Genomic DNA, 57,671 nt, shown 5'->3' on the forward strand with positions numbered 1-57,671 from the left:
GTGATCGACGACCTGATCGTCTACTACTTCGCCGACGACGATTTCCGCACCGTCGTCAACGCGGGCACGGCCGGGAAGGACATCGCCTGGTTCGAGAAGCTCAATGCCGAAGGCGGCTACGGCCTCACGATCACGCCGCGCAACGATCTCGCGATCGTCGCCGTGCAGGGCCCGAACGCACGCGAGCGGGTCTGGTGCGTGGCGCCCTCCTCGCGCAGCTGCACCGAAACGCTCAAGCCCTTCAACGCCGCGAAGATCGAAGGCACGCCGTTCGGCGAGCTGATGATCGCGCGCACCGGCTACACCGGCGAAGACGGCTTCGAGGTGATCGTGCCCGTCGCCGCCGTCTGCGAACTGTGGGCCGCGCTACAGAACCAGGGCGTGAAGCCTTGCGGCCTCGGCGCGCGCGACACGCTGCGCCTCGAAGCGGGCATGAACCTGTACGGCCAGGACATGGACGACAACGTCTCGCCGCTCGACGCGGGCCTCGCCTGGACCGTCGACATGAAGGAGCCGCGCGACTTCGTCGGCCGCACCGTGCTCGAGAAGAACGGCGCGCGCATGGCCTTCGTCGGCCTGATCCTGCAGAAGGAAAACGGCAAGGCGGGCGGCGTGCTGCGCGCGCACCAGAAGGTGCTCACGCCGCACGGCGAAGGCGAGATCACGAGCGGCACGTTCTCGCCGACCATGCAGGAATCCATCGCCTTCGCGCGCGTGCCGCAGGGCGTGCAGCCGGGCGACGTCGTGCAGGTGCAGATCCGCGACAAAGCCCTTCCCGCAAGCGTGGTAAAACTGCCGTTCGTGCGCAACGGCAAGGTGCTGGCCGCCTGAACGCCGTGCGTCGGGTCGTCTGGCAGGTCGCCTGACCGGCGCGCACGCTCCCCTCTTCCGAAGCATTTGCAAGCAACCGCGAACCACGCACTGGAGCATCCTATGAGCATCCCGGCCGATCTGAAATACACCGAATCGCACGAATGGGTTCGCACCGAAGCCGACGGCACGCTGACCGTCGGCATCACCGACCACGCGCAGGAAGCGCTCGGCGACATCGTCTTTCTCGAACTGCCCGAAGCGGGCCGCACGGTCGGCGCAGGCGACGCCGTGGCCGTGATCGAGTCGGTCAAGGCCGCCTCGGACATCTACGCCCCGGTTGCGGGCGAGATCGTCGATTCGAACAGCACGCTCGTCGACACGCCCGACCAGGTGAACGGCTCGCCCTATGAATCGTGGCTCTTCAAGATCAAGCCGGCTGCGGACGCTTCGCTCGACCGCCTGATCGACGCCGCCGCCTACGAAAAGGCCATCGGCGCCTAACCCCAACGCCCAAACGCACCCGCGCGGCGGCACGAGCCCGGCCGCCGCGCCCGCAGGAACGCCCATGAAGCTCGAACACCCGGATCGTCTGATGAACACCTCCCTCACCCTCGCTGCGCTCGAGACGCACGAAGCCTTCGCCGGCCGCCATATCGGCCCCGATACGGCCGACCAGCAGGCGATGCTCGGCACGCTCGGCTTCGCCTCGCGCGCCGCGCTGATCGAAGCGGTGATTCCGGCCGCGATCCGCCGCCAGGAAACGCTGCCGCTCGGCCCGTTCAGCGCGCCGCGCACGGAAGCCGAAGCGCTCGCGGGCCTGCGCGCGCTCGCCGACAAGAACGAGGTGTTCCGCTCCTATATCGGGCAGGGCTACTACGACACGCACACGCCGGCCGTCATCCTGCGCAACGTGCTCGAAAACCCGGCGTGGTACACCGCGTACACGCCGTACCAGCCGGAAATCTCGCAGGGCCGCCTCGAAGCCCTGCTGAACTTCCAGCAGATGATCACCGACCTCACGGGCCTCGCGATCTCGAACGCGTCGCTGCTCGACGAAGCCACGGCCGCCGCCGAGGCGATGACGCTCGTGCAGCGCACCGGCAAGTCGAAGTCGAATGTGTTCTACGTGGCCGACGACGTGCTGCCGCAAACGCTCGAAGTCGTGAAGACGCGCGCGAAGCCGATCGGCATCGAAGTGAAGGTCGGCCCGGCCGCTGAAGCCGCCGGCGCGAATGCCTTCGGCGTGCTGCTGCAATACCCCGGCGTGAACGGCGACGTGCGCGACTACCGCGAACTCGCCGCCGCCATCCACGCAACGGGCGGCGCCGTGATCGCCGCCGCCGACCTGCTCGCGCTCACCGTGCTCGTGCCGCCGGGGGAATGGGGCGCGGACGTGGCCGTGGGCAACTCGCAGCGCTTCGGCGTGCCGATGGGCTTCGGCGGTCCGCACGCCGCGTATCTCGCGGTGAAGGACGACTTCAAGCGCCAGATGCCGGGCCGTCTCGTCGGCGTGACCGTCGACGCGAACGGCGACCCGGCGCTGCGCCTCGCGCTGCAAACGCGCGAACAGCATATCCGCCGCGAGAAGGCCACTTCGAACGTCTGCACGGCGCAGGCGCTGCTCGCGATCATGGCGAGCATGTACGCGGTCTATCACGGCCCGCAGGGCCTCAAGACGATCGCGCTGCGCGTGAACCGCGTCGCGGCCATTCTCGCCGCCGGTGCGAAGCAGCTGGGCTACGCGCTCGTGAACGAATCGTTCTTCGACACGCTCACGTTCGAAGCGGGCGCCCGCACCCAGGCGCTGCACGACGCGGCCCTCGCGCGCGGCATGAACCTGCGCCGCGTGAGCGAAACGCGCGTGGGCGTGTCGGTGGACGAAACCACCACGCGCGCCGACCTCGCCGACCTGCTGGCCGTGTTTGCGCAGGCCGCATTCGCAAGCGAAGCGCCCTTGGTCGATGCACTCGACGCCGAACTCGCCTCGAAGGCCGTGGCCACGTTCCCGGCCGCGCTCGTGCGCGAAAGCGCGTACCTCACGCACCCGGTATTCAACCGTCACCATTCGGAAACGGAAATGCTGCGCTACCTGCGCAGCCTCTCCGACAAGGATCTCGCGCTCGACCGTTCGATGATCCCGCTCGGCTCGTGCACGATGAAGCTCAACGCGACCTCGGAAATGCTGCCGGTCACGTGGCCCGAGTTCGGCCGCATCCACCCGTTCGCGCCGGCCGAGCAAACGGTCGGCTATCGCGAGATGGTCGATCAGCTCGAACAGATGCTCGTGGCCGCCACCGGCTACGCCGCCGTCTCGCTGCAGCCGAACGCGGGCTCGCAGGGCGAGTACGCGGGCCTGCTGATCATTCAGGCGTATCACGCCTCGCGCGGCGAAGCGCATCGCAACGTCTGCCTGATTCCGGCTTCGGCGCACGGCACGAACCCCGCGTCGGCGCAAATGGCCGGCCTGCAGGTGGTGGTCGTGGCCTGCGACGCGAAGGGCAACGTCGATCTCGCCGACCTGAAGGCCAAGGCCGGGCAGCACGCCGCGAAGCTCGCGGCGATCATGATCACCTACCCCTCGACGCACGGCGTGTTCGAAGAGAACGTGCGCGAAGTCTGCGAGATCGTGCACGCGCACGGCGGCCAGGTGTACGTGGACGGCGCAAACATGAACGCGATGGTCGGCCTCGCGGCGCCGGGCCAGTTCGGCGGCGACGTCTCGCACCTGAATCTGCACAAGACCTTCTGCATTCCGCACGGCGGCGGCGGCCCGGGCGTCGGTCCGGTCGCAGTGGGCGCGCACCTCGCGCAGTTCCTGCCGAACCAGCTTTCGACGGGCTACCGCCGCTCGGCAGACGAGGGACACGGCATCGGCGCGGTGAGCGCGGCGCCTTACGGCTCGGCCTCGATCCTGCCGATCTCGTGGATGTACATCGCCATGATGGGCGCGGCCAACCTCACGGCCGCCACGGAAACCGCGATCCTCAACGCGAACTACGTCGCGAACAAGCTCGCGCCACATTTCCCGGTGCTCTACAGCGGCCCGGGCGGGCTCGTCGCACACGAGTGCATTCTCGACCTGCGTCCCATCAAGGACGCGAGCGGCATCACCGTGGACGACGTCGCCAAGCGCCTGATGGACTACGGCTTCCACGCGCCCACCATGAGCTTCCCGGTGCCGGGCACGCTGATGGTCGAGCCGACGGAGTCGGAATCGAAAGAGGAACTCGACCGCTTCGTCGAGGCCATGATCGCCATCCGCGAGGAAATCCGCGCCGTGGAGGACGGTCGCGCGGACAAGGAAGACAACCCGCTGCGCCATGCGCCGCACACCGCGGCCGTGGTCGTCGCCGACGGCTGGAAGCACGCCTACTCGCGCGAACAGGCGGCCTACCCGGTGCGCTCGCTGGTGGCGCGCAAGTACTGGCCGCCGGTCGGCCGCGCGGACAACGTCTATGGCGACCGCAACCTGTTCTGCTCGTGCGTGCCGATCGCCGAGTACGGCGAGGAACAATCGGCGGAAGTAGCCAACAAGGCCTGAGCGCCGCATTGACGGCCGCCGCGCGTCGCAGGAAGTTGACGCCGGCGGCCGTCATCGCTCTCACATTTGGCGCCGCAAACCGTTACCATCACACACCTGTCAGCCTTGAACCAGGGAGTCCCGCATGGCGCGGAAGGTGCTAACGGTCTCAACCAGGATCTCAACCCGGGTCTATGCCCCAGTTCCAACCCGGGTCCCTGCCCAGCCGACGAGCATCGGCGCACCCGCGAGGCCGGCGAGGCTGGCCGCCATGCTGGCCGCGGCATGCTGCTGGCTTGCCGCCACCTCCACGGCGCACGCCGCGATGAACTTCTGCGCGGCCCCCGCGCTGCAAACGAGCGAGCGCACGAGCGCGGATCCCGGCGTCAAGGCGCTGGTGGCCGAAGTGCAGGCGCACGTGAACGACGCGCCCCATCCGCTCGCGAAGCTGCACACCGAAGGCACGCTGCCGCGCGAGGGTATCTACGACCAGAGCGTGGAGGCGGAGAAAGAGCTCGACCTCATGCGCGACGCCGCGCTCGCGTGGCGCGCCACGAGCAACGACCGCTATCTGAAGCTCGTCGACCGTTTCCTCGCCGCCTGGGTCGGCACCTACCAGCCGAGCTTCAATCCCATCGACGAAACGCACTTCGAAGCGCTGATCCTCGCCTACGACATGACCGCGAGCGCGCTCTCCGTGAAGACGCGCAACGCGACGATGGCGTTCCTGAACCGCATGGGCAGCGGCTATATCGCGCAGGTGGATGCGCAGCCGCGGCCGCTGAAAGGCACGTTCGCGAACAACTGGCAGAGTCACCGGGTCAAACTGATTGCGATGATCGCGTTCACGCTCGACAACCGCAAGATGATTGCGGCGGCGCAGCGGCTCTTTGTCGAGCATATCGGCGACAACGTCGCGCCCGACGGCTCGACGCTCGATTTCGGCGAGCGCGACGCGCTGCACTACGTGACCTACGACCTGCAGCCGCTCGTGACGGCCGCGCTCGCCGCGCGCCGCCACAACCGCAACTGGCTGCCGGAAAAGGCCGCCAACGGCGCGACGCTGGCGAAGGCGCTGGACTGGCTCACGCCCTATGCGCTCGGCGAGAAAACGCATGAGGAATTCGTGCACTCGACGGTGCCGTTCGACGCGCGGCGGCGCGAGGCGGGCCTGCCCGGCTACTCCGGCGCGTGGGACCCGCAGAACGCCGCCGAGCTGTACCACCTGGCCGCCCGACTGGACGGCCGCTATACGCCGATCGCGCTCAGGCTCGCGCCCACGCCACCCGCGTGGTTAGCCGTGTGCCTGCCGCTGCCCGCGCGTTGACCACGCCGGGCCTCGCGCACGGTTATTGCGCGATCGTTTGAAACAGTTTTTCAGCTTTTGAAGCAGGAGCAGTACTCATCATGGCAGTCAGCGTTTTCGATCTCTTCAAAATCGGCATCGGGCCGTCCAGTTCGCACACAGTCGGACCGATGCGCGCGGCGCTGATGTTCGCCGAGGGACTCGAGCGCGACGGCCTGCTCGCCTCCACGGCCTCGGTCAAGGTCGAGCTGTACGGCTCGCTCGGTGCGACCGGCAAGGGCCACGGCACCGACCGCGGCGTGATGCTGGGCCTGATGGGCGACGCGCCGGACACAGTCGACCCCGACACCATCGTCGAACGCCTCGAAGCCGTGCGCACCTCGCGCATGCTCGCGCTGCTCGGGCGCCACACGATCCCGTTCGTGCAGAAAGAGCACATTGCGTTCTACCGCCAGGCGCTGCCCGAGCACCCGAACGGCATGAAGCTGCGCGCGCTCGACGCCGACGGCGAGACGCTGCGCGAGAGCACGTATCTTTCCGTGGGCGGCGGTTTCGTCGTGACGGCCGGCGCACCCAACACGAAGGTGCTGGCCGCCGTCGAGCAACTGCCGCATATGTTCCGCACCGGCGCCGAAATGCTCGCGCTGTGTGCCTCGACCGGCAAGAGCATCGCGCAGCTGATGCTGGAAAACGAGCGCGTGTGGCGCAGCGACGAGGCAATCCGCGCGGGCCTCCTGCGCATCTGGGGCGTGATGCAGTCGTGCGTGTCGCGCGGCTGCGGCATCGGCAATCCGGATGCCGACGGCACGCTGCCGGGACCCTTCAACGTGAAGCGCCGCGCCGCGCAGCTGTACCGCGCGCTCACCGGCAACCCCGAGCGCGCGCTGCAGGACCCGCTCTCGATGATCGACTGGATCAATCTCTATGCGATCGCCGTGAACGAGGAAAACGCCGCGGGCGGCCGCGTCGTCACCGCGCCCACCAATGGCGCCGCGGGCATCATCCCCGCCGTGCTGCACTACTACGTGCGCTTCACGCCGGGCGCGAACGAGCAGGGCGTGATCGACTTCCTGCTCACCGCCGCCGCCATCGGCATTCTCTACAAGCTCAACGCCTCGATCTCGGGCGCCGAAGTGGGCTGCCAGGGCGAAGTGGGCGTGGCGTGCTCGATGGCCGCGGGCGCGCTCGCCGCCGTCCTGGGCGGCACGCCGCAGCAGGTGGAGAACGCCGCCGAAATCGGCATGGAACACAACCTCGGCCTCACCTGCGACCCCGTCGGCGGCATGGTGCAGATCCCCTGCATCGAGCGCAACGCCATGGCTTCGGTGAAGGCCGTGAACGCCGCGCGCATGGCGCTGCGCGGCGACGGCGCCCATTACGTCTCGCTCGACTCGGTCATCAAGACCATGCGCGAGACCGGCGCCGACATGAAGACCAAGTACAAGGAGACGTCGCGCGGCGGGCTCGCGGTGAACATCGTCGAGTGCTGATGCAGCGTGCGCGCGTCGTTCCTGGCTCCCGAAGCTTGAATACCAACGCAAACTGAGAGACATGACCGAGATGACGCAGCCGAACGAAACCGTTTCTTCCGCAACGACCACGGGCGCGCGCCTGCTCGTCGACGCGCTCGTCGCGAACGACGTGACGCACGTGTTCTGCGTGCCCGGCGAGAGCTATCTTGCCGTGCTCGACGCGCTGCACGATGTAACCGGCCAGATCGAGACGATCGTGTGCCGCCACGAAGCGGGCGCCGCGAACATGGCGGAGGCGGCGGGCAAGCTCACCGGCAAGCCGGGCATCGCGTTCGTCACGCGCGGGCCGGGCGCGACCCACGCGTCGATCGGCGTGCATACCGCGTTCCAGGACTCGACGCCGATGATCCTGCTGATCGGTCAGGTGGCGCGCGAGCAGATGGACCGCGAAGCGTTTCAGGAAATCGACTACCGGCGCATGTTCGGCCAGATGGCGAAATGGGTCGCGCAGATCGACGATCCGCGCCGCGTGCCCGAGTATCTGAGCCACGCGTTTCACGTTGCGACGTCGGGCCGCCCCGGTCCGGTCGTGCTCGCGCTGCCCGAAGACATGCTGAGCGAGCCGTTCCCGGCCTCGCAGGCACAAGCGGTCGCGCCGGCCGCGCAGCGCGTGCAGGCGTCGCCTTCGGCGGCGCAGATCGAGCGGCTGCGCACGCTGCTCGCGAACGCGAAGAAGCCCTTCGTGATCGCGGGCGGCCACGGCTGGACACCCGCCGCATGCGCCGATCTGCAACGCTTCGTCGAGAACTGGCGTCTACCCATCGGTCTCGCGTTCCGCTTCCAGGACACGCTGAACAACGATCACCCGAACTACGCGGGCGACGTGGGTCTCGGCATCAATCCGGCGCTCGCGCAGCGCATCCGTGAAGCGGACGTGCTGCTCGCCCTCGGGCCGCGCCTTGGCGAAGCAACCACGGGCGGCTACGCGCTGCTCGACATCCCGAAGACGAAGCAAACGCTGATCCACGTTCACCAGGGCGCCGAGGAACTGGGGCGTGTCTATGCCGCCGATCTGCCGATCGTCTCGGGCCTGCCCGAGATCGCGGCGATGCTCGCAGCGCTCGAAGCCCCCGCGAAGCCCGCATGGGACGGCGCCGCCGAAGAGGCCCATCGCGCCTATCTCGCGTGGCGCGAGCCGCGCCCGATGCCGGGCGATGTTCAGTTGGGCGAAGTCATGCAGCAGTTGCGCGCGCGCCTGCCCGACGACGCGATCATCACGAACGGCGCGGGCAATTACGCCACGTGGCTGCACCGGCACTACGCGTATCGCCACTTCCGCTCGCAGCTTGCGCCCACGAGCGGCGCGATGGGCTACGGCGTGCCCGCCGCCATTGCCGCGAAGTCGCTCTATCCTTCGCGTACCGTGGTCGCGCTCGCCGGCGACGGGTGCTTCATGATGTCCGCGCAAGAGCTTGCCACCGCAATGCAGTACGGGCTCGCCGTCGTGTTCATCGTCGTGAACAACGGACATTACGGCACGATCCGCATGCATCAGGAGCGCCACTATCCGGGGCGCGTGCACGGCACGCAGCTTACGAATCCCGATTTCGCGGCCTTCGCGAAATCGTTCGGCGCGCATGGCGAAACGGTCGAATCGACGGCCGCATTCTTGCCTGCGCTGGAGCGCGCGCTCGACGCGGGTGGCCCCGCTCTGATCGAAATTCGCACTCCAAAGGATGCGAGCACGCCTGCCGCGACGCTCGAGCAGATTCGCGAAACGGCCTTGAAGGCGCGCAGCTAGAAGCGCTTCTCCAAGGCAAAGGCCTGACAAAACAAAAGCCCTGCAGGATGCATCCCTGCAGGGCTTTTTCGTGACTTCCAGCAGCGCAACAACCGGCAGGCGGCGAACCGCCCGCGCGTCACGCCGCGAGGCGCATTACTTGCCGCCCACGCTTTGCAGCGTCGTCCACTTGCCGTCCACGACCTTGTACAGCGTGATGCCGCCGTTCTTCAGGTCGCCGTGCGAGTCATACGCGAGATCCTTCGTCGTCACGGCCGGCATGCTGGTCTTCGCGAGGTACGGCAGGTACTTCGCCGGATCCGTCGAGTTGGCCGCCTTCATCGCGGCGAACATCGCCATCGCGCCGTCGTAGGCATACGGCGAGTAGGTCTGGACGTCTTCGCCAAAGCGCTTCTTGTACTTCTCGACGTAGTCCTTGCCGCCCGGCATTTCGTCCAGCGGCAGGCCCGCAAGCGATGCCACCGTGCCGTTCGCGGAGTCGCCCGCGATCTGCAGGAAGGTCGGCGTGTGAACCATCTCGCCGCCCATCAGCGGGGCCTTGATGCCCAGCGACTTCATCTGCTTGACCATCGGCGCGGCTTGCGCGTCGGCGCCGCCGTAGTAGATCAGGTCCGGGTTCTCGGCCTTGATCTTGGTGAGGATCGACTTGAAGTCCACGGCCTTGTCGTTCGTGTACTCGCGGTCGATGATCGTGCCGCCCGACGCTTTCGCCGCCTTCGAGAACTGGTCGGCAAGACCCTGGCCGTAGGCCGTGCGGTCGTCAACCACGGCGATCTTCTTCATGCCGAGGCTCTTCACCGCGAACGCGCCGGCCACCGAACCCTGCTGCGTGTCCGAGGTCATCATGCGGAACGTGGTGTTGAAGCCTTGCTGCGTGTACTCTGGCGCCGTGGCCATGGCGATTTCGGGAATGCCGGCGTTCGCGTAGATGCGCGAAGCGGGAATCGTCGTGCCCGAGTTGAAGTGGCCGAGCATGCCCTTGATGCCGTCGTCGACGAGCTTCTGCGCGACGGTCGTGCCGGTGCGCGGGTCGGCCTGGTCATCCGCCGAGTCCAGCACGAAGTGGACCGGCTTGCCGCCGATCACGGGCTTCGTGGCGTTCATGTCTTCCACGGCGAGCACGATGCCGTTCTGGAAGTCCTTGCCGTAGTGGGCCTGGGCGCCCGTCATCGGGCCGGCAAAACCGATCTTCACGTCCTCGACTTGCTGCGCGTGCGCGGTCCCCGCCAGCGACATGCCCGCGACGATCGCGGCGCCTGCCAGCTGCTTCATGGTGTGTTGCATAGCTTCTCCTTGGTACCAGGTATGGATGGAGCGGCTTGGGCCCATGGCTTTGCCGCTTCCTTGTCCTGTGACGGCCGATGCAGAGTATAGCGATCTCTGCTTAACCGATCGTCATCAGATTTGCGTTGCCGCCCGCCGCGGCCGTGTTCACGCTCACCGAACGCTCCGTGAGGAGACGCTCGAGGGCGTAGTCTTCGTCGCCGTTCGCCAGCGCGTGGGCCGCGACGCCCTGCACCGAAACGATCGGCCCGCCACGCTTGGCCACTTCCTTCACGAGGGCAAGCAGCTCGTCGCTGTCGCCTTCGAAGAGGACGGCGTCGTACTGCGCGTCGGCACCCTTTTGTGCCGAATTTTGCACACTCGCATGCGCTCTGAGCGACGCCGGCAGCGCGCTCACGAGCGCCTCGCCCGCCGCACCGGCGAAGAGCGCCAGGTTGCCCGTGGCCAGCGCCACGGCGAGCTGCGCGCGCGCGCCGGTCGCCGTCGAGGGCACGCACAGCACCGTGCCGCGCGCGGACAGCGTATAGGTGTTGCGCTCGCCCGTCGGCCCCGGCAGCACGGCGGTCGCGCCCGCCAGCACGTATTCGAGGTAGCCGTCGCAGCGCGCGGCCAGTGCCGGCTCGCGCTCGGCGATCAGCCAGTCGCGCAGCGCGGTGAGCGCCGAATGTGCGGACTGCGGCGCCGACTGCGGACGCTCGCCGTTTTCGCTTGGCGGCGTATCGACCACGAGCGCGCGGGCGAGCGAACGCGGCAGACCGGCCGGACGCTTCGCGAGCAGACGCGACAGATAGAGCGCGCCGCCCGCCTTCGGCCCCGTGCCCGAAAGGCCTTCGCCGCCGAACGGCTGCACGCCCACCACGGCGCCGATCACGTTGCGGTTCACGTAGATGTTGCCCACGTGCGCGCGGCCGATCACGTGCGCGATGGTTTCGTCGATGCGCGTATGGATCCCGAGCGTGAGGCCGTAACCGGTGGCGCGAATCTGTTCGAGCAGACGGTCGAGCTGGCTGCGGCGATAGCGGATCACGTGCAGGACCGGGCCGAACACTTCGCGCTTGAGCTCGTCCAGGCTGTCGATCTCGATCAGCGTCGGCGGCACGAAGGTGCCCGCGGCGCAGCCTTCGGGCAGCGGCAATTGCGTGACCTTGCGGCCCTTTTCGCGCATCGCGGCGACATGCGCGTCGATGCCGCGCCGCGCCTCCACGTCGATCACGGGGCCGACGTCGGCCGAAAGACGATCAGGATTGCCAATCGACAGCTCCTTCATCGCGCCCGTGAGCATTTCGAGCGTGCGTTCCGCCACGTCGTCCTGCAGGCACAGCACGCGCAGCGCCGAGCAGCGCTGGCCCGCCGAATCGAACGCGCTTTGCAGCACGTCGGCCACCACCTGCTCCGCGAGCGCCGACGAATCGACGATCATCGCGTTCTGGCCGCCGGTTTCGGCGATCAGCGGGATCGGGCGGCCGTCGGAATCGAGGCGCTCCGCGAGCTTCTTGTTGATGAGGCGCGCGACTTCGGTCGAGCCCGTGAACATCACGGCGCTCGTGCGCGCATCGGCGACTAGCGCCGCGCCCACGGTTTCGCCGTCGCCCGGCAGCAGCTGCACGGCGCCGGCTGGCACGCCGGCTTCGCGCAGAATGCGCACGGCCTGGGCGGCGATCAGCGGCGTCTGCTCGGCGGGCTTGGCGAGCACCGTGTTGCCGGCGGCCAGCGCCGCGGCCACCTGGCCCATGAAGATCGCGAGCGGGAAGTTCCACGGGCTGATGCAGACCACGGGGCCGAGCGGGCGATGCGTGTCGTTCGAGAACTCCTCGCGAATCTGCGTGGAGTAGTAGCGCAGGAAATCGACGGCCTCGCGGATTTCCGACACGGCGTTCGGCAGCGACTTGCCCGCCTCGCGCACGATCAGGCCCATGAGCGTGTGCATCTGCGCTTCGAGCAGGTCGGCGGCGCGCGCGAGACAGTCGGCGCGCTCCTCCACGGGCGTTGCCTGCCAGATCGGCGCGGCGGCCACGGCGTGCGCGAGCGCGGCGCTCACGTGCGCCGGCGTCGCCTCGACCACGGTGCCCACGAGGTCGCGGTGATCGGCCGGATTGCGCACTTCGCGCGCCTCGCCCACGGCAATCTCGTTGTCCTGGAGCATGGGCACCGCGCGCCAGTGGTGATGCGCGCTCGCGAGCAGCGCCGAAGAGAGCGACGCGAGACGATGCTCGTTCGAAAGATCGAGGCCCATCGAGTTGAGGCGCTCGCCGCCGTACAGATCGCGCGGCAGCGGGATTTTCGTATGCGGCGCGCCGGGCGGCACCACCTTGGCGGCGTCATCCACGGGGTTCGTAACGAGCTCGCTCACCGGAATGGTTTCGTCGGCAATGCGGTTCACGAACGACGTGTTCGCGCCGTTCTCCAGCAGGCGGCGCACGAGATACGCGAGCAGCGTTTCGTGCGTGCCGACCGGCGCATAGACGCGGCACGGACGGTTGAGCTTGCCGGCAGCGAGCGGGCCCGTGACCTCTTCGTAGAGCGGCTCGCCCATGCCGTGCAGGCACTGGAACTCGTACTGGCCGGGATAGTAGTTCTGGCCGGCGAGGTGATAGATCGCGGCAAGCGTGTACGCATTATGCGTGGCGAACTGCGGATACACGGCGTCCGGCGCGCCGAGCAGCTTCTTCGCGCACGCCAGGTACGAAACGTCGGTGTAGATCTTGCGCGTGTAGACTGGATAACCTTCGAGGCCGTCCACCTGGGCACGCTTGATTTCCGTGTCCCAGTACGCGCCCTTCACGAGGCGCACCATGATGCGGTGACGGCTGCGGCGCGCGAGATCGACGATGTAGTCGATCACGAACGGGCAGCGCTTCTGGTAGGCCTGCACCACGAAGCCGATGCCGTTCCAGCCCGCCAGTTCGGGATCGAAGCACAGCGCTTCGAGCAGGTCGAGCGAAATTTCGAGGCGGTCGGCTTCTTCGGCGTCGATGTTCAGGCCGATGTCGTAGCGGCGCGCCAGCACGGCGAGCGCGCGCACGCGCGGCAGCAGCTCGCTCATCGTGCGCTCCTGCTGCGCGCGCGAGTAGCGGGCATGCAGCGCCGAGAGCTTGATCGAAATGCCCGGGCCTTCGTAGATGCCGCGGCCGCCGGCCGCCTTGCCGATCGCGTGGATCGCCTGCTCATAGGAGGCGTAGTAGCGCTGCGCGTCGGCTTCGGTCGTGGCCGCTTCGCCAAGCATGTCGTACGAGTAGCGAAAGCCGCGCGCTTCGTACTTGCGGCTGTTCGCGAGCGCCTCGGAAATGTTCTCGCCCGTGACGAACTGCTCGCCCATCAGGCGCATCGCCATGTCCACGCCCTTGCGGATGAGCGGCTCGCCGCCCTTGCCGATCATGCGCGTGAGCGCGGAGGAAAGACCCGTCTCGCTGTTCGTCGTAACGAGCTTGCCGGTGATCATGAGGCCCCAGGTGGCCGCGTTCACGAACAGCGACGGCGCGTGGCCCACGTGGGATTTCCAGTCGCCCTTGCTGATCTTGTCGCGGATCAGCGCGTCGCGCGTGGCGCGGTCGGGAATGCGCAGGAGCGCTTCGGCGAGACACATGAGCGCGACGCCTTCCTGGCTGGACAGCGAAAATTCGTGGATCAGCCCTTCCACGCCGCCGCCCGTGCGCTTCGCGCGCAGTGTCTCGACGAGACGCGTGGCGAGCTTCGTCACGTCGCCCGTGAGATTCGCCGGCAGGCGCGCTTCGCCGATCAGGAACGGCACGCATTCCGGCTCGGGACGGCGGTACGCGGCCGTGATCGCCGCGCGCAGCACCGACTGCGGTTGCACGTTTTGCGCAAATTCGAGGAACGGGTGCGACGCCGTCTCGTCTTCGGCGTCCGTGGTGGCGCCATCCGCCAGATCGGTGGCGCCGACGTGCCCGCTCAGCTCGGGCGGCAGCTGGCCGTGCTCGATCTTTTCGAGGTAAGCGAAGATGGCTTGCTTGATGAGCCAGTGGGGCGTGCGCTCGAGGCGCGTGGCGGCGTCTTTCAGACGGGAGCGCAGGAGGTCGTCGACTTTGACGCCGAGAGTGGTGCTAGCCATGATTCCTTCGTTTGCCGGCTGACCCGCACCGGCCAATGACCAAAAAGTTGGCGCATCGTAACCTTCCAAATAAAAAGGTGCAACCATCTCTAAAGTTGGTTGCACCGCTCGCGATCCCTTGTAGCGCCTGGGTTTGCGGCAAATGCCCGCCAGCCGGGGCGCACCACGAATACTCAGTATTTTCCCTGAGTCAAACTTTTTTTGATGCCCTTCACGAAACGCACGCCGCGCCGTTATACAGGTAGCAACACGGGGGAAAGCAACAAGGACTGGAAGCGTTGAGGCCTGGAATGGAAAAGTTCATGGTGGTGGCGGGAATCTGGATCATGTGCGCGTTTTGCGCGGTGCTGTTCATTCGAGGCGCGTCGGCGCCCGAAATGCGGCGGGTGCGGGCGGAAGACGGCCCGGCCGAAGACGAGGAAACGGCGCAATTTGCTTACGAACGGAAGCGATAGGCGCGCGCTCGCCGGGCGTCACGGCTAGATATCGAGCGGATCGACTTCCAGATTCCAGCGCAGCACGCCGCGCAGCGATCTCAGCATCGGCAGCCACGCGCGCAGCGTAGCCTGCAGCACGGCTCGCGACTGACTCTCGACGAGCAGTTGCGCACGGTGGACGTTCATCACCTTCACGATGGTCATCGGCACGGCGTCGTAAATCGTCACGCGTTCCGCTCCCGGGATGCCGGACAGCGCGCCGGCGGCCTCGGCGAGAAACGCCAGAGCCGCCTCCAGCGTGCGGCCCTCGGCGCGCAGCAGCGCCTGGTAGACGAACGGCGGCAGGTGCGCGTCGCGCCGTTCCGCGAGTTGCGCATTCGCGAATCCCACATAGTCGTGGCGCGCCAGCGCGTGATAGAGCGCATGGCGCGGATAGCGCGTCTGCACCAGCACCTCGCCGGGCAGCCCCGCCCGGCCGGCCCGGCCGCTCACCTGCATTAGCTGGGCGAAAAGGCGCTCGCTCGCGCGAAAGTCGTGCGAAAAGAGCGCATTGTCGGCGTTCAGCACGCCCACCAGCGAGACGCGCTGGAAGTCGTGCCCCTTCGCGATCATCTGCGTGCCGACGAGAATGTCGACGTCGCCCGCGTGCACGTCCGAAAAGAGCGCCTGCGCGCTGCCCTTGCGGCGCGTGCTGTCGGCGTCGATACGCAGCACCCGCGCGCCCGGCACCGCGCTCGCCAGCGCCTCCTCGATGCGTTGCGTGCCGCGCCCCATCGGCGCGATGTCGACGTTGCCGCACTCCGGGCACGAGCGCGGGATGCGCGACTCCCAGCCGCAGTGGTGACAGCGCAGCGCGTGCTCGGGCTTGTGCAGCACGACGTAGGCGCTGCAGCGCGGGCAGCCCGCGACCCAGCCGCAGGCGTCGCACGAGAGCACCGGGGCATAACCGCGCCGGTTCAGGAACACGAGGCTCTGCTCGCCACGTTCGAGCCGTGCCTTCATGGCCGCGACGAGCGGCCCCGAGAGCCCTTCGAACGACGCTCTCCCGCGGCGCCGCTCCTCTTCCAGATCGATCAGGCGCACGGCGGGCAGCGCGGCGTCGGCCACCGCGCGCCGCGCGAGCGTGAGGCGCGTATAGCGGCCGCGGTCCGCCTGCCACCAGCTTTCCAGCGACGGGGTCGCCGAGCCGAGCACCACGGGCACGCCAAGCTGCTTCGCGCGCCACACGGCGAGGTCGCGCGCCGAGTAGCGCAAGCCCTCCTGCTGCTTGTAGGCGGGCTCGTGCTCCTCGTCCACGACCACCATCGCGAGGCGCGGCAGCGAGGCCAGCACCGCGAGGCGCGTGCCGAGCACGATGCGCGCGCGGCCCGTATGCGCGGCGAGCCAGTTGCGCGCGCGCTCGCCTTCGGCAAGACCGCTGTGGAGCGTGACGATGGCGTCGTCGGTGAGCGTGGCCGCGAAGCGCGTGCGAAAGGCCGCCTCGAACTGCGGCGTGAGATTAATTTCGGGGACGAGCACGAGCGCCTGGGCATCGGGCTCGCGTTCGAGCAGCGCCGCGAGCGCGCGCAGGTAGACCTCGGTCTTGCCGCTGCCCGTCACGCCGAACAGCAGGAACGGCGCGAAGCCGCGCGCCGCCGCGATCGCTTCAACGGCCTCGGCCTGCTCGTCGCTGAGCGTCGGAACCGATACGGCCCGTTCGGCGGCGACACCGGCCATGTCGGCCCCGGCGGGTCGCGCGCCGAACTCGATGCGCTCGTATTCCGCCCATCCCGCCTCGCGCCAGCTTTCCAGCGTCGCCGCCGCCTTCGGGTGCAGCGCACGCGCATCGGCAAGGTCGAGCTCGCCGCGGTCGGCAAGCGCCTGCGCCAGCCGCCGCAGCACCTGCGCGCGCGCCGGCAGCGCATCGGGCAGCGCCTCGCGGCCCGCCGGCAGCAGCCGGTAGCGCTCCTGCGGCGCAAGCAGGCGCTCCCAGCGCGACGGATCGCGCAGCGCCTGGGGCAGCGCCGGCAGCGCGACTTCGCCCAGTCCGCGCTGATAGTAGTCGGCAGCAAACTCCGCCAACGCAAGCCACGACGCGGAAAGCGGCGGACAGGCCGCACACACGGCGCTGACGTCGCGGAGCTTTTCGGGCGTGATTTCGCTGTGAGCGCTCACTTCGCAGACAAGACCCACGACGTCGCGGCGGCCGAACGGCACGCGCACCAGCATCCCCGGCTGCGGTTCGGGGGCATGGTCCGGGTAGCGGTAGTCGTAGAGCGCCTGCTGCGGATGGTCGAGCGCCACGCGCACGAAGCGGGTGGTCACGGGTTTCTCCCAAGGGCTGTCTGTGCGCCACCGCATAGTCGGCCGCACTTAAAGTAAAACTTCACATTCAGCGCTAAGTTTTGGATTCCGCAGAACAATCGTGCCCTCGCCCCCGCGCCTGTGGATAACTTTGTTGAGAACTCGCCGCGCGCCCACCGGAAAGGCCGTCACGAGGCGATTACGTGGGACAGCGCACAAATCGCCGTGGAGCGGTGAAAGCCTTGTCTGTCAAGGGTCTGATTGTCCAGATGCTGGTCGGGATGCACGACTGCGGCAATTTCTTCCTCTTGCGCGCCGCAACGAGACAAGTGTGCATAAGTCAAGTCTTGACTTCGGCGGAAGCGCTTCCCGCTGGCCGTTTAAGCCCGTCCGCACCCTGACGCCCAGAGCCCAGCACATTGCGCTGCATCAAATCCGGCGCATCGAATTCGTGGCAGCAAATCGGCCAATCCATGGTCAATGCGTGGTCAATACACGGTCAATGCGCGCCAGTGTGAATCGCCCGGCTATGGCGATGCACCTCGTCCACCAGTTCGGCGACATGCTCGGGCGGCGTGAACTGCGAGATGCCGTGGCCGAGATTGAAGACGTGGCCCGGATGGGGGCCAAAGCTGTCGAGGACCGCGCGCGCCTGCTCGCGTATCGCCGCCGGCGAGGCGAACAGCACCGTGGGATCGAGATTGCCCTGCAGCGCGACGCGCCCGCCCACGCGCTCGCGCGCGCGGCCAAGATTCACCGTCCAGTCCACGCCGACGGCGTCGACGCCGGTCGCCGCAATTTCGTCCAGCCAGAGACCGCCGCCTTTCGTGAAGGTGACGACGGGCACGCGTTCGCCGTCATGCTCGCGCTTGAGCGCCGCCACGACCTGCGCGATGTACTGCAGCGAGAAGCGCTGGTAGGCGCCGTCCGCGAGCGCGCCGCCCCAGGTGTCGAAGATCATGACGGCCTGCGCGCCCGCCTCGATCTGCGCATTCAGATAGGCGGCGACTGCCTGCGCGTTCACCTCGAGAATGCGCTGCATCAGATCGGGCCTCGCGTACAGCATCGACTTGACCGTGCGGAAGTCGTCCGAACCGCCGCCTTCGACCATGTAGCACGCGAGCGTCCACGGGCTGCCCGAAAAGCCGATCAGCGGCACACGCTGGCGCCCCTGCGCGTCGGTGAGCGCGCGGCGGATCTCGCGCACGGCGTCCGTGACATAGCCGAGCGTCGCGCCGATGTCCGGCACCGCGAGCTTCGCGACATCGGCTTCCGTGCGCACCGGATGCGCGAACTTCGGTCCTTCGCCCGCCTGGAAGTCGAGGCCGAGGCCCATCGCGTCGGGAATCGTCAGGATGTCGGAGAACAGGATGGCCGCGTCGAGCGGAAAGCGTTCGAGCGGCTGCAACGTGACTTCGGTTGCGTAGTCCGGGTTCTTGGCGAGACCCAGAAAACTGCCTGCGCGGCTGCGCGTGGCGTTGTACTCCGGCAGATAACGGCCCGCCTGGCGCATCAGCCAGATCGGCGTGTACTCGGTCGACTGCCGCAGCAGCGCGCGCAGAAAGGTGTCGTTCAGAAGGGTATGAGCCACGGGCGGGGGCGCTGGTGCGCTTCAGGATTCAGGAGCAAGCGGTTATTTTACCGGAGCGGCCGTGTCGGGATGACGGTGATGGGCTGCATAAGCAGGACGCCGGCGCATGCGGATCGGCCGGCGCTTAACCGCAGCGCACGCGCGGGCTATCATCGAGCGGCTTTCCGAATCCATCAGGCATCAGCCATTAGCCATCAGCCAGATTGCTCTCCAGGAGACTCCGTGAAGAAGAAAGGAGCCGTTATCCGCACACTCGCAACGTTCGCCCTCCTTTGCGCCAACCTCTACGCCTTGCCGGCATGGGCGCAAAGCGCTAACGCTCCCTCGCGCTCCCGGCTCGACGAAGTGGTCGCGCGCGGCACGCTGCGCGCCTGCACGACCGGCGACTACAAGCCTTACTCGTACTATCGGCCGGACGGCACGTTCGAAGGCATCGACATCGACATGACGGAGTCGCTCGCGAAATCGCTGGGCGTGAAGACCGAGTTCGTGAAGACGACGTGGTCTAACCTGATGGCCGACTTCCTCGCGAAATGCGACGTGGCGGTGGGCGGCGTTTCGACCTCGCTCGAGCGCCAGAAGCGCGCGTTCTTCACCGATCCGTATCAGGTGGATGGCAAGACGCCGATTGTGCGCTGCGACGACGTTGCCAAATATCAGACGGTGGCGCAGATCGACCAGGCTTCGACGCGCGTGATCGTGAACCCTGGCGGCACCAACGAGCGCTTTGCGCGGCAGTTCTTCCCGCATGCGACGCTGACGGTCTACCCGGACAACGTGACGATCTTCAAGCAGATCCTGGCGGGTAAGGCCGATGTGATGGTCACCGACGCTTCGGAGACACTGCTCCAGCAAAAGCTGAATCCGGGCCTGTGCGCCGTGCATCCCGACCGGCCGTTCCAGTATGGCGAAAAGGCGTGGATGGTGCCGCGCGGCGACGTGGTCTTCCAGCAGTACGTCGATCAGTGGCTGCATCTGCTGCGCGCGAGCGGCGAATACCAGGTGATCTACGACAAGTGGCTCAAATGATTGCACTGCTGCCCGAAGCGCGACTCACCGGGCATTAAATCGCACGAAGAGTTGCAACGGCCTATTGCAGAGCACGGTGCGTGCCGAACCGATGGAAAGTTGGCGAAAGACGGCGATGCGGTTCGCATCTGTGCATGAGATGCGCGCTTTGCTTAGATCAATGCACCCAAATGCCCACGGGGCGGATGTTTGTCTATGCATCGTGAATTCGGGAGATCGGCGGCTCAATTGGGCGTCTGTGCGCCATGATACATGGTGGTAAAAATGACTTCAAAAAAACGTTCAGGATGGCAAAAAATCCCGCGAAGCCTTATCTGACGGGCGTTACAACCTGAAACACTTTGTTACCGCGAACCCCAATCAATTCGCCCACAATGCCTTCAACGGTTTCAACACGGATGTGGCTTGGTGTCAGTGTGAGCGGACATGAACCACCGGCCGGTCGGCAGCTTGCCGAAGCCCTTCCAAGGGGCATCCTTGTTGGAGCCGTACCGGCGTTACACAGCGGTACGTAGCTATCCGGCTCCTTCTTTGGTCTCCTCGCGCTAACCCCGTAGCGTGTGGTTTTTAGCGGGCTCCAGGCCCGCTTTTTTTTCGCCCGCACCTTTTTCATTCATCTTGGGTTGCCACGCGCGGCAAGCCGCGGCTTCCCCTTCGGTACGAATCCTTCGGTTTCCCGATCATTGCCGCACGATGGCACGATGGCCCACGGCGGCACGCCTGGCCAGCTTATCGCGGGCCATGCAGCATTCAACGCAAAGTGACATGACGGGCGCTCACGCCGTCTTCTGTTCGTTAAGCTTCAGCTCTTCGACCATGCGCGCGCGCATCACGAACTTCTGCACCTTGCCCGTCACGGTCATCGGCAGTTCGTCCACGAAGCGGATGTACTTCGGGATCTTGTAGTGCGCAATCTGCCCCTGGCAGAACGCCTGAATCTCTTCGGCGCTCGCCGCTTCGCCCGGACGCAGCACGATCCAGGCGCACACTTCCTCGCCGTATTTCGCGTCGGGCACGCCGAACACCTGCACGGTCTGCACCTTCGGATGCCGAAACAAAAATTCTTCGATCTCGCGTGGATAGATGTTCTCCCCACCGCGGATCAGCATGTCTTTCAGCCGCCCGACAATGTTGCAGTAGCCGTCGGCATCGAGCGTCGCCAGATCCCCCGTGTGCATCCAGCCGTCGACGATCGCTTCGGCCGTCCTCGCTTCGTCGCCCCAGTAGCCGAGCATCACCGAATAGCCCTTCGTGCACAGCTCGCCCGTCTCGCCAACAGGCACGATGTTGCCGAACGGGTCGACGATCTTCACCTCGAGATGAGGCTGAATCTGCCCCACCGTCGTCGTGCGCTTGTCGAGCGGATCCGCGGTCGAGCTCTGGAACGACACCGGGCTCGTCTCCGTCATGCCATAGGCGATCGTGATTTCCGCCAGATGCATATGCGAAACCACGCGCTTCATCGTTTCGATCGGGCAAGGCGATCCGGCCATGATGCCGGTGCGCAGGCGCGAGAGATCGAAGCGCGCGAAGTCCGGGTGATCGAGCTCGGCAATGAACATCGTGGGGACGCCATGCAGAGCCGTGCATTGCTCCTCCGAGACGGCTTCGAGCGTCGCCCGCGGATCGAACGCTTCGCCGGGGAACACCATGTTCGCCCCCACCGAAACGCAGGCAAGCACCGCGAGCACCATACCGAAGCAGTGATAGAGCGGCACCGGGATGCAAAGCGAATCCGTCTCGCCAAGACGCATCGCCATGGCAATGAAGCGGCCGTTGTTCACGACGTTGCGATGCGTGAGCGTGGCGCCCTTCGGATTGCCGGTCGTGCCGCTCGTGAACTGGATGTTGATGGGATCGTCGGCATTCAGCGTGGCGCCGATCGCGTCGAGTTCGGCCTTGCCTGCCCGTTCGAGCCGCTCGCGGCCGTCCTCGATCACCTCGCTGAAATTCAGCATGCCCGGCGTTTCGGTATCGCACAGGCGGATCACGGCGCGCAGTTCCGGCAGCTTCGCCGCGCGCAGATCCCCCGGGGTCGCGTTTGCGAGCTCGGGCGCGAGCGCCTGCAGCATGTCGAGGTACTTCGACGTCTTGAAGCTTTCGGCGGCGACAATCGCCTTGCAGCCCACCTTGTTCAGCGCGTAATCGAGCTCGGCCAGGCGGTAAGCCGGATTGATGTTGACGAGCACGGCGCCAATGCGCGCGCTGGCGAACTGGGTGAGCAGCCACTCGACGCGATTGGGCGACCAGATGCCGATACGGTCGCCCTTGCCGACACCGATCGCGAGCAGGCCCGCAGCGAGCACGTCGACCTCTTCGGCGAATTCGCGCCAGTTCCAGCGGATGCCCTGCTCGCGAAACACGACGGCGGGCCGCTCCGGCACCCGCGCCGCGGTGTCCCGCAGGAAGGCGCCGATGGTGGCATCGGAAAGCGGGACGCCGGTCGTGCCGCGCACGTAAGAAAGCCCGTCTTTCGGCGCGATGAGCGCTTCGCGCGCGCCTGCTGCGTCGATTGCCATGATGGCCGTCTCCCCGGGAGTCTCGATCCCGATTGAAATGCGTTTGAAAAGCATTGTGCGCCGGCCCCCAAGGCGTCGGCATCAAGTTTTACCCGCAGCGCATACGCCGCGTCGGAGCCCGAGGCATGCACCCTCGACTCTCCCGAAGGCATGATTTCGCATTACCTTTCCGTAAACGTCAAGTAGGGAGAGTCAGCAGAAAAAAATGGGCTCCCATAGGGAGCCCATTTCAATTCGCACTGCGTCGCGCGGTACACGGTGGTACCGGCCGCGCGTGTACCAGCTCAATGCTGGTTCATCTTGCGCAGACGCTGGATCGCCGCGAGCTGCGCCACCGCGTAGGCCAGTTCAGCCTGCGCCGTTGCGTACTCGAGGTTCGAGCCGGCGTTCTGCAGCACCTCTTCAGCGCGCTTGCGCGCTTCGTCGGCCTTCGCTTCGTCGAGATCCGCGCCGCGAATCGCCGTGTCGGCCAGCACCGTAACGACACCCGGCTGGATTTCGAGAATGCCGCCGGCAACGAACACGAACTCTTCCTCGTCGTTTTCCGCGACGATGCGCACGGCACCCGGACGGATGCGCGTGATGAGCGGCGTATGACCCGGCAGGATGCCGAGCTCGCCCGCCTCGCCCGGTAGCGCGATGAACTTCGCCCGGCCCGCGAAAATGCTCTCTTCGGCGCTGACGACGTCTACCTTGATGGTTGCTGCCATATGTGTCGACTCCTGATCCTGATTAGGTTGCGTGGGCGTGGCGCCTCGCGAACGAAGCGCCTCGCCCGTTTTTCAGCAACTCAACCTTTACTGGATCTTCTTGGCCTTTTCGAAGGCTTCGTCGATCGTGCCGACCATGTAGAACGCTTGCTCCGGCAGGTGATCGCACTCGCCGTCGACGATCATCTTGAAGCCGCGGATGGTTTCCTTGAGCGGCACGTACTTGCCCGGCGAGCCCGTGAACACTTCCGCGACGTGGAACGGCTGCGAGAGGAAACGCTGGATCTTGCGCGCGCGGGCAACGGCCAGCTTGTCTTCCGGCGACAGTTCGTCCATGCCCAGAATCGCGATGATGTCGCGCAGTTCCTTGTAGCGCTGGAGCGTCTGCTGCACGCGGCGCGTGATCGAGTAGTGCTCTTCGCCGATCACGTTCGGGTCGATCTGGCGCGAGGTCGAATCGAGCGGGTCCACCGCGGGGTAGATACCGAGCGAAGCGATGTCACGCGAGAGAACAACCGTTGCGTCCAGGTGGCCGAAGGTCGTAGCCGGCGACGGGTCCGTCAAGTCGTCCGCAGGAACGTACACGGCCTGAACCGAGGTAATCGAGCCCTTCTTGGTCGACGTGATGCGCTCTTGCAGCTTGCCCATTTCTTCTGCCAGCGTCGGCTGGTAACCCACAGCCGACGGCATACGGCCGAGCAGTGCCGACACTTCGGTGCCAGCCAGCGTGAAACGGTAGATGTTGTCGACGAAGAACAGCACGTCGAGGCCTTCGTCACGGAAGTACTCGGCCATCGTGAGGCCCGTCAGCGCGACGCGCAGACGGTTGCCCGGCGGCTCGTTCATCTGGCCGTACACCAGCGCGACCTTGTCGAGAACGTTCGAGTCCTTCATTTCGTGGTAGAAGTCGTTGCCCTCACGGGTACGCTCGCCCACGCCCGCGAACACGGAATAACCGCCGTGCTCCTTCGCGATGTTGTTGATGAGCTCCATCATGTTGACGGTCTTGCCCACGCCCGCACCGCCGAACAGACCCACCTTGCCGCCCTTGGCGAACGGGCAGATCAGGTCGATCACCTTGATGCCGGTTTCGAGCAGTTCGGCCGAAGGCGACAGCTCGTCGAACGCCGGGGCGTTCTGGTGGATCGCGCGCGTCGTTTCGCTGACGATCGGGCCCGCTTCGTCGATCGGGCGGCCGAGCACGTCCATGATGCGGCCGAGCGTCGGCTTGCCGACCGGCACGCTGATGGGCTTGCCCGTATTCTTCACCACGGTGCCGCGGCGCAGACCGTCCGACGCACCCAGACAGATGGTGCGCACGACGCCGTCGCCAAGCTGCTGCTGCACTTCGAGGGTCAGTTCCGTGCCTTCGAGAATCAGTGCGTCGTAGATCTTCGGCATGTGCTCACGCGGGAACTCCACGTCGATCACGGCGCCGATGCACTGTACGATCTTGCCTTCCGGCAAAGCAGTTGTACTCATCGATTTTCCTTTCAATACCTGAATTCTTCAGTCGCGCAAAGGCGCACTCTCGAGCCAAGTTCCGGTCCGCTTACACAGCGGCGGCGCCGCTGACGATCTCCGACAATTCCTTCGTGATCGCGGCCTGCCGGCTCTTGTTGTACGACAGCTGCAGTTCGCTGATCACCGTCTTCGCGTTGTCCGAGGCGGCCTTCATCGCCACCATGCGCGCCGACTGTTCCGACGCCATGTTTTCCGCGACTGCCTGGTACACCAGCGCTTCAACGTAACGCACGAGCAGCTCGTCCACGACCAGCTGCGCATCCGGCTCGTAGATGTAATCCCACGACGCTTTCGGCGTGCCGTCGTCGGCGCTGGCGTCGAAGTCCTCCGCCGACAGCGGCAGCAGTTGCTCGATCACCGCCTCCTGCTTCATCGTGTTGACGAAGCGCGTGTAAGCGAGATAGACCGCCGACAGCTTGCCTTCCGAATACAGATCGAGCTGCGCCTTCACGGCGCCGATCAGCTTCTCGAGGTGCGGCGTATCGCCGAGCTGCACCGACTGCGACACCACCTTCGCGCCGAAACGATTCAGGAAACCGAGGCCCTTGCTACCGATTGCGGTGGCTTCGACCTTCGTGCCCTTCTCGTCCAGCTCCTTGAACTTCTGCAGCGTCGCGCGCAGCACGTTGGTATTCATGCCGCCGCACAGACCCTTGTCGGTCGTGACGAGGATGAGACCGGCAGTCCCGGCGCCTTCGTTCAGCATCATGAACGGATGGCGGTACTCCAGGTTTGCACGGCTCATGTGCGCGGCGATGGCGCGGACCTTGTCGGCATACGGACGAGCCGCGCGCATGCGTTCCTGGGCGCGGCGCATCTTCGACGCGGCCACCATCTCCATCGCCTTGGTGATCTTGCGCGTGTTCTGCACGCTCTTGATCTTGCCGCGAATTTCCTTCATTCCAGCCATAACTTGCTCCTTTGTCGACCCGAGTTAGCGCTTTAGCGCTTACTCGGATCCCAGTCCGTTTATCGTCGTCGATTCCCGGACGGATCAGTATGCGCCGGACTTCTTGAAGTCCTTGATCGCCGCATGCAGCGCGTTCTCGTCGTCCTTCGACAGATCCTTCGTGTCCTCGATGCGCTTCACGAGGTCAGCGTGGCTCGCCTTCAGGTACTCGCGCAGACCCTTTTCGAACGGCAGCACGTCCTTCACATCGAGGTCGTCGAGGTAGCCGTTGTTCGCCGAGAAGAGCGCCACAGCCAGCTCCCACACCTGCAGCGGCTGGTATTGCGGCTGCTTGAGCAGTTCCGTCACGCGGCGGCCGCGCTCGAGCTGCTTGCGGGTGGCTTCGTCGAGATCCGAGGCGAACTGGGCGAATGCGGCCAGCTCGCGATACTGCGCGAGGTCGGTACGGATACCGCCCGACAGCTTCTTGACGATCTTCGTCTGGGCCGCGCCACCGACGCGCGACACCGACACGCCGGCGTTGATAGCCGGGCGGATACCCGCGTTGAAGAGGTCGGTTTCGAGGAAGATCTGGCCGTCGGTAATCGAGATCACGTTCGTCGGAACGAACGCGGTCACGTCGCCAGCCTGCGTTTCGATGATCGGCAGCGCGGTGAGCGAACCCGTCTTGCCCTTCACTTCGCCGTTCGTGAACTTCTCGACGTAGTCGGCCGAAACGCGCGCAGCGCGCTCGAGCAGACGCGAGTGCAGATAGAACACGTCGCCGGGGTAAGCTTCACGGCCCGGCGGGCGGCGCAGCAGCAGCGAGATCTGGCGATACGCCCAGGCTTGCTTGGTCAGATCGTCATAAATGATCAGCGCGTCCTGGCCGCGGTCACGGAAGTATTCGCCCATCGTGCAGCCCGAGTACGGCGCGAGATACTGCAGCGCGGCCGATTCCGAAGCCGAAGCGGCCACGACGATCGTGTACTCCATCGCGCCGGTTTCTTCGAGCTTGCGCACCACGTTCTGGATCGACGAAGCCTTCTGGCCGATCGCGACGTAGATACAGATGAGGTTCTTGCCCTTCTGGTTGATGATCGTGTCGACGGCCACCGCGGTCTTGCCGCACTGACGGTCGCCGATGATCAGCTCGCGCTGGCCACGGCCGATCGGCACCATCGAGTCGATCGACTTGAGGCCCGTCTGCACCGGCTGCGACACGCCCTCGCGCCAGATCACGCCCGGGGCGATCTTTTCGACCGCGTCGGTCAGCTTCGCGTTGACCGGGCCCTTGCCGTCGATCGGGTTGCCGAGCGGATCGACCACGCGGCCGATCAGTTCCGGGCCCACCGGCACTTCCAGAATGCGACCCGTCGTCTTGACGATGTTGCCTTCCGAAATGTGCTCCCACTCGCCCAGAATCACCGCGCCGACCGAGTCGCGCTCGAGGTTCAGCGCGAGGCCGAAGGTGTTGCCCGGGAATTCGAGCATTTCACCCTGCATCACGTCCGAGAGGCCGTGGATGCGCACGATACCGTCGGTCACGGAGATCACGGTGCCCTGGTTGCGAACGTCTGCGCTCGCTTCAAGGCCCTGGATCCGGCTCTTGATCAGCTCGCTGATCTCAGAGGGATTGAGTTGCATTATTCGCTCCTGATGTTCAATTCTGTTGCGTGCCAGCCGCTGCTGCGTGCAATCGATGCTCAGGCGGCCAGTGCCGCTTGCATCCTGGCGAGCCGCGCGCGGACCGAGGTGTCGAGCACTTCGTCGCCGACCGTGACGCGCACGCCACCGATGAGCGACTTGTCGACCTCGACGGAAGGCTTCAGCTTGCGTTTGAACTTGTGTTCGAGACTGGCGACGAGGTCGCTCAACTGTGCGCCTTCAAGCGGAAACGCGCTGACGATCAATGCGTCGGCTGCGCCCTCTTTGGCGTTCTTGAGCGATTCGAACTGCTCGTGAATCTGCGGCAGCAGCTCCAGGCGATGGCCTGCGACCAGCATCTGCACGAGGTTCTTCGCCTCGGCGCTGTCCTTCAGCGGCGACTTCACCGCCGACAGCAGCAGATCGACGACCTGGGCGTGGCTCACCTTCGGGCTCGACGCGATCGACAGCACCTCGGGCAAAGCCGCAACCTGCGCCAGCTCGCCGACGAGCGAGGACCAGGCTGCGACGTCACCCGCTTCGGCCACACCGAACAGGGCTTCCGCGTACGGGCGGGCGATGGTTGCAAGTTCGGCCATGATCAGAGCTCGGCTTTGAGTTGATTCAGCAGGTCGGCATGGGCCGTCTGGTCGACTTCGCGCTTCAGGATCTGCTCGGCGCCCTGGACGGCGAGTGCGGCGACTTCCGCGCGCAGTCCTTCGCGCGCCTTGATGACCTGCTGCTCGGCGTCGGCCTTTGCCTGGGCGACGATACGCGACGCTTCCGCGTGCGCCTGGGCCTTGATTTCCTCGGCGATTGCCTGCGCGCGCTTTTCGGCTTCGGCGATCCGGTGCTGGCCTTCAACACGGGCCTGCGCGAGATCCTGCTCGACGCGCTTGTGCGCCGCCGCCAGTTCCTCTTGCCCCTTTTCGGCTGCCGACAGACCGTCGGCAATCTTCTTCGAGCGCTCGTCGAGTGCGTTGACCATCGGCGGCCACACGAACTTCATCGTGAACCACGCGAGGATCAGGAACACGATCAATTGCGCAAACAGGGTTGCGTTGAGATTCACGGTGTTTCCTTCCAAACGTTGCTATAGAGATGCCCGGCAATCGGTGGCCGGATCCAGCGGATCGCAACCCCGGGGCCGAGCATCCCGTCACTGGCCCCGCGCCGGGCCCGACTCAGTTGGCAAACTCCTCGCCGGAGTCGCTTGCACTATTCGCTGCCAATCTCAGTATGGGCGAGGCGCGGTCATCCAGGGAAACTTATCCCGCGATCTTCGACAACAGCGGGTTGGCGAACGCGAACAGCATGGCGATACCCACACCGATCAGGAATGCCGCGTCGATCAGGCCAACCAGCAGGAACATCTTCGTTTGCAGCGGGTTCATCAGTTCGGGCTGGCGCGCGCAAGCCTCGATGTACTTGCCGCCCATCATGCCGATACCGATACATGCGCCACAAGCGCCGAGACCGATGATGATGCCGATGCCGATGGCGGTCGGCCCCTGGATGAGAGCGGTCAGAGCGTGGATGTTGGCGAGCAAATCTTGCATGATTATTCCTCTGAAAAAGACTTGATTACTTGATTTAAAAAAACCGGAAAAACAATTTGAAACCGGTAAAGCGAGACCCTAAGCACAAATCTGGTGTTCCGGATGGCGCGAGCTCAGTGCTTGTCGTGCGCCTGACCCAGATAGACCAGCGTCAACATCATGAAGATGAACGCCTGCAGCAGCACGATCAGGATGTGGAAGATCGCCCAGACGCTGCCCGCGATCACATGTCCGATAAAGCCGAGCACACCGAAATCGAGGCCGAAACTCCACATGCCGCCGAGGAGTGCGATCAGCAGGAACAGCAGTTCGCCGGCGTACATGTTGCCGAACAGCCGCATGCCGAGCGAAACCGTCTTGGCCACGTATTCGATGATGTTCAGCGCGAGATTGGGAATCCAGAGCAGCGGATGGGCGCCGAACGGCGCCGTGATCAGCTCGTGCAGCCAGCCGCCCAGGCCCTTGATCTTGATGCTGTAGTAGAGCATCAGAATGAAGATGCCGAGCGCCATCCCGAAGGTCGCGTTGACGTCGGCGGTCGGCACGATCCGCTGGTGCGGAATCGCCGAAGAGAGGCCGAGCAGACCAATGACACGGCCGGCCAGGTCGACCGGCAAGAGGTCGAGCGAATTCATCAGGGCAACCCAGATGAAAACGGTCAGTGCCAGCGGTGCGATGAAGGTGCGGCTGCCGTGGATCATGCTCTTGGCCTGATCCTCGACCATCTCGACCAGCCACTCGATCGCGCATTGAAAACGCGACGGCACGCCCGACGTTGCCTTGCGCGCGGCCAGCCACAGAATGAGAATGGTCAGGAGACCGGTCAGTATCGACCAGAACAGCGTGTCGTAATTGATGATGGAGAAGTCGACGACGCTCGATTGCGGCTTGCTCGAGAAGAACGTCAGGTGGTGCGTGATGTATTCCGCGGGTTCGAGCAGGTGCGATTCGCTTGCTGCCATTTTTTCAGACACCTTAGCAATATTAAAATACGTTTGGTCTGCCGCCCTCGGTCCATCGGCACGCCGGCCGCCAGGGCGCGCGCACGATTACCGAACTCGACAGACACTGATCAAAACGCCAGCGCGACCCAATACGCCTTGAGTCCCACCAGGTAGGCCGCCAACATCGGCAACCAGCGCACCTCATGATACGTCTCGCCGATAGCGACGAAGAGCGCCAGCGTGATGCCGGCCTTGAGCGCCTCGCCCGCCACCAGTGCCATCCTGGAACGGCCTCCTGAGCGCTTCAGGTACAGCGCGAACAGGCCGCCCGGAACCCAGCACGCGGCGCCGCCCAGCAAGGCCGACAATGCGGCATGCGTGGACCGGTCAAAAAACAGCCAGACGATGAGCGCCACCAACAACGACACAGCTATTTGTGCTGCCACGACCCGCAGCGGCGTTACACGCGACGGACGATCCACTTTCGGGCCGAACAACTTCCTGGCTTCATCCCGCGTAAGTGGCGTAATTGTATTTTCTTGCTCGATGTCCCAATCATCCCGAGGGGATGATGTCCGAACGTTGGAGCGCTGCTGCGCCCCCCGCGGAGCTGGCGCCTCGGACGGCGACAGGTCAGGCGATTTGCGCATCATGCAGATCCTTGGTCCGGCCTACGCCTTACACAAGGCCTTCAGGCGCATCAAACTGTCAATCCGGCCAGATTGTAAGCGATAGTGGCAGGTGATTCAAGATTTTAGGTCGCTCTGTAACGCCTGTGAAACAGCACATCATGATGCGAAAAAGCGGCTTTTTCGAGGGGAGAAAACGACGACTGTAAGGTTGTCGCATACGCCTGAAAATGCGGCGTAGATCAATCGATGTCGAGGCAAATGTTAAGGCAGGCGTCGAACCGGATATCGGCGCAGAGATCGGCACACATCGCGGCACACATCGGCCCGATGAAAAGGCGTCGTGCCAATGCGCCCGGACACCGGATCAAAGATGCAGCAGCAGCCAGCCGCCCGCTACGCCGCCGAGCAGCCAGAACGGTACGGAGTAAAGGTGAAACGGCAGCCACATGCCGCGCTCTTTGGCGAGCCGCACGGCAATCAGATTGGCGAGCGAGCCGATCGCGAATCCGAAGCCCCCCACGCTCACCCCGAAAGCCAGTGCGCGCCAGTCGTGGGTGAAGCCCGCGAGCACGATGGCGGCCGGAACATTACTGATGACCTGCGACAGCACGGCTCCTGCGACATATCCGCGCAGCGGCGTCTCCAATGCGAGGCCACCGAGCAAGCCGTGAATCCACGGCAATGCGGCAGCGCTGCGCAAGACGATGAACATCAGCACGAAGATGCAAAGCAGCAGCCAGTCGATCTTCAACAGGACGCGCGGGCGCCAGACCAGAAAGCCCGCGGCGACGCCCGCGAGTGCGATGCCGGCGTGGTGCGCATCGGCAAGCAGCACGAACGCGATGAAGAGCAATCCGGCAACGCTGGCGAGCGGGCGATCGACCGGATGCGGTTCGGTGTCGGTCGAAAGATCGAGCGGCCGGGATTTGAAGGAGAACGCGGCGAGCACGAGCAGCATCGCCATCAACATGACGCACAGCGGCGCCAGCGCAGCGACGAAGCGGCCGAACGAAACGCCGCTCACCTGCCAGAGAAACAGGTTCTGCGGATTGCCGAGCGGGGTCAGCACCGAGCCAGCGTTCACCGCGAGCGCGACCATGATCACGAGTTGTTTGAGCGGCAACGGGGTGAGCCGGTGCAGCGAGAGCATGAGCGGCACGACCACGAACAGCGCCACGTCGTTCGTCACGATGGTGGCAAGCGCCGCGGCCAGGGCGATCAGGAACAGGGCCAGCGCGCGCTCGGAATGAATGCGCCGCACGAGGCGATGGGCCATCCACGTCAGCAGTCCTGAATATTCGATCGCTTTCGTCAGAATCAGCAGGCCCGCGAGCGTCATGACCGTCTGCCAGTCGACCAGCGCGGGCAGCGAGGTCCAGGCGCGCGGCGCGAACACCTGGAGCAGCACGAAGGCGGCAACCAGGATCGTGAGCACCGGCTCCGAAGCGGCGAGCGTGCCGATACGGCGCAGGAAGCCGTGCGTGGCGTGTCGGGTTTCGGACAAGGGCTGGCCGTCGTGCACGTCTGCGGCAGACGGCTCAGGCTGCCGTTTCGCCGCGCAGACGCAGCAGAATGCCGTCGAGCGCGTCGAGGTCGCCGAAATCGACCGTCAACTGCCCGCGCCCTCGCCTGCCCAGCTTGATTTTCACCGTGGCGGACAGCAGGTCGGAGAGCTCCTCTTCGAGGCGCCGCGTATCGCGGCCGCCGTCGTGAGGCGCCTTCGCCTTCACCACGGGCGCGGCCTTCGTCGTGGCCGTAACGAGCTTCTCGGTCTCGCGCACCGACATCCGCTTGTTGACGACCTGGTTGGCGAGCGTGATCTGCGTCGCAGCGTCCACGGCCAGCAGCGCGCGCGCGTGGCCCATGTCGAGGTCGCCGGCGAGCAGCATGGTCTGCACCGGCGCGGCCAGATTCAGGAGCCGCAGCAGGTTGGACACGGCACTGCGCGAGCGGCCGACGGATTCCGCCGCCTGCTCGTGCGTGAAGCGAAACTCGTCGAGCAGGCGCTGAATGCCCTGCGCTTCTTCGAGCGGATTCAGGTCTTCGCGCTGGATATTCTCGATCAGCGCCATGGCGGCAGCGGCCTGATCCGGGACGTCCTTCACCAGCACCGGCACCTCGGTCAGCCCCGCGAGGTGCGCCGCGCGGAAGCGCCGCTCGCCGGCGATGATCTCGTAGCGGTCGGTATCGACCGGGCGCACGAGGATGGGCTGCATCAGGCCTTGCGCGCAAATGCTCGCGGCCAGTTCCTGCAAGGCGCCCTCGTCCATGCGCGTGCGCGGCTGGTACTTGCCCGCCTGCATCTTCGTGAGCGGCAGCGTGTGGGGCGCGCCGTCGATCTTCACCGCCTCGGTGATGTCCGCGCTGCCGCCAAGCAGCGCCTCCAGTCCGCGGCCCAATCCTTTCTTTCGTGCTACTGCATTCATCGTGCTTCCTCAGTCTGCATGGGTTGCCGCGCAGGTCAAAGCGCGCGCACCCGCTCGATCATTTCCGCGCCGAACTGCACGTAGGCTTGTGCGCCGCGCGACGCGCGATCGAACACCACGCCCGGCAAGCCATAGCTGGGCGCCTCCGCCAGGCGCACGTTGCGCGGGATCACCGCGTCGAACACCTTGTCGCCGAAGTGCTCTTTCAGTTGCTCGGACACCTGCTGCTGCAGCGTGATGCGCGGATCGAACATCACGCGCAAGAGGCCGATCACCTTCAGGTCGCGGTTCATGTTCGCGTGGACCTGCTTGATCGTGTTGACGAGATCGGACAGCCCTTCGAGCGCGAAGTACTCGCACTGCATCGGGATCACGACGCCATGCGCCGCGCACAGCCCGTTGAGGGTGAGCAGCGAGAGCGCCGGCGGGCAGTCGATCAGCACGAAGTCGTACTCCGCGCCGACGTGTTCGAGTGCGTTCCTCAAGCGGCGCTCGCGCTGCTCCATGGAGACGAGCTCGACTTCCGCGCCGGCCAGTTCGCGATTGGCCGGCAGCACGTCGTAGCCCACGGCTTCGGGACGCGTGCGCGCGTCGAGCACCGTCACGCCATCGACCAGCACTTCATAAACCGTGTTCTCGCAGGCGGCCTTGTCGACGCCGCTGCCCATCGTGGCGTTGCCTTGCGGGTCAAGATCGATGAGAAGGACACGCTGTCCCTGCGATGCGAGGCTCGCGGCGAGATTGACCGTTGTCGTCGTCTTGCCGACGCCGCCCTTCTGGTTCGCAACGCAGAAGATTTTTGCCATCTTTCGTGTGTCCCTTTTACTGCCCTGGATAGTTTGCTTACGTTATCGCGCCTGTACTGCCGTCACGCCGGATCGACCGTCACTTCAAGAAGATGCCGCTCGGCGTCCAGCATCGGCACTTCGAGGCGGATCGTCTGCGCGACTTGCGCACCGTCCGGCAAGCGCTCGACTTCGCCGTCCGGGCGCACGCCCTTCATCGCCCAGATCGCGCCGCCGTCGGCAACGAGATGCCGGGCCAGTGTAACGAAATCGGCGAGATCCGCGAATGCCCGCGAGACGATCAAATCGAATTTTTTCGGCACCTCGACGCCGGGCCGCAGCGACTCGACACGCCCGGTGATCACGGAGAGGTTCGTGAGGCCCAATTCGGCCTTCGCCTGCGACTGGAACGCCGTCTTCTTGTGCACGATGTCGTTCAGCGTCACGCTCCAGTCCGGCCGTGCGATCGCCAGCACGATGCCGGGCAGTCCGCCGCCCGAGCCCACGTCCAGCACCGCCGCGCTCTCGCGCGACGGCAGATGCGGCAGGATCGAGAGCGAATCGAGAATGTGCTGGATCAGCATCTGGCGCGGGTCGCGGATCGCGGTCAGGTTGTAGACCGCGTTCCACTTCGCCAGCAGCGTCACGTAGTCGAGCAGTTGCTCGTGCTGCCGCTCGTTCAACTCGACGCCGAGCGCCTGCGCGCCCTCCTCCAGCATCCGCGCCAAGGCGTCGCGATCTGCGACGCCGGGCTGCCGCGCGCGGCCCGTCATTGCGCCACCGGCGTGTTGTCCGAGCCGGAATCGGCCGGATTTTGACGCCGACGGCCGAGGCCGCGCTTGAGGTGCACCATCAGCAGCGAGATCGCGGCGGGCGTCACGCCCTGGATGCGCGACGCCTGGCCGATGGTTTCGGGTCGATGCTGCGTCAGCTTCTGGCGCACCTCGAACGACAGGCCCCGCACGTCGGCGTAGTCGATGCCCTCCGGCAGACGCGTGTTCTCTTGCGCGCCATTGCGCTCGATCTCGTCGGCCTGACGGTCGATATAGCCCTGATATTTGATGCCGATCTCGATCTGCTCCTTGATCTGGGCGAGCAGGACCTCGTCGTCGGCCAGCGGTGCTTCGGGGCCGCATGCGCCGTCGCGCAAGCTGCATACGCCGTCGTAACTGACACCGGGACGGCGCAACAGATCGGCGAGGTTGTACTCACGGTCGATTGACTTACCGAGCAGCGCCGTCGCCTCTTCGGCGGACAGGATCTTGGGATTCACCCACGTCGACTTCAGGCGCTCTGTTTCACGTGAAACAGCGTCGCGCTTGCGACTGAATGCCTCCCAGCGCGCGTCGTCGACCACGCCCAGTTCGCGGCCAATCTCCGTCAGGCGCATGTCCGCATTGTCTTCGCGAAGGCTCAGCCGGTATTCGGCACGGCTCGTGAACATGCGATACGGCTCCGAAACGCCCCGCGTCACCAGATCGTCGACCAGCACGCCCAGATAGGCTTCATCGCGACGCGGGCACCATGCGTCTTTGCCCTGCACCTGCAGGCCCGCGTTGATCCCGGCGAGCAGGCCTTGTGCCGCGGCCTCTTCGTAGCCGGTCGTCCCGTTGATCTGGCCCGCAAAGAACAGGCCGTTGATTACCTTCGTTTCCAGCGACGCTTTCAGCCCGCGAGGATCGAAATAGTCATATTCGATCGCATAGCCCGGACGCAGGATGTGCGCGTGCTCGAGGCCGCGCATCGAATGCACGAGCTCCAGCTGGACGTCGAACGGCAGACTCGTCGAAATTCCGTTCGGGTAGAACTCGTTGGTCGTCAGCCCTTCCGGCTCGAGGAAAATCTGGTGCGATTCCTTCGAAGCGAAGCGGTGAATCTTGTCTTCGATCGACGGGCAGTAGCGCGGCCCCACCCCTTCGATCACGCCCGTGTACATGGGCGATCGATCGAGGCCGCCGCGGATGATGTCGTGCGTGCGCTCGTTCGTATGCGTGACCCAGCACGGAATCTGGCGCGGGTGCTGTTCGGCGCGACCGAGGAACGAGAACACCGGCACCGGATCGAGGTCGCCAGGCTGCTCTTCCAGCACGGAAAAGTCGATCGTGCGGCCGTCGATACGCGGCGGCGTGCCCGTTTTCAAGCGCCCCTGCGGGAGCTTCAATTCCTTCAGGCGCGCCGAGAGCGTCACCGCCGCCGGGTCGCCGGCGCGGCCACCCGTGTAATTATTGAGACCCACGTGAATCTTGCCGTCGAGGAACGTCCCCGCCGTCAGCACGACAGCCCGGCTACGGAAGCGAATGCCGACCTGCGTCACCGCCCCGACCACGCGATCGCCCTCCACCATCAAATCCTCGACGGCCTGCTGGAATAGCCAGAGATTCGGCTGATTTTCCAGACGCCGACGGATCGCGGCCTTGTACAGGATGCGATCGGCCTGGGCACGCGTTGCCCGCACCGCCGGGCCCTTGGAGGAATTCAGGATACGGAACTGGATACCGCCTTCATCGGTGGCAGCCGCCATCGCGCCGCCTAAGGCATCGACTTCCTTTACCAGATGACCTTTGCCAATGCCGCCAATCGACGGATTGCAGCTCATCTGACCGAGCGTCTCGATGTTGTGCGTGAGCAGAAGCGTCTTGACGCCCATGCGGGCGGCGGCAAGCGCTGCCTCGGTGCCGGCGTGACCGCCGCCGACGACGATTACGTCAAACTCTGTGGGATAAAGCATGGCCGGACCTCACGCACGGCAAACCCGCGTGAGCCTTCTCAGAAAAAATGGGATGGGCGAATTATAACGGTTTCGCGTTTTGCGCCGCTCACGCCCGAATTTTTGTCGACGCCCGGACGAAAAAAACGGTGTGTTTCACGTGAAACACACCGCTTCGTGAACAGCACAGAGTACTCAGGCCGTCTTCTTCGCAAGGCCGAGATACGTTTCGATAACGCGAGGATTCTGCGCCAGTTCGCCCGCCGGCCCTTCCAGCGCCAGATCGCCGGTCTCCAGCACGTAGCCATAGTCCGAAATCTGCAGCGCCGCGCGCGCGTTCTGCTCGATCAGCAGCGTGGCGACGCCGGTCTGCCGCAGGGCGCTGATGATATGGAAGATCTCCTTGACGATCAGCGGCGCGAGACCGAGGCTCGGCTCGTCGAGCATCAGCAGGTCGGGCTTGCCCATGAGCGCCCGGCCGACGGCCAGCATCTGCCGCTCGCCGCCCGAGAGCGTCCCGGCCGCCTGCGCTCGCCGTTCCTTGAGCCTTGGAAATAGCTCGAATACGCGATCGAGTTGATCGAGGAAGTTGCGCTCGCCCGCCCGCTTGCGGCGATACGCGCCCAGCACGAGATTGTCCTCGACGGTCATCGTGGCGAACAGCTCGCGCTTTTCCGGCACGAGACACATGCCACGCGCGACGCGTTCCTCGATCGGCAGCGCGCCCAACTCTTCGCCCAGATAGGCGATTCGCCCGCTCGCATGACCGGTGGCGGGCAGCGCGCCCATGATGGCGTTGAGCAAGGTGGACTTGCCGGCGCCATTCGGCCCGATCACCGAGACAATCTGCCCGGCACCCACCTTGATTGCCGCGTGGTGCAGCGCTTCGATCTTGCCGTAGCGAACCGAGAGACCGGAGACTTCCAGCACAGGAGTCATAGCGGCTTTCATCATTCCACCCCGCCCAGGTAAGCTTCGAGCACCGCCGGATCCTTCTGCACCTCCTCCGGCAGGCCTTCCGCGATTCGCGTACCGAACTCCATCACGACCAGCCGGTCCGTGAGGTTCATCACGAAATCCATATCGTGTTCCACCAGCAGCACGCTCATCCCCTCTTCTCTCAGCTTGCGCAGCAGCCCGGCCAGTTGCTGCTTTTCCTGATAACGCAGGCCGGCCGCCGGTTCGTCGAGCAGCAGCAAGGTCGGGTCGCAACAGAGCGCGCGTGCGATTTCCAGAATCCGTTGCTGGCCAAGCGCGAGACTGCCTGCCTCTTCATACATATGCTGTTCGAGGCCAACGCGCCGGAGTTGCCTCGCCGCCTCGCTCATCAGCCGCCCCTCCTCGGTGGCGTTGAGCTTCGCGACGCTGCGCAGCACGCCCGCGTGGCCACGCAGATGCGCACCGATCGCGACGTTCTCCAGCACCGTCATCGTCGGGAGCAGCTTGACGTGCTGGAACGTGCGGCCGATGCCGCGTGCGACGATTTCACGTGAAGTCAGTCGGTCGATACGTTCGCCGCGGAACGTGATCTCGCCGCTCGTAGGCTCCAGCACGCCGGTCACCAGATTGAAGGTAGTCGATTTGCCCGCCCCGTTCGGGCCGATCAGGCCGATGATCTGGCCGGCGCGCACCTCGAAACTCACGTCGTTGACGGCGACCAGGCCGCCGAACTGCTTGCGCGCCTTGTCGACCGTGAGCAACAGCTCCCCGGCGGCAGGTTTGCTGCGCTGCGGCAACGGATCGGCATGATCGGGCACATGGGCCTGCGAGCCGCGCGGGAAGAATCGCGCGACGAATGGCCAGACGCCGCGCCGCGCATACTGCAGCAGCAGCACCATCAGAATGCCGAACACGATGATCTCGAAGTTGCCGTTCTCGCCCAGCAGCTTCGGCAGGAGGGTCTGCAGCCAGTCCTGCAGCACGGTCAGGATCGCCGCGCCCAGCACCGCGCCCCACACGTGCGCCACACCGCCTACCACCGCCATGAACAGATACTCGATGCCGTGGTTCAGGCCGAACGGCGTCGGGTTCACGGCCCGCTGCAAATGGGCGTACAGGAAGCCGGAGACGGCCGCGAGCACCGCCGCATAGACGAAGATGACGACGCGCATCCACGCCGTGTTGACGCCCATCGCCTCGGCCATCAAGCCGCCGCCGCGCAGCGCGCGAATGGCGCGCCCGGCGCGGCTATTCAGCAGATTTTGAACAGAAACGACCGAGAGCAGCACGACAGCCCAGATCAGGTAATAAATGTGGCGCCCCGAATCGAGCTCGACGCCGAACACACTAAGCGCCGGAATGCCGTTGATGCCGTCGTACTTGCCGAGCGCGTCGAGATTGCCGAACAGGAAGTAAAGCGCCAGCCCCCAGGCAATCGTGCCGAGCGGCAGGAAGTGCCCGGAGAGCCGCATCGTCACGAGCCCCAGCACGAGCGCCACGAGCGCCGTCACCACCACGCCGGCAATCAACGCGAACCACGGCGAAATGCCGTACTGGGTCGTGAGATACGCCGTGGCATACGCGCCGATTCCGACAAAGGCCGCCTGCCCGAAGCTCGTCATCCCGCCAATGCCGGTCAAGAGCACGAGCCCGATCGCGACGATCGCATAGAGGCCGATGTAGTTCAGCAGCGTGATCCAGTACTCGGGCATGTGCACGGGATTGGGCAGCACCGGCAGCACGAACATGACGATCAGAAACAGCCAGAAGAAGCGGTTGCGCAAGAGGATCTGTTTCATCGCCTCACTCCTCCTCTTCTTCGGTGTGCGGCGTCGCGAAACTGCGCCACAGCAGCACGGGAATGATGAGCGTGAACACGATCACTTCCTTCCAGGAACTGGCCCAGAACGACGAATACGATTCGAGCAGCCCGACGAACACCGACCCCGCGGCGGCCAACGGATAGCTCACGAGCCCGCCGATGATCGCGCCCACGAAGCCCTTCAGGCCGATCAGGAAACCCGAGTCGTAGTAGATCGTGGTAAGCGGCGCGACGAGGATGCCGCACAGCGCGCCGAGCCCCGCGGCGAGCGTGAACGCAAGCCGCCCGGCCTGCGCCGTGCCGATGCCCACCAGCCGCGCGCCGAGCCGGTTCACGGCCGTGGCGCGCAACGCCTTGCCCGGGATCGTGCGGTCGAAATAGATGTACAACGCAACGATCAGCACGGCGGCCGAGCCGATCACCCAAAGGCTCTGCCCCGAGATCGAAAGGCTGCCGACGTTGAACGTGGCATCGGAAAACGCACTGGTGCGCGAGCCTTCGGCCCCGAACATCACAAGGCCGAGCCCGACCATGGCGAAGTGCACCGCCACCGCAACGATGAGCAGCAGCAGCGTTGCCGCCTCCGCAATCGGCTCATAGGCCAGCCGGTAAATGAACGGCCCCATCGGCACGACGATCGCGAGCGTGAGCGCGATCTGCGCGAGCATCGGCAGCGGCTCGGCAGCCACGCTGCGCGTGAGCGCATAGAGCGCGAGGGGAAACAGCAGATACTTGCCCGCGAGCGTCACGAGCGTGCGCGCCGCGTACCGCCGCCGCTCGGCGTGCCGCACGAGCCCTGCGACCTCCACGACGAAGCAGGCCGCGCCAAGCGCCACCAGAAGCCAGCAAGTGGCCGGAAACTTCTGCGACTGCAGCGCCGCGAGCGTGAGTGCGCCATAGGAGACGAACTCGCCTTGCGGAATGAAGATCACCCGCGTGACGGAAAACACCAGCACCAGCGCAAGCGCGAGCAGCGCGTAGATGGCACCCGTGGTGATGCCGTCTTGCGCGAGGATCGCGGCGATCGATAAATCCATACACCCCTCTTCCTGGAACCCAGTCAGCCTGGAACGTCGAGCAACGGACATGCGCAACGGCAGGACAGCGCGAACGCGCCGTCCGGCGGGATACGGCAAGCATGCATCATGGAGCCGTCCTCACGCGGACGGGACGGCCCCGATCACGCGAGAAGCGGCATTAGTCGCCCTGCAGCTTCCACTTGCCGTCGACGACCTCCACGATCACGCGGGCACGGTCGTCGAGACCGTTGTGATCGGTGGGCGTCGTGTTCATGATGCCGTGCGAGAGCGGCAGTTCCTTGATGTTTTCGAGCGCGCCGCGCAGCGCGACGCGGAACGCTTCGGTGCCGGGCTGACCCGACTTCAGCGCAACCGGAATCGCACGCTCGAGCATCTGGCCGGCATCCCACGCATGACCGCCGAAGGTTGCGACGGAACCGGCGCCGTAAGCCTTCTCATAAGCCGCCTTGTAGGCCAGCGCCGACTTCTTGACCGGATTCGAATCCGGCAGCTGGTCGGCCACCAGGATCGGACCAGCCGGCAGCAGTTCGCCGTCGCAGTCCTTGCCGCAAACGCGCAGGAAGTCGTTGTTCGCTACCCCGTGCGTCTGATAGATCTTGCCCTTGTAGCCGCGGTCCTTCAGCGTCGTCGCGGGCAGCGCCGAAGGGGTGCCCGACCCGGCGATCAGCACCGCGTCCGGATTCGCCGACATGAGCTTGAGCGCCTGCCCCGTCACCGACGAGTCGGTGCGGTTGAAGCGCTCGGTCTCCACGATCTTGAGGTTGTGCTTCGCCGCCGCCGCGCTGAACTCCTTGAGCCAGCTGTCGCCATAGGCGTCCGTGAAGCCGATGAAGCCCACCGTCTTCACGCCGTGCTTCTGCATGTAGCCGGCAATCGCATCCGCCATCAAGCTGTCGTTCTGCGGCGGCTTGAACGCCCATTTGCGCTTGTCGTCCATCGGCTGAATGATCGCCGTGGAAGCCGCGAGCGAGATCATCGGCGTCTTGCCCTGCTCGACCACGTCGAGCATCGCCAGCGAATTCGGCGTCACCGACGAACCGATGATCGCGTCCACGTGATCCTCGTCGATCAGCTTGTGCGTGTTCTGCACGGCCTTGCTGGTGTCCGACGCGTCGTCGAGCACGATGTACTGCACGCTCTTGCCCGCGATCTCCTTCGGCAGCAGCGCGATGGTGTTTTTCTCGGGAATGCCGAGCGACGCTGCCGGCCCCGTTGCCGAAAGCGTCACGCCGATCTTCACCTGCGCGAGCGCCCCGCCGGCGCACCCCATCAGCGCCGCTGCGAGTCCGGCGCTCACCGCCTTCAATGCCCACTTCGTTTTCATTACGCGTCTCCAAACGCCTGGTTTGCGTGTCGATTGACCCGGCACCAATCACTAACATATTCGTAAATTGGTGTTGGCCTTTGAGTGTAGTAACCGGCATCGCGCGTGTAACGCATGGTTTTCCCTGCCTGTGCGCGTCTTGCTTGCGCACGCAACAAAAAAGGCACGACGGAGAACCGTCGTGCCTTTCTGGCGATGCTGCTGCGGGTCGGATTCATGATCGCGGGTACTGCCAGTTCGCAGTGCCGCCGGGATGGAAAATCGTCGGCTAAAATAAAAAGCGCTGTTGGACTTTAGTCCAACAGCGCTTCCTTGTCCGGGCACTTTGTGCCTCAGTTGTCTCCTCGTTCTCCACCTGCAAATTCGGTGCATCAGAACTAGGTGAGACTTTAAACTTCGGGCCCCTAGCCTACAACTAGCATTTACCCTAGTGGTGCAGCGCAGCACCGAATTGGGGCGCACCGACACCATTTTGTCTTACCGAAATCCGACCCGCGAGCGCGAGCGTACACGAGAATTCGTTCATCCGCAGCGCGGCTCGCAGCCCTCATGTCTGCAACGCCGGCTATGCGGCATCAGACCCGCAAGGGCTTCACGCGCGCGACGATCTCGCCCACGATGCCGCGCCGGAAAACCAGCACGCACGCAATGAAGATCAGGCCCGTAACGATGGTTGCGGACTCCCCGAGCGAGTTGAACCAGCCCACGCCCGTCAGCGAAGCCAGCGCACCGCCGATATCGCCCAGCCGGTCCTCGAGCGAAACGATCAGCGCCGCGCCCAGCAGCGGCCCGACCAGCGTGCCCATGCCGCCCACGAGCGTCATCAGGATCACGAGGCCGGACATGGTCCAGTAGGCGTCGCCCAGCGTCTCGAAACCGAGCACGAGCACCTTGAGCGACCCCGCAAGACCTGCGAGGCCCGCGGAGAGCACGTATGCGAGCAGCTTGAAGCGGTCGGTGTCGTAGCCGAGCGAAACGGCGCGCGGTTCGTTCTCCTTGATCGCGGCGAGCACCTGCCCGAACGGCGAGTGCACGACCCGAACGATGAACAGGAACGCGAGCGCCATGACGACAAGCACGACGTAATACAGCACGAGATCCGACGAAAGCGACAGGAGGCCGAACAGCTTGCCGCGCGGCACCGCCTGCAAGCCGTCTTCGCCGTGCGTAAACGGCGCCTGCAGATAGATGAAATAGATCATCTGCGCGAGCGCGAGCGTCACCATCGCGAAGTAGATGCCCTGGCGGCGGATCGCGAAGATGCCGGTTACGAGGCCGAGCAGCGTCGCAGCCAGAGTGCCCGTGAGCACGCCGAGTTCGGGCGTGAAGTTGAGCGACTGCATCGTGTAGCCGGTGAGGTAGCCGGCCGTCGAGAGAAACATCGCGTGCCCGAACGAGAGCAGCCCCGTGTAACCGATCAGCAGATTGAACGCGGCAGCGAAGAGCCCGAAGCACAACACCTTCATCACGAAGAGCGGGTACACCCCGGCCAGCGGCGCGAGCAGCAGGCCGACCAGCAGCAGTCCATAAAGCGCTTTTCTTTGCATCACCTTTCCTTGCCGAAGAGGCCTGCCGGGCGAATCAGCAGCACGATCGCCATGATCACGAACACCACCGTGGCCGACGCCTCGGGCCAGAACACGCGCGTAAAGCCCTCGATCACGCCCAGTACGAGACCGGTCACGATCGACCCCATGATCGAGCCCATGCCGCCGATCACGACCACGGCGAACACCGTGATGATGAGAGGCTGGCCCATGAGCGGCGAAACCTGGATCACGGGCGCGGCCAGCACGCCCGCGAACGCCGCGAGCGCAACGCCGAAGCCGTAGGTCAGCGTGATCATGAGCGGCACGTTGACGCCGAACGCCTCGACGAGTTTGGGGTTCTCGGTGCCGGCGCGCAGATAGGCGCCAATGCGCGTTTTCTCGATCACGAACCAGGTTGCGAAGCACACGACCAGCGACGCGACCACCACCCACGCGCGATAGTTAGGCAGATACATGAAGCCGAGATCGGTCGCGCCCGAAAGCACCCCCGGCACGTCGTAGGGCTGCCCCGACGAACCGTAGATCGCGCGGAACACGCCCTCGATCGTAAGCGTCAAACCGAAAGTCAGCAGGAGTCCGTACAGATGATCGAGCCGGTAGATCCAGCGCAGCATCGTGCGTTCGATCACCATGCCGAACACCCCCACCACCACGGGCGCGATGACGAGCATCGCCCAGTACGGCAGATCGAAGTAGGCGAGCCCCATCCACGTGAGCATCGCACCCAGCATGAACAACGCGCCGTGCGTGAAATTGATCACGTTGAGCATGCCGAAAATCACCGCGAGGCCAAGGCTCAGAATCGCGTAGAACGAGCCGTTCACGAGCCCAAGCAGCAACTGGCTCAGCACAGCCGGCAGCGGAATGCCAAAGATCGTCATGAAAGCCGCCATCTCCTCAAGATCGCATTCGTGCGGCATGCGACGCGGTACGGCAAAGCCGCACCGCGCGCCACGAAAACAGCGCCGCGCGCCTGGTTGCGCTTAGTTCAACTTGTTTCAGCTGATTTCCGCTTACTTCCACAAGGCGCAGCGCGACTCCTGCTTCGTCGTGTACGCCTGCTCGCCCGGGATCGTCTCCAGCACCTTGTAGTAGTCCCACGGACGCTTCGACTCGGACGGCTTCTTCACCTCGACCAGATACATGTCGTGGATCAGCACGCCGTCCGCGCGGATATAACCGCCCTTCGTGTAGAAGTCGTCGATCTTCGTCTTCTTGAGCTGCTCCATCACCTTGTCCGAATCGGTCGTGCCGGCCGCCTGCACCGCCTTCAGATACGTCATCACCGACGAATAGTCGGCCGCCTGCAATTCGGACGGCATCTTCTTCGTCTGGTCGTAATAGCGCTGCGCCCACTTGCGCGACGCGTCGTTCTGATCCCAGTACCAGCCGGTCGTCAGTTCGAGGCCCTGCGTCGTCTCAAGCCCGAGGCTGTTCACGTCGGGCAGGAACATCAGCAGCGCGGCGATCTTCATCGTCTTCGTGATGCCGAATTCCTTCGCGGCCTTGATCGAGTTGACCGTGTCGCCGCCCGCGTTCGCGAGGCCGAGGATCTGCGCCTTCGACGCCTGCGCCTGCAGCAGGAACGACGAGAAATCCGAAGCCGAGAGCGGATGCCGGACTTCGCCCAGCACCTGGCCGCCGTTCGCCTTCACGACGTCGGCGGTGTTCTTTTCGAGCGACTTGCCGAACGCGTAGTCGGCGGTCAGGAAGAACCACGTCTTGCCGCCCTGCTTCACCACGGCGAGACCCGTGCCCTTCGCCAGCGCGACCGTGTCGTAGCCGTAATGCACCGTGTACGGCGTGCACTGCTCGTTCGTCAGCGCATCCGTGCCTGCGCCCGTGTTGAAGTACACGCGCTTCTTCTCCAGCGCGACCTGATTCATGGAGAGCGCGGTGGCCGAGTTCGTGCCGCCGAGCAGCATGTCGAGCCCGTCGCGGTCCATCCACTCGCGCGCCTTCGAAGCCGCGATGTCGGCCTTGTTCTGGTGGTCGGCATACATGATCTCGATCGGCTTGCCGAGCACCTTGCCGCCAAAGTCCGCCACCGCCATCTTGATGGCGACGAGGCCGCCCTGCCCGTCGTCGTCGGCATAGAGGCCCGACATATCCGTGATGAAACCGATCTTCACCGCATCGTCGGCGGCCTGCGCATTCCCCGCGCCGAGCGCCGTTGCCGCGGCCACGGCGGCAACGAAAGTGGCGAGCCGCGCGAACGTCGTTTTCTTCATTACAGTCTCCTTCTTTTCTGGTTGCGTTGTTATCGAAGCAATACGGCGAGACAACAATTCACGGCAGACACGTTGCGAGCGGCACGGCAAGTCACCTCCGGCCGCGCCGGCCGCAACGCGTGAGCGGATGAAGCTAAACGCCAAGCAGATCGTGAAGCACGGGCATCTTGGCATCGAGTTCGGCCACGCCGAAATGCTCGACGATGTGTCCGTGCTCCATGACGTAGAACCGGTCGGCAAGCGGCGCGGCGAAGCGGAAGTTCTGCTCCACCATGACGATCGTGTAGCCGCGCGACTTGAGCGTGACGATCATGCGCGCCAGCGTCTGCACGATCACGGGTGCAAGGCCTTCGGAGATCTCGTCGAGCAGCAGCAGGTTCGCGCCCGTGCGCAGGATGCGCGCGACGGCCAGCATCTGCTGCTCGCCGCCGGAGAGCCGCGTGCCCTGGCTGTGGCGGCGCTCCGCGAGATTCGGGAACATGGCATAGATCTCGTCGAGCGACATGCCCTGGGCGTTCGGGTTCACCGGCGGCGGCAGCAGCAGGTTTTCCTCGCAGGAGAGGCTCGCGAAGATGCCGCGCTCTTCGGGGCAGTAGCCGACACCGCAGTGCGCGATCCGATACGTGGGCAGCTGAATGGTCTCGCGCCCGCCAATGCGGATCGATCCCGTGCGGCGTCCCGTGAGACCCATGATGGCGCGCAGCGTCGTGGTGCGCCCCGCGCCGTTGCGCCCCAGCAGCGTGACGACTTCGCCGCGCGCGACCGTGAGATCGACGCCGTGCAGAATGTGCGACTCGCCATACCACGTCTGCAGACCCGCGATCTCCAGCGCAGGCTCGCCCGGCGCCGCAACGCCCGCGGCTACGCGTTCGACTTCCGTCACCGTGTTCATGGGTGGGCCCCCGCAAGGGCTGCGTCCGCACTGCCCATGTAGGCCTCGGCCACGAGCGGATTCTTCGACACTTCCGCGTAGCTGCCTTCGGCGAGCACCTCGCCGCGCTGCAGGACCGTGATCGTGTCGGAGATGCCTGCGATGACGTTCATGTTGTGTTCGACCATCAGGATCGTGCGCCCGCTCGAGACTTTCTTGATGAGCGCCGTCACGCGGTCCACGTCCTCGTGGCCCATTCCCTGGGTCGGCTCGTCGAGCAGCATCAGTTCCGGCTCCATCGCCAGGGTCGTCGCGATCTCGAGCGCGCGCTTGCGACCGTATGCGAGCTCGACGGTCGGCACGTCCGCGAAGTCGGTGAGGCCGACCTGCGTGAGCAGGTCCATTGCGCGATCGTCGAGTTCGGCGAGCGTGCGTGCGCTCTTCCAGAAGTGGTAAGCGGTGCCGAGCGAGCGCTGCAGGCCAATGCGCACGTTCTGCAACGCCGTGAGATGCGGAAACACCGCCGAGATCTGGAACGAACGGATGATGCCGCGCCGCGCAATCTGTGCGGGCCGCTCGTTCGTGATGTCCACGCCGTTGAACACGATGCGCCCGGCGCTGGGCTCGAGAAATTTGGTTAGCAGATTGAAGCAGGTGGTCTTGCCCGCTCCATTGGGCCCGATCAGCGCGTGGATCGTGCCGCGGCACACACGCAAGTTGACGCCGTTCACGGCGGTGAAGCCTTTGAATTGGCGCGTTAGACCGCGCGTCTCCAGAATCGTGTCGCCGAGAATCATGTCCCCTTCCACGCGAAGTAATGGCGTAACTCTGCACGTTGTTCGCGCGAGCCGCCGCACGAATGCCGATAAAGCAATGAGGCCGCGCCAGTTGTAAGGCGCTTGAAGTCCGCTACCGGCGCGTGCCGTGCGCCCCCGTTCTCGCGCATTGTCTCGCCAATGATGCAGCGCAATCATTGGGATTTGCACTTAGGGTAAAGCGTGCCGCCGGGCTACGAATGCATGGCAAGGATGACGCGAGATAAGCGCACGATAGCCACACGATCGCAACACATTTCATGAGAATTCGCGATGTGGAAAAACACGTCCACATAGTCAGGATGGGCATCGGAATACTCCGGTGCTAGTCCTGGATACTGAACTGGATAGTGCGCTGCGCAGGCGCTCAGGCGGTCGTCGTCAGCGGTGCGGAAACCTCCACATTGACGCGCGCGCCGGCGCCTTCGCGACGATCGGCGCGCATCATGGCAGCGGCACGCTCCGCAATCATCAGCGTCGGCGAATTCGTGTTGCCCGAGGTGATGAACGGCATCACCGAAGCGTCGACTACACGCAGTCCCTCTACCCCAAGCACGCGCAGGCGCGCGTCGACCACGGCATCGGCATCGTCGGCGCGGCCCATGCGGCAGGTGCCCACCGGATGGAAGATCGTCGTGCCGACGTTGCCCGCCGCTTCGTGCAGTTGCGCTTCGGTCTGGAACGCCGTGCCCGGCAGGATTTCTTCGGGCCGGTAGCGTGCCAGCGCCTGCGACGCCGCAATGCGCCGCGTGAGGCGCATTGCGTTCGCGGCCACGCGGCGATCGTGCTCGGTAGACAGGTAGTTGGGCGCGATCGAAGGCGCCACCGTGGGATCGCCGGAAACGATATGAATGCTGCCGCGCGAAGTCGGCCGCAGATTGCACACCGACGCCGTGAAGGCATTGAAGCGATGCAGCGGTTCCCCGAAGCGATCGAGCGAAAGCGGCTGCACGTGATACTGGAGGTCGGGCCGCGTGAGCGTGGAATCGTTCGGATCGGACTTCGCGAAGGCGCCGAGCTGCGAGGGCGCCATCGACATCGGCCCGCTCTGGAAGAACGCGTACTGCATGCCGATCAGAAGCTTGCCCCACCAGTGCGCCGAGGCCGTATTGAGCGTGCGCACGCCGCTCACGCGGTACGCCATGCGCAGTTGCAGATGGTCCTGCAGGTTCTCGCCCACGCCGCGCAAATCCTGCACGACGCCGATGCCGAGATTGGCGAGCCTGCGCGCGTCGCCAATGCCGGAAAGTTCGAGCAGTTGCGGCGAATTCACCGCGCCCGCGCTGAGGATCACTTCGCCGCGCGCACGCGCCACGTAGTCGACGCCGCCGCCGCGATACTCCACGCCCACGCAGCGCTTGCCTTCGAAGATCACGCGTTGCGTGTGCGCGCCGGTAATGATGGTGAGATTCGGCCGCTTCATCGCCGCGCGCAGAAACGCCTTCGATGCGTTCCACCGCACGCCGCGCTTCTGGTTCACGTCGAAGTAGCCCACGCCGCTGTTGTCGCCGCGATTGAAGTCGTCGGTGGCGGCAATGCCCTGCTCCTGCGCCGCCTGCGCGAACGTTTCGAGAATCTTCCACTTCAGGCGCTGCTTCTCGACGCGCCACTCGCCGCCGGCGCCGTGAAACTCGCTCGCGCCGCCGTGATAGTCCTCGCTGCGCCGGAACACGGGCAGCACGGCATCCCACGACCACGCCGCGTCGCCGGTCGCGCGCGCCCACCCATCGTAGTCCTCACGTTGTCCGCGCATGTAGATCATGCCGTTGATCGACGACGATCCGCCCAGCACGCGCCCGCGCGGATACGACAGCGCGCGGCCGTTCAGGCCCGCTTCGGCCGCCGTCTTGTAGAGCCAGTCGGTGCGCGGATTGCCGATGCAGTAGAGATAGCCGACGGGAATGTGAATCCAGTGGTAATCGTCCTGGCCGCCCGCTTCGAGCAGCAGCACCGAAACCTCCGGATCTTCGGTGAGGCGATTGGCGAGCACGCAGCCCGCCGTGCCGGCGCCGACGATCACATAGTCGAATTCGCCTTCGAGGCGACGCGAGGACGTACGTCCTCCTGAAGATTCCGTGGTGGTGGGCATGCGTGTCTCCCTGCTCTTGTCCGATGCAGTGCGCGAACCTACTTCGCGACGGGCATCGTGAATTCGGCGCCCTTCGCGATGCTGTCCGGCCAGCGCTGCATGATGCTCTTGTAGCGCGTGTAGAAGCGCACGCCCTCCTCGCCATAAGCGTGGTGATCGCCGAACAGCGAACGCTTCCAGCCGCCGAACGAGTGCCACGCCATCGGCACCGGAATCGGCACGTTGATGCCCACCATGCCCACCTTGATCTGCCGCGAGAAGGCGCGCGCCGCACCGCCGTCGGACGTGAAGAGCGACACGCCGTTCGCGAACTCGTGACGGTTGATGAGCGCCACTGCGCTCGCGAAATCGGGCACGCGCACCACCGAAAGCACGGGACCGAAGATCTCTTCCTTGTAGATCGTCATGTCGGTCTGCACGTCGTCGAACAGCGTGCCGCCGAGGAAAAATCCGTCCTGGCCATCGACCGCATGCGTGCGGCCGTCGACCACGAGCTTCGCGCCCGCGGCCACGCCGGCATCGATATAGCCCTTCACTTTCGTGCGATGCGCGCCCGTGACGAGCGGCCCCATCTCGGAGGCGCTGTCCATGCCGTTGCCGATCTTCAGCGCTTTCACGCGCGGCGTGAGGCGCTCGACGAGCTCGTCGGCGATATGGCCCACGGCCACCGCCACCGAAATCGCCATGCAACGCTCGCCCGCCGAGCCATACGCCGCGCCGATCAGCGCATCCACGGCCTGGTCGAGGTCGGCATCGGGCATCACCACCAGATGGTTCTTCGCGCCGCCCAGCGCCTGCACGCGCTTGCCGTGCTTCGTGCCTTCCGTGTAGATGTATTCGGCGATCGGCGTAGAGCCGACGAACGAGAGCGCCGTGACGTCGGGATGCGCGAGCAGCGCATCCACGGCCACCTTGTCGCCGTGCACGACGTTGAATACGCCGTCGGGCAGACCGGCTTCCTTGAGCAGTTCCGCGAGGCGCAGCGACGCGGACGGATCGCGTTCCGAAGGCTTCAGCACGAACGTGTTGCCGCACGCGAGCGCAACCGGAAACATCCAGCACGGCACCATCATCGGGAAGTTGAACGGCGTGACGCCGGCCACGACGCCGAGCGGCTGGCGCAGGTTCCAGTTGTCGATGCCGCCGCCGATCTGGTCGGTGAAGTCGGTTTTCAGCAGATTCGGAATGCCGCACGCGAACTCGACGATCTCGATGCCGCGCATCACCTCGCCCTTCGCGTCCGAAAACACCTTGCCGTGCTCGCGCGTGATGAGTTCGGCAAGTTCGTCGTGATGCTGGTCCAGCAGATCCTTGAACTTGAACAGAATACGCGCGCGCTTGATGGGCGCCATTTCGCTCCATGCCGGGAACGCGGCGTTCGCCGCGACGACGGCGGCATCCACCTCGGCCACGCTCGCGAGCGGCACGCGCGCGGCGACCTTGCCCGTCGCCGGATTGAAGACGTCGCCGTAGCGCTCGCTCGCGCCGCCTTGCGGCTTGCCATTGACGTAGTGCGTCAGCGTGCGCACGCCCGCTTCGTTCAGATGTGTCTCGCCCATGTGTCCCTCTGTCGTCGATGATGATGCGGCGCCGGCAAGCTACGAACACCCAGCCCCGCGGGGATGTTCAGGAAGCGTAATCGCGAGGGCGCGCCGCGATCCAATGATTAATGCTCATTTACGATATAAGACGCGTTAATATCAGGACATGGACCTGACCCTGCTCCGCGCCTTCGTCACGGTGGCGCGCGAAGGCAATCTCACGCGCGCCGCCGGACACCTGCATCTGACGCAGCCTGCCGTGAGCCTGCAGATCAAGCATCTGCAGGAAGCGCTGGGCGTGACGCTCTTCACGCGCACCTCGCACGGCCTTGCGCTCACGCGCGACGGCCAGGCGCTGCTGCCCCATGCCGAGCGCGCGCTCGCGGCCGCGGGCGACGTGCAGCGCGCCGCTGCTGCACTGCGTCACGAAGTACGCGGCCGGCTGCGCATCGGCACGATTCTCGATCCCGCGTTCCTGCGCCTCGGCGGCTTTCTGCGGCAGCTCGTCGAGACCTGGCCGCAGATCGAAACGGCGCTGCGTCACGGCATGTCCGGCTGGGTGCTCGATCAGGTGCGCGCGAGCGAGCTCGACGTGGGTTATTACATCGGCCAGCCGGGTCCGGATGCGGCCAGCTTCCATGCGATCACCCTCACGCGCTTCCAGTACCGCGTGCTCGCGCCCGCCGGCTGGAAAGACCGCGTGAAGGGCGCCGGCGACTGGCGCGCGCTCGCCGCGTTCCCGTGGATCTGGACGCCGCCCGCTTCCGCCCACAACCGGCTGCTCACGCGCCTGTTCGAAGCCGCGGACGCGAGACCCGTGAAGGTCGCCGAAGTGGACCAGGAACCGTCGATGCTCGACCTCGTGAAGTCGGGTGTCGGGCTCACGCTGGCGCGCGATTCCATCGCGATTGCGGAGGCGCACGCGCACGCCCTCACCATCGTCGAAGGCGTGACGGTGCCCACCGAACTCACTTTCATCACGCTCGCTTCGCGCCGCGACGAGCCCGCCATTGCCGCCGCGCTCAAGGCGATCGAAACGCAATGGGCGATATGAGCGCCGCTCATGAGGGCGCCGCCGCACGCAACACCCCTCCTCGTGGCACGGTGTAACAGCGCCGTCACACAAGATTTGCTAGATTCAACTTTCGCCCGCGCGAATGCCGAGCGGCGAGCCCCGAGTCTCGCTCATCGTTCCCCCGCTTTTTCTCGTTCAACAGGAGCTTTGCATGGCCCGCAACATCGAAATCAAAGCCCGTGCCCGCGAATTCGACGCGCTGCGCGAGCGCGCCGCCCAGATCGCCACCGACGCTCCGCTGATCTTTCGCCAGCAGGACTTCTTCTACGACGTCCCGCGCGGGCGCCTCAAGCTGCGCCAGTTCGACGACGGCACGCCGCCCGAGCTGATCTTCTATCAGCGCGACGACCGCGACGGCCCGAAGGCCTCGTACTACACGCGCAGCCCGGTCACCAACGCGGAGGCCATGCACTCGCTGCTGGCCACGGCGCTGACCACGCGCGGCATCGTCTCGAAGGAGCGCCATGTCTATCTGGCGGGCCGCACGCGCATCCATCTGGACCGCGTGGACGGCCTGGGCGATTTCGTCGAGCTCGAAGTCGTGCTCGGCCCGGACGACGACGAACAAGGCGGCGAAGCCGAAGCCCACGCGATGTTCAAGAAGCTCGGCGTGGAGGAAAGCGATCTCGTGGCCGTGGCCTATGTCGACCTGCTGAACGCGCCGGTCAGCGCGTAAACAAGCCCGAGTATTTGCCCTGATTCAAGGGCAAGGCGCGGAGTCAGGGCGCGCTCGCGCCCGGCTCCAGATGAGAAAGCGGCAGCGGCCCGTTGCGCTTGAACGTGGTGAGCACGATGTTCGAGCGCACGCTGTCCACACCGGGCACGCGCATCAGCTTCTTCATCACGAACGACGAGAGCGCGTTCAGATCCGGCGCCACGATCCGCAGCAGATAATCGGCGTCGCCCACCACCGCATGGCATTCGAGCACTTCGGGCAGCACGTCGATCTGCTGCTGGAACTGCTCGATGATCGAATCGCCATGATGCTTGAGCTTCAGGCTCGTGAACGCCGTGACGCCGAGGCCCAGCTTTTCGGGCCGCAGCACGACGCGGTAGCCGTCGATCACCCCCGACGCCTCGAGACGCTGCAGCCGCCTGCCGATCTGCGAAGGCGACAGCGGCACCTGCTCGCCCAGTTGCTGATGGGTGGCGCGGCCATAGCGCTGCAGCACGTCGAGCAGCGCGAGATCGAAGTGATCGAGTTCGAGCATGAAGGAATTTCGCATTGATTCATCAATTGATGCGAGATTATTGCATATTTGTTCGATATAGCACCCATAACGCGCGCATTCCGCACGTTGCCCACTCTACACTTGCATCTTTGCAATCGCATTGAGTAGGGCGTTATCAACATGGCCGCCGCCACCGCGAAACTGCAGGAGCAGTTCGACGCCGGGCTCGAGACCCGTGCCGATTTCACCATCGACCAGCCGCTGTCGCGCTACGGCGCCGTCGATCACGCGGTCTGGGATCAGCTTTACCGGCGCCAAGCCGGGCTGCTCGCGGGCCGCGCGAACGACACGTTCCTCGCGGGCGCCGCGCAAATCGGCCTGAACGTCGCGCATGTCCCCTCGTTCGAGGCCGTCAGCGAACGCCTGATGCGGGCCACGGGCTGGCGCATCGTGGCCGTGCCGGGACTCGTTCCGGACCGCATTTTCTTCGAACACCTTGCCAACCGGCGCTTCCCGGTGACGTGGTGGATACGCCGCCCGGATGAACTCGACTACCTGCAGGAGCCCGACTGTTTTCACGACCTGTTCGGCCACGTGCCGCTCCTCACCAACCCTGTGTTCGCCGATGCCATCGAGGCCTACGGCCAGACGGCGCTGGCCGCGCACGCACGCGATCCGCGCACGCTCACGCTGCTTGCGCGCCTCTACTGGTACACGGTGGAATTCGGGCTGATGCGCGACCCCGGCGCCCCCAACGGCGTAACGATCTACGGAGCGGGCATTGTGTCGAGCAAGGGCGAGTCGATCTACAGCGTCGAGAGCCCGGCGCCGAACCGCATCGCTTTCGATCTCGACCGGGTGCTGCGCACGCGCTACCGCATCGATACGTTCCAGAAGACCTACTTCGTGATCGACTCGTTCGGGCAGCTCTTCGACGCGCTGGGCGCGGGCGTCGCGTCGCGCCTCGCCGATCCGGCCTCGCTGCTGGATGCCGAGCCGTTCGGCGCGGGCGACGTGCTTGCGGGCGACACGGTCCTCACGCGCGGCACGGGCGCAGGCTGGCGCGACGAAGGCGACGTCTGAAGCGCCCCGCTCCCACGTCAATATGGCTGTCCGGATAGCTCGCGCCCTGCCACCATCCGTGAAAGAATGTCTGACTAGCCGCCGATAACGGCACCGCGCTTACGGGCCCAGCGTTTGGGCCCTTCATGCGCATTCCCGGGGGCTTCCTGCCCGGCCGCCGCGCCACGCGCGCGCCGGGCCCGCTTCACGACAGGTGTAGAAATGATCAATCGACTCACATCCGAAGAACGCGTTTCGCAGCTCGCCGAACTGCATGGCTGGCAGGCCGTGGCCGGCCGCGACGCGATCCAGCGCACTTTCCGTTTCGCCGATTTCAACGAAGCATTCGGCTTCATGACACGCGTGGCCATCAAGGCCCAGGAGATGGACCATCATCCCGAATGGTTCAACGTCTACAACCGCGTCGAGATCACGCTTTCCACCCATGAAGCCAACGGCCTCACATCACGCGATATCGCACTCGCGCGCTTTATCGACTCGATCGCTCCCGGGCCGCTCAGCGTCTGAGCCCGAACCCGGCGAAAATCCGGCGAAAGCGCGGAAATGAAAGCATAATGAAGGACGTTGGCCGCCCAAACCTTCAGGGCTGAAGGCCGTTCATGAGGGATACGTAAGATTCCCAGGCCGCTCGCGCCAACGTGTCCAAACGTTCAGGTGATATGGCGTTCTGACGCTGTACAATCAGCAGCGCATACGGCTTGGAGAGCGCGCTAGCCTCCTTGCACAACGTGAGTTCGTCGCCGCTCGAGGGCGAGCGGTTGCGCCAGAAGTTGATCGCGGCTTCGAGTTCGGTAATCGAAATATCGGACATGTTGGTCGTGACTCGCGCAACCCTCGCACGCGGCGTCGTTAGCCGCTGTGCGAACCAGGTGAAATGAGCGGCGCTCCGCGAACTGCGTGCCTGAAACGCTAAACCCATTGTACTTGAGCGAATCCCATGCGACTCCTTCTGATCGAAGACGACCGCCCCATCGCACGCGGCATCCAGTCCAGCCTCGAACAAGCCGGCTTTACGGTCGACATGGTCCACGACGGCATTTTCGCCGAGCAGGCCCTCGCGCAGAACCGCCATGAGCTCGTGATTCTCGACCTCGGCCTGCCGGGCATCGACGGCATGACGCTGCTGTCGCGCTTCCGTCAAAGCAACCGCCATACGCCTGTTATCGTGCTCACCGCACGCGACGAACTGAACGACCGCGTTCAGGGCCTGAACTCGGGCGCCGACGACTACATGCTGAAGCCCTTCGAGCCCGCCGAGCTCGAAGCGCGCATTCGTGCCGTGATGCGCCGCAGCGGCCCGCACGGCGACGTGCCGCGCCCCGAAGTCTCGCTGGGCGGCGTGCGCCTCTCGGGCGTCGATCGCCGCATCTTCAACGACGACAAGCCGCTCGAGCTTTCGCCGCGCGAATTCGCGGTGCTCGAAATGCTGCTGCTGCGTCATGGCCGCGTGGTCAGCAAGGCGCAGCTGCAAGACCATCTCACGCACTTCGGCGGCGATCTCGGCGACACCGCGATCGAAGTCTACGTGCACCGCGTGCGCAAGAAGCTCGAAAACTGCCGTGTCGAAATCGTCACGGTGCGCGGCTTCGGCTACCTGCTGCAGGAAATTCGCCAGGCGGCCTGACGCCGTTGCCGCGGCGGGGTTGCCACGCAACCCCATGCCGCCCCACCGCGCCGCCATGCTGCGGCGCGGCGCAACCCACACCCTGCCCGTCTGCCGCGCGGGTGGCCAGCCGCGTACAATGAATGAATTCTTACCGCACGGCATAGCGTGCGGTGTGCCGTGTCGCGTGTCGTTTATCTCGGCGCACTCGATTCATTCATGACCCGAATCCACCATGCCTCATCCGGCCGCTAACAGTCTGCGCCGTACACTGCTGCGCCGGCTGGCCGCCCCGTTGTCGCTGCTCGCGCTGATGAGCGGCCTGATCGCCTACTGGCTTGCGTGGCAGTACACCCAGCACGTCGTGGACCGCTCGCTTGCCGACCTCGCCACGGCCATCTCCAAGCAGATCCAGATCGCCGGCCCCAACGCGCCCATCACCGTGCCGCCGCTGGCGCAAGCCATGTTCTCCGACCCGGTCGAGGGCCTCATCTATCGCATCAGCAACGGCGATGCGGAGATTGCCGGCGACCACGACCTGCCCCTGCAAGGCGCGAACGTGCGCCGCATGCACTATGCCTACGTGTTCGAGACCGTATACAAAGGCGTGACCGTGCGCGTGGCCCAGGTGCGCGTGCCGCAGCCCTTGGGCAATCCGATCGTCATCGAAGTGGGGCAGCCGGTGCATCACCGCCTGCGCATCGCCGCCGAATTTCTCGTCGCGATCATGATGCCGCTTTTGCTCCTGCTGCTCGCGGGCTGGGTCATCGTGTGGCGCGTCGTGAATCAGCAGCTCAACCCGCTCACGAATCTCGCCGATTCGCTGAATCGTCAGACTCACACTTCGCTCGAGCCCGTGGACGAGACCTACGTGCCTGTCGAGATCCGCCCGCTCACCGGCGCACTGAACGCGCTGCTCGGGCGCCTGAAAACTGCGCTCGACGCCCAGCGCAAATTCATCGCCGACGCCGCGCATCAGCTCCGCACGCCACTCACGGCCGTAAAGCTGCATGCGGAGCAGGCCGCCAACGCGCGCGAGCCCCAGCAGGTCAACAATGCCGTGCGCGAGCTGCGTGCCGCCGCCGATCGCGCCGTGCGTTTGTCGAACCAGCTGCTTTCGCTCGCGCGTGCCGAACCGGGCGAGCAGGCGGCACGCTTCGTCGATATCGATATGGCTGCGCTCGCCTTCGAGACCGGCGCGGAATGGGTGCCGCGCGCGCTTGCAAGCCACGTCGACCTCGGCTTCCAGCGACTCGATGCGCCCGAGAACGACCGGCCGCTGATGGTGCGCGGCAACCCGGTGCTGCTGCACGAGGTAATCGCGAATCTGCTCGACAATGCGCTCAAATACGTGCCGCCCGCTCGCCTGGACGGCGGCCGCATCACGGTGACGGTGACGCAAACCGTCGCCGACGATGTGCCGATGGCCGAGATCATCGTCGAGGACAACGGGCGCGGTGTGCCGCCCGCGCAGCAGGCCGATCTGTTCAAACGCTTCTTTCGCGGCGACGGTCAGACCGAAAGCGGCGTCGATAGCGGCGCGGGTCTCGGTCTTGCGATCGTCCACGACATCATGGCGCTCCATCGTGGCAGCGTGCATTACGAAGACGCGGCGGAAGGCGGTGCGCGTTTCATCGTGCGCGTACCGCTCTCGGGACGCGCGGGCACGAATGCCGAAACCAACCCGGCTGCGCCCGCGGTCGAAAAGCACGAGCAGCGGGTGGCCGCGTCATCGAAGAGGACCACGAACCAGGCTCCGGTCGACTCCTGATGCACCGCTGCCTGCGCTGCTCTCGCGCCACGCGAATGCAACAAGGGCCGCTCGTGCGGCCCTTGTTCGTTTCAGGCTTAACAGGCTTGGCGGGTTTAATACCCGGCCCGCGCTTATTTCTTCTTTTTGCCCTTCGCGGCTTTGCCGGCCTTGCCGGACTTCTTGTCCTTTTCCTTCTCGGGCGGCGCGAGCATCGTACCCCGGCACTTGCGCGCGCCGCAGCGGCATTCGTATTCGCGCTTGAGCTTGTTGGTTTGCCTCGCGTCGATCACGAGGCCGTAATCGTAGAACAGCTCCTCGCCAGCTTCGATATCGCGCAGCGCGTGGATGTACACGTGCCCCTCGATTTCTTCCGCTTCACAGTTCGGCGCGCACGAATGATTGATCCAGCGTGCGTTGTTGCCGTTCACCTTGCCGTCGATCACGCCGCCCTCGTCGAGCGCGAAATAGAACGTGTGATTCGGCTCGTCGGGATTGTGCGGATGACGCCGCAACGCTTCCTTCCAGGAGATGCGCTCACCCTTGTATTCGATCAGGCGCGTGCCCGCTTCGAGCGCCACCGCCGCAAACACGCCCTTACCGTGCACGCCGGACTGGCGCACCACGATCTTGCGTACACTCATTGATTGAATCCTTGTGAAGTACTGGGGAGGCTCCACGCAAACGCGGCGCCGAAGAGGCGCCGCGCGCGTGCCACGCAACAGGCGCGCCACAACCGGAATCGTACACGTTCGCAGCGTTTTCGTTCAAGCCATCGCGTTGCGGCGGGCGGCATGCATCAACGCTGGCCGAGCGTGG

Annotated in this window: 48 protein-coding genes (2 of these 48 only partly in view); 14 read left to right on the plus strand and 34 right to left on the minus strand. The window is 65.2% G+C overall.

The window, feature by feature from the left end:
• The 6 genes from gcvT to BAC01S_RS00820 all read left to right on the plus strand — a co-directional run.
• Positions 1-831: the 3' portion of a glycine cleavage system aminomethyltransferase GcvT gene (gene gcvT / locus BAC01S_RS00795; protein ID WP_027793052.1), read on the plus strand. 288 nt of this gene lie to the left of the window's left edge; the window shows 831 of its 1,119 coding nt (coding positions 289-1,119); its start codon lies beyond the left edge, outside the window; the stop codon is at positions 829-831.
• Positions 832-933: 102 nt separating this feature from the next.
• Positions 934-1,314 carry a glycine cleavage system protein GcvH gene (gene gcvH / locus BAC01S_RS00800; protein WP_027793053.1) on the plus strand — a complete coding sequence of 127 codons (381 nt, stop codon included), beginning with the start codon at positions 934-936 and terminating at the stop codon, positions 1,312-1,314.
• A gap of 64 nt (positions 1,315-1,378) precedes the next feature.
• Positions 1,379-4,354 carry an aminomethyl-transferring glycine dehydrogenase gene (gcvP, locus tag BAC01S_RS00805; protein WP_027793054.1) on the plus strand — a complete coding sequence of 992 codons (2,976 nt, stop codon included), beginning with the start codon at positions 1,379-1,381 and terminating at the stop codon, positions 4,352-4,354.
• Between the two features lie 250 nt (positions 4,355-4,604).
• Positions 4,605-5,660: an alginate lyase family protein gene (locus BAC01S_RS00810; protein WP_027793055.1), complete on the plus strand. Its 1,056-nt coding sequence runs from the start codon at positions 4,605-4,607 to the stop codon at positions 5,658-5,660.
• 80 nt (positions 5,661-5,740) lie between these two features.
• The gene (locus tag BAC01S_RS00815; protein ID WP_027793056.1) at positions 5,741-7,129 is read left to right on the plus strand and encodes an L-serine ammonia-lyase; all 1,389 of its coding nucleotides are present in this window, start codon (positions 5,741-5,743) and stop codon (positions 7,127-7,129) included.
• 70 nt (positions 7,130-7,199) lie between these two features.
• Complete coding sequence (locus BAC01S_RS00820) at positions 7,200-8,912, plus strand: thiamine pyrophosphate-binding protein (RefSeq protein WP_027793057.1); 1,713 nt, start codon at positions 7,200-7,202, stop codon at positions 8,910-8,912.
• A 135-nt stretch (positions 8,913-9,047) separates the two neighbouring features.
• On the opposite strand, the gene BAC01S_RS00825 is transcribed toward BAC01S_RS00820, so the two are convergent.
• Together BAC01S_RS00825 and putA are read right to left on the minus strand one after the other, a co-directional pair.
• Positions 9,048-10,196: a branched-chain amino acid ABC transporter substrate-binding protein gene (locus BAC01S_RS00825; protein ID WP_027793058.1), complete on the minus strand. Its 1,149-nt coding sequence runs from the start codon at positions 10,194-10,196 to the stop codon at positions 9,048-9,050.
• A gap of 100 nt (positions 10,197-10,296) precedes the next feature.
• Positions 10,297-14,265, minus strand: a complete 3,969-nt coding sequence (putA, locus tag BAC01S_RS00830; RefSeq protein WP_027793059.1) for a trifunctional transcriptional regulator/proline dehydrogenase/L-glutamate gamma-semialdehyde dehydrogenase — start codon at positions 14,263-14,265, stop codon at positions 10,297-10,299.
• 290 nt (positions 14,266-14,555) lie between these two features.
• Here putA and BAC01S_RS34270 point away from each other — a divergent pair, with 290 nt between their 5' ends.
• A complete protein-coding gene (locus BAC01S_RS34270; RefSeq protein WP_156954256.1) occupies positions 14,556-14,720 on the plus strand; it encodes a hypothetical protein in 165 nt (54 codons plus the stop codon).
• A gap of 24 nt (positions 14,721-14,744) precedes the next feature.
• Here the strand turns inward: BAC01S_RS34270 and BAC01S_RS00840 are convergent, their stop codons facing one another.
• Together BAC01S_RS00840 and hemE are read right to left on the minus strand one after the other, a co-directional pair.
• Complete coding sequence (locus BAC01S_RS00840) at positions 14,745-17,006, minus strand: primosomal protein N' (protein ID WP_027793060.1); 2,262 nt, start codon at positions 17,004-17,006, stop codon at positions 14,745-14,747.
• Positions 17,007-17,484: 478 nt separating this feature from the next.
• On the minus strand, positions 17,485-18,576 hold the full coding sequence (hemE, locus tag BAC01S_RS00845) for a uroporphyrinogen decarboxylase (RefSeq protein WP_027793061.1): 1,092 nt from the start codon (positions 18,574-18,576) through the stop codon (positions 17,485-17,487).
• 243 nt (positions 18,577-18,819) lie between these two features.
• Here hemE and BAC01S_RS00855 point away from each other — a divergent pair, with 243 nt between their 5' ends.
• A complete protein-coding gene (locus tag BAC01S_RS00855) occupies positions 18,820-19,605 on the plus strand; it encodes a transporter substrate-binding domain-containing protein (protein ID WP_027793062.1) in 786 nt (261 codons plus the stop codon).
• Between the two features lie 776 nt (positions 19,606-20,381).
• On the opposite strand, the gene BAC01S_RS00860 is transcribed toward BAC01S_RS00855, so the two are convergent.
• From BAC01S_RS00860 to BAC01S_RS00985, 26 genes are all read right to left on the minus strand, one after another.
• Entirely contained in the window at positions 20,382-22,124 is a 1,743-nt protein-coding gene (locus BAC01S_RS00860) for an AMP-binding protein (protein ID WP_027793063.1), read from the minus strand.
• Between the two features lie 284 nt (positions 22,125-22,408).
• Positions 22,409-22,834: a F0F1 ATP synthase subunit epsilon gene (locus BAC01S_RS00865; protein WP_027793064.1), complete on the minus strand. Its 426-nt coding sequence runs from the start codon at positions 22,832-22,834 to the stop codon at positions 22,409-22,411.
• An 87-nt stretch (positions 22,835-22,921) separates the two neighbouring features.
• Entirely contained in the window at positions 22,922-24,316 is a 1,395-nt protein-coding gene (gene atpD, locus BAC01S_RS00870) for a F0F1 ATP synthase subunit beta (protein ID WP_027793065.1), read from the minus strand.
• 70 nt (positions 24,317-24,386) lie between these two features.
• Positions 24,387-25,268 carry a F0F1 ATP synthase subunit gamma gene (atpG, locus tag BAC01S_RS00875; RefSeq protein ID WP_027793066.1) on the minus strand — a complete coding sequence of 294 codons (882 nt, stop codon included), beginning with the start codon at positions 25,266-25,268 and terminating at the stop codon, positions 24,387-24,389.
• An 84-nt stretch (positions 25,269-25,352) separates the two neighbouring features.
• Positions 25,353-26,894 carry a F0F1 ATP synthase subunit alpha gene (gene atpA / locus BAC01S_RS00880; protein ID WP_027793067.1) on the minus strand — a complete coding sequence of 514 codons (1,542 nt, stop codon included), beginning with the start codon at positions 26,892-26,894 and terminating at the stop codon, positions 25,353-25,355.
• A 59-nt stretch (positions 26,895-26,953) separates the two neighbouring features.
• Entirely contained in the window at positions 26,954-27,493 is a 540-nt protein-coding gene (locus BAC01S_RS00885; protein WP_027793068.1) for a F0F1 ATP synthase subunit delta, read from the minus strand.
• A gap of 2 nt (positions 27,494-27,495) precedes the next feature.
• Entirely contained in the window at positions 27,496-27,966 is a 471-nt protein-coding gene (locus BAC01S_RS00890) for a F0F1 ATP synthase subunit B (protein WP_027793069.1), read from the minus strand.
• Positions 27,967-28,162: 196 nt separating this feature from the next.
• Positions 28,163-28,453: a F0F1 ATP synthase subunit C gene (gene atpE / locus BAC01S_RS00895; protein ID WP_156954257.1), complete on the minus strand. Its 291-nt coding sequence runs from the start codon at positions 28,451-28,453 to the stop codon at positions 28,163-28,165.
• Positions 28,454-28,566: 113 nt separating this feature from the next.
• Positions 28,567-29,415: a F0F1 ATP synthase subunit A gene (gene atpB, locus BAC01S_RS00900; RefSeq protein ID WP_027793071.1), complete on the minus strand. Its 849-nt coding sequence runs from the start codon at positions 29,413-29,415 to the stop codon at positions 28,567-28,569.
• A 110-nt stretch (positions 29,416-29,525) separates the two neighbouring features.
• Positions 29,526-30,050 carry an ATP synthase subunit I gene (locus tag BAC01S_RS00905; protein ID WP_027793072.1) on the minus strand — a complete coding sequence of 175 codons (525 nt, stop codon included), beginning with the start codon at positions 30,048-30,050 and terminating at the stop codon, positions 29,526-29,528.
• A gap of 343 nt (positions 30,051-30,393) precedes the next feature.
• A complete protein-coding gene (locus tag BAC01S_RS00910; protein ID WP_043200742.1) occupies positions 30,394-31,533 on the minus strand; it encodes an SLC13 family permease in 1,140 nt (379 codons plus the stop codon).
• 34 nt (positions 31,534-31,567) lie between these two features.
• Positions 31,568-32,455 (minus strand): ParB/RepB/Spo0J family partition protein, encoded by an 888-nt coding sequence (locus tag BAC01S_RS00915; RefSeq protein WP_027793074.1) that lies wholly within the window; start codon positions 32,453-32,455, stop codon positions 31,568-31,570.
• A gap of 35 nt (positions 32,456-32,490) precedes the next feature.
• The gene (locus BAC01S_RS00920; protein ID WP_027793075.1) at positions 32,491-33,261 is read right to left on the minus strand and encodes a ParA family protein; all 771 of its coding nucleotides are present in this window, start codon (positions 33,259-33,261) and stop codon (positions 32,491-32,493) included.
• Between the two features lie 62 nt (positions 33,262-33,323).
• Positions 33,324-34,013 (minus strand): 16S rRNA (guanine(527)-N(7))-methyltransferase RsmG, encoded by a 690-nt coding sequence (gene rsmG / locus BAC01S_RS00925; RefSeq protein ID WP_027793076.1) that lies wholly within the window; start codon positions 34,011-34,013, stop codon positions 33,324-33,326.
• The gene (gene mnmG / locus BAC01S_RS00930) at positions 34,010-35,968 is read right to left on the minus strand and encodes a tRNA uridine-5-carboxymethylaminomethyl(34) synthesis enzyme MnmG (protein WP_027793077.1); all 1,959 of its coding nucleotides are present in this window, start codon (positions 35,966-35,968) and stop codon (positions 34,010-34,012) included. Before mnmG ends, rsmG begins: the two co-directional genes overlap by 4 nt.
• 174 nt (positions 35,969-36,142) lie before the next feature.
• On the minus strand, positions 36,143-36,898 hold the full coding sequence (locus BAC01S_RS00935; RefSeq protein ID WP_027793078.1) for an ABC transporter ATP-binding protein: 756 nt from the start codon (positions 36,896-36,898) through the stop codon (positions 36,143-36,145).
• Entirely contained in the window at positions 36,898-38,685 is a 1,788-nt protein-coding gene (locus BAC01S_RS29905) for a branched-chain amino acid ABC transporter ATP-binding protein/permease (protein ID WP_052408662.1), read from the minus strand. Before BAC01S_RS29905 ends, BAC01S_RS00935 begins: the two co-directional genes overlap by 1 nt.
• A 4-nt stretch (positions 38,686-38,689) precedes the next feature.
• Positions 38,690-39,745 (minus strand): branched-chain amino acid ABC transporter permease, encoded by a 1,056-nt coding sequence (locus BAC01S_RS00945; RefSeq protein ID WP_027793079.1) that lies wholly within the window; start codon positions 39,743-39,745, stop codon positions 38,690-38,692.
• A gap of 160 nt (positions 39,746-39,905) precedes the next feature.
• Positions 39,906-41,072, minus strand: coding sequence for an ABC transporter substrate-binding protein (locus BAC01S_RS00950; RefSeq protein WP_027793080.1), 1,167 nt, complete (start codon positions 41,070-41,072; stop codon positions 39,906-39,908).
• A gap of 575 nt (positions 41,073-41,647) precedes the next feature.
• Positions 41,648-42,619 carry a branched-chain amino acid ABC transporter permease gene (locus tag BAC01S_RS00955; protein ID WP_027793081.1) on the minus strand — a complete coding sequence of 324 codons (972 nt, stop codon included), beginning with the start codon at positions 42,617-42,619 and terminating at the stop codon, positions 41,648-41,650.
• Entirely contained in the window at positions 42,619-43,503 is an 885-nt protein-coding gene (locus BAC01S_RS00960) for a branched-chain amino acid ABC transporter permease (protein ID WP_027793082.1), read from the minus strand. The genes BAC01S_RS00955 and BAC01S_RS00960 overlap by 1 nt, the downstream gene beginning before the upstream one ends.
• A 132-nt stretch (positions 43,504-43,635) precedes the next feature.
• Positions 43,636-44,853 (minus strand): ABC transporter substrate-binding protein, encoded by a 1,218-nt coding sequence (locus BAC01S_RS00965; protein WP_027793083.1) that lies wholly within the window; start codon positions 44,851-44,853, stop codon positions 43,636-43,638.
• A gap of 133 nt (positions 44,854-44,986) precedes the next feature.
• A complete protein-coding gene (locus BAC01S_RS00970; protein ID WP_027793084.1) occupies positions 44,987-45,745 on the minus strand; it encodes an ABC transporter ATP-binding protein in 759 nt (252 codons plus the stop codon).
• Positions 45,742-46,521 (minus strand): ABC transporter ATP-binding protein, encoded by a 780-nt coding sequence (locus BAC01S_RS00975; RefSeq protein WP_027793085.1) that lies wholly within the window; start codon positions 46,519-46,521, stop codon positions 45,742-45,744. Before BAC01S_RS00975 ends, BAC01S_RS00970 begins: the two co-directional genes overlap by 4 nt.
• Positions 46,522-46,906: 385 nt before the next feature.
• A complete protein-coding gene (locus BAC01S_RS00980) occupies positions 46,907-48,628 on the minus strand; it encodes a GMC family oxidoreductase (protein WP_027793086.1) in 1,722 nt (573 codons plus the stop codon).
• A gap of 38 nt (positions 48,629-48,666) precedes the next feature.
• Complete coding sequence (locus tag BAC01S_RS00985) at positions 48,667-50,187, minus strand: CoA-acylating methylmalonate-semialdehyde dehydrogenase (protein WP_027793087.1); 1,521 nt, start codon at positions 50,185-50,187, stop codon at positions 48,667-48,669.
• Positions 50,188-50,335: 148 nt separating this feature from the next.
• On the opposite strand from BAC01S_RS00985, the gene BAC01S_RS00990 reads away from it, so the two are divergent.
• Both BAC01S_RS00990 and BAC01S_RS00995 read left to right on the plus strand, forming a co-directional pair.
• A complete protein-coding gene (locus tag BAC01S_RS00990; RefSeq protein WP_027793088.1) occupies positions 50,336-51,223 on the plus strand; it encodes a LysR family transcriptional regulator in 888 nt (295 codons plus the stop codon).
• 172 nt (positions 51,224-51,395) lie between these two features.
• Positions 51,396-51,920 (plus strand): class IV adenylate cyclase, encoded by a 525-nt coding sequence (locus tag BAC01S_RS00995; protein WP_027793089.1) that lies wholly within the window; start codon positions 51,396-51,398, stop codon positions 51,918-51,920.
• Between the two features lie 43 nt (positions 51,921-51,963).
• On the opposite strand, the gene BAC01S_RS01000 is transcribed toward BAC01S_RS00995, so the two are convergent.
• Positions 51,964-52,455 carry an Lrp/AsnC family transcriptional regulator gene (locus BAC01S_RS01000; protein ID WP_027793090.1) on the minus strand — a complete coding sequence of 164 codons (492 nt, stop codon included), beginning with the start codon at positions 52,453-52,455 and terminating at the stop codon, positions 51,964-51,966.
• Positions 52,456-52,596: 141 nt separating this feature from the next.
• On the opposite strand from BAC01S_RS01000, the gene phhA reads away from it, so the two are divergent.
• Together phhA and BAC01S_RS01010 are read left to right on the plus strand one after the other, a co-directional pair.
• Positions 52,597-53,499 (plus strand): phenylalanine 4-monooxygenase, encoded by a 903-nt coding sequence (gene phhA, locus BAC01S_RS01005; RefSeq protein ID WP_043200708.1) that lies wholly within the window; start codon positions 52,597-52,599, stop codon positions 53,497-53,499.
• 114 nt (positions 53,500-53,613) lie between these two features.
• Complete coding sequence (locus BAC01S_RS01010) at positions 53,614-54,006, plus strand: 4a-hydroxytetrahydrobiopterin dehydratase (RefSeq protein WP_407667899.1); 393 nt, start codon at positions 53,614-53,616, stop codon at positions 54,004-54,006.
• A gap of 73 nt (positions 54,007-54,079) precedes the next feature.
• Here the strand turns inward: BAC01S_RS01010 and BAC01S_RS01015 are convergent, their stop codons facing one another.
• On the minus strand, positions 54,080-54,310 hold the full coding sequence (locus BAC01S_RS01015; protein WP_027793093.1) for a DUF3717 domain-containing protein: 231 nt from the start codon (positions 54,308-54,310) through the stop codon (positions 54,080-54,082).
• Between the two features lie 126 nt (positions 54,311-54,436).
• Between BAC01S_RS01015 and BAC01S_RS01020 the strand changes: the two genes are divergently transcribed.
• Positions 54,437-55,123, plus strand: coding sequence for a response regulator transcription factor (locus BAC01S_RS01020; protein ID WP_027793094.1), 687 nt, complete (start codon positions 54,437-54,439; stop codon positions 55,121-55,123).
• Positions 55,124-55,337: 214 nt separating this feature from the next.
• Entirely contained in the window at positions 55,338-56,873 is a 1,536-nt protein-coding gene (locus BAC01S_RS01025) for a sensor histidine kinase (RefSeq protein WP_027793095.1), read from the plus strand.
• A gap of 113 nt (positions 56,874-56,986) precedes the next feature.
• On the opposite strand, the gene BAC01S_RS01030 is transcribed toward BAC01S_RS01025, so the two are convergent.
• Together BAC01S_RS01030 and BAC01S_RS01035 are read right to left on the minus strand one after the other, a co-directional pair.
• A complete protein-coding gene (locus BAC01S_RS01030) occupies positions 56,987-57,496 on the minus strand; it encodes an SET domain-containing protein (protein ID WP_027793096.1) in 510 nt (169 codons plus the stop codon).
• A gap of 155 nt (positions 57,497-57,651) precedes the next feature.
• Positions 57,652-57,671, minus strand: partial view of an NADH:flavin oxidoreductase/NADH oxidase gene (locus BAC01S_RS01035; protein WP_027793097.1) — the 3' end only. 1,093 nt of this gene lie beyond the right edge of the window; 20 of the gene's 1,113 nt are visible here — the last part of the coding sequence; its start codon lies beyond the right edge, outside the window — the gene reads right to left on this strand; the stop codon is at positions 57,652-57,654.

Origin of the sequence: Paraburkholderia acidipaludis NBRC 101816 (assembly GCF_000684975.1) — a bacterium.
Lineage (GTDB): Bacteria > Pseudomonadota > Gammaproteobacteria > Burkholderiales > Burkholderiaceae > Paraburkholderia > Paraburkholderia acidipaludis.

Excerpts from the sequence above, each read along its gene's own strand:
- putA (WP_027793059.1), bottom strand. The coding sequence starts at position 14,265 with ATGGCTAGCACCACTCTCGGCGTCAAAGTCGACGACCTCCTGCGCTCC.
- BAC01S_RS00885 (WP_027793068.1), bottom strand. The coding sequence starts at position 27,493 with ATGGCCGAACTTGCAACCATCGCCCGCCCGTACGCGGAAGCCCTGTTC.
- BAC01S_RS00980 (WP_027793086.1), bottom strand. The coding sequence starts at position 48,628 with ATGCCCACCACCACGGAATCTTCAGGAGGACGTACGTCCTCGCGTCGC.
- BAC01S_RS01020 (WP_027793094.1), top strand. The coding sequence starts at position 54,437 with ATGCGACTCCTTCTGATCGAAGACGACCGCCCCATCGCACGCGGCATC.
- BAC01S_RS00865 (WP_027793064.1), bottom strand. The coding sequence starts at position 22,834 with ATGGCAGCAACCATCAAGGTAGACGTCGTCAGCGCCGAAGAGAGCATT.
- gcvH (WP_027793053.1), top strand. The coding sequence starts at position 934 with ATGAGCATCCCGGCCGATCTGAAATACACCGAATCGCACGAATGGGTT.
- BAC01S_RS00935 (WP_027793078.1), bottom strand. The coding sequence starts at position 36,898 with ATGAAAGCCGCTATGACTCCTGTGCTGGAAGTCTCCGGTCTCTCGGTT.
- atpD (WP_027793065.1), bottom strand. The coding sequence starts at position 24,316 with ATGAGTACAACTGCTTTGCCGGAAGGCAAGATCGTACAGTGCATCGGC.
- mnmG (WP_027793077.1), bottom strand. The coding sequence starts at position 35,968 with ATGCTTTATCCCACAGAGTTTGACGTAATCGTCGTCGGCGGCGGTCAC.
- BAC01S_RS01025 (WP_027793095.1), top strand. The coding sequence starts at position 55,338 with ATGCCTCATCCGGCCGCTAACAGTCTGCGCCGTACACTGCTGCGCCGG.
- BAC01S_RS01015 (WP_027793093.1), bottom strand. The coding sequence starts at position 54,310 with ATGTCCGATATTTCGATTACCGAACTCGAAGCCGCGATCAACTTCTGG.
- BAC01S_RS00915 (WP_027793074.1), bottom strand. The coding sequence starts at position 32,455 with ATGAATGCAGTAGCACGAAAGAAAGGATTGGGCCGCGGACTGGAGGCG.
- BAC01S_RS00985 (WP_027793087.1), bottom strand. The coding sequence starts at position 50,187 with ATGGGCGAGACACATCTGAACGAAGCGGGCGTGCGCACGCTGACGCAC.
- BAC01S_RS00945 (WP_027793079.1), bottom strand. The coding sequence starts at position 39,745 with ATGGATTTATCGATCGCCGCGATCCTCGCGCAAGACGGCATCACCACG.
- BAC01S_RS00960 (WP_027793082.1), bottom strand. The coding sequence starts at position 43,503 with ATGACGATCTTTGGCATTCCGCTGCCGGCTGTGCTGAGCCAGTTGCTG.
- BAC01S_RS00990 (WP_027793088.1), top strand. The coding sequence starts at position 50,336 with ATGGACCTGACCCTGCTCCGCGCCTTCGTCACGGTGGCGCGCGAAGGC.
- BAC01S_RS01030 (WP_027793096.1), bottom strand. The coding sequence starts at position 57,496 with ATGAGTGTACGCAAGATCGTGGTGCGCCAGTCCGGCGTGCACGGTAAG.
- atpG (WP_027793066.1), bottom strand. The coding sequence starts at position 25,268 with ATGGCTGGAATGAAGGAAATTCGCGGCAAGATCAAGAGCGTGCAGAAC.
- BAC01S_RS29905 (WP_052408662.1), bottom strand. The coding sequence starts at position 38,685 with ATGAAACAGATCCTCTTGCGCAACCGCTTCTTCTGGCTGTTTCTGATC.
- gcvP (WP_027793054.1), top strand. The coding sequence starts at position 1,379 with ATGAAGCTCGAACACCCGGATCGTCTGATGAACACCTCCCTCACCCTC.
- BAC01S_RS00860 (WP_027793063.1), bottom strand. The coding sequence starts at position 22,124 with ATGGCAATCGACGCAGCAGGCGCGCGCGAAGCGCTCATCGCGCCGAAA.
- BAC01S_RS00975 (WP_027793085.1), bottom strand. The coding sequence starts at position 46,521 with ATGATTCTCGGCGACACGATTCTGGAGACGCGCGGTCTAACGCGCCAA.
- rsmG (WP_027793076.1), bottom strand. The coding sequence starts at position 34,013 with ATGACGGGCCGCGCGCGGCAGCCCGGCGTCGCAGATCGCGACGCCTTG.
- BAC01S_RS00950 (WP_027793080.1), bottom strand. The coding sequence starts at position 41,072 with ATGAAAACGAAGTGGGCATTGAAGGCGGTGAGCGCCGGACTCGCAGCG.
- BAC01S_RS34270 (WP_156954256.1), top strand. The coding sequence starts at position 14,556 with ATGGAAAAGTTCATGGTGGTGGCGGGAATCTGGATCATGTGCGCGTTT.
- BAC01S_RS00965 (WP_027793083.1), bottom strand. The coding sequence starts at position 44,853 with ATGAAGAAAACGACGTTCGCGCGGCTCGCCACTTTCGTTGCCGCCGTG.
- BAC01S_RS00810 (WP_027793055.1), top strand. The coding sequence starts at position 4,605 with ATGCTGGCCGCGGCATGCTGCTGGCTTGCCGCCACCTCCACGGCGCAC.
- BAC01S_RS00970 (WP_027793084.1), bottom strand. The coding sequence starts at position 45,745 with ATGAACACGGTGACGGAAGTCGAACGCGTAGCCGCGGGCGTTGCGGCG.
- BAC01S_RS00995 (WP_027793089.1), top strand. The coding sequence starts at position 51,396 with ATGGCCCGCAACATCGAAATCAAAGCCCGTGCCCGCGAATTCGACGCG.
- atpE (WP_156954257.1), bottom strand. The coding sequence starts at position 28,453 with ATGCAAGATTTGCTCGCCAACATCCACGCTCTGACCGCTCTCATCCAG.
- atpB (WP_027793071.1), bottom strand. The coding sequence starts at position 29,415 with ATGGCAGCAAGCGAATCGCACCTGCTCGAACCCGCGGAATACATCACG.
- BAC01S_RS00955 (WP_027793081.1), bottom strand. The coding sequence starts at position 42,619 with ATGCAAAGAAAAGCGCTTTATGGACTGCTGCTGGTCGGCCTGCTGCTC.
- BAC01S_RS00825 (WP_027793058.1), bottom strand. The coding sequence starts at position 10,196 with ATGCAACACACCATGAAGCAGCTGGCAGGCGCCGCGATCGTCGCGGGC.
- BAC01S_RS00820 (WP_027793057.1), top strand. The coding sequence starts at position 7,200 with ATGACGCAGCCGAACGAAACCGTTTCTTCCGCAACGACCACGGGCGCG.
- atpA (WP_027793067.1), bottom strand. The coding sequence starts at position 26,894 with ATGCAACTCAATCCCTCTGAGATCAGCGAGCTGATCAAGAGCCGGATC.
- BAC01S_RS00905 (WP_027793072.1), bottom strand. The coding sequence starts at position 30,050 with ATGATGCGCAAATCGCCTGACCTGTCGCCGTCCGAGGCGCCAGCTCCG.
- BAC01S_RS00815 (WP_027793056.1), top strand. The coding sequence starts at position 5,741 with ATGGCAGTCAGCGTTTTCGATCTCTTCAAAATCGGCATCGGGCCGTCC.
- BAC01S_RS01000 (WP_027793090.1), bottom strand. The coding sequence starts at position 52,455 with ATGCTCGAACTCGATCACTTCGATCTCGCGCTGCTCGACGTGCTGCAG.
- phhA (WP_043200708.1), top strand. The coding sequence starts at position 52,597 with ATGGCCGCCGCCACCGCGAAACTGCAGGAGCAGTTCGACGCCGGGCTC.
- BAC01S_RS00920 (WP_027793075.1), bottom strand. The coding sequence starts at position 33,261 with ATGGCAAAAATCTTCTGCGTTGCGAACCAGAAGGGCGGCGTCGGCAAG.